Origin of the sequence: Streptomyces sp. NPDC007983 (genome assembly GCF_042958345.1) — a bacterium.
GTDB lineage: Bacteria > Actinomycetota > Actinomycetes > Streptomycetales > Streptomycetaceae > Streptomyces.
Map to the genome: position 1 here is coordinate 1 of NZ_JBIBJI010000033.1, position 55,718 is coordinate 55,718.

Below are 55,718 nucleotides of genomic sequence, written 5' to 3' on the forward strand. Positions count from 1 at the left end.
CCGTCAACAAGGACGCCGAGGCCCCGATCTTCGACCTGGTCGACTACGGCGTGGTCGGCGACCTCTTCGAGGTCGTCCCGCAGCTCACCGAGGAGGTCAAGGCCCGCAAGGGCTGACCGCCCGGCCGGTCCCGTGAAGGCCCCGTACGCACCGTGCGTACGGGGCCTCACGTGCGTCAATGGGGTGTTGACCTCCACTCGGAGCCCGTATAACTTCGCTCTACGGATATTCGTTTCCGCAGGGCGGAAATTCTGCTCGGTGGAGTGAAGGCGAAAGGCGGAGGTGCGGGCATGACTCAGCACGAGACGGTGGGGACCAGCCTGCCGCGCGGCGTACGCGAAGGGATCACCGCGTCCCTCGCCCCCGTCGACGCGGACCTCGCCCGCCGCTACCCGGGCGACTCCGGCACCCGCCAGCCCGTGCACACCGTCTACGTGCCCGCCGACGCCCTCACCGAGGACACCGTGCGCGACTGGGGCGACCAGGCGCTCGCCGCGCTCGACGCCCACGCGCCCGACGCCGGAGCCCTCGCCGCCGTCCTCGGCCTCCCCGACGAGCTGGCCGGGCCCGTGTACCGGCGGGTGCGCGCCAAGCTGGAGCGCGAACCGGTCGAGGACCTGCGTATCGACTTCGAGGACGGCTACGGGCCGCGCCCCGACGCCGAGGAGGACGCCGCGGCCGCCCACGCCGCCGCCCTGGTCGCCGCCGCCCACGCGGCCGGTACCGCACCGCCCTATGCCGGCATCCGCATGAAGTGCATGGAGGCCGCCGTCCGCGACCGCGGCATCCGCACCCTCGACATCTTCCTCACCGGGCTGATGGACTCCGGAGGTCTGCCGGACGGGCTCGTGCTCACCCTCCCCAAGGTGACGTACGCCGAACAGGTCAGCGCCATGGTCCGGCTGTGCGAGGAGTTCGAGAAGGCCCGCGGCCTCCCGGCCGGCCGCCTCGGCTTCGAGATCCAGATCGAGACCACCCAGTCCATCCTGGGCTCCGACGGCCGCGCCACCGTCGCCCGCATGATCGACGCCGCCCAGGGCCGCGCCACCGGACTGCACTACGGCACCTTCGACTACAGCGCCTCCTGCGGCGTCAGCGCAGCCCACCAGGCCATGGACCACCCCGTCGCCGACCACGCCAAGGCCGTCATGCAGGTCGCCGCCGCGGGCACCGGCGTACGGCTCTCCGACGGCTCGACCAATGTGCTGCCGGTCGGCCCCACCGAGCGCGTCCACGACGCCTGGCGGCTCCACCACCGCCTCGTCCGGCGGTCCCTGGCCCGCGCGTACTACCAGGGCTGGGACATGCACCCCGGCCATCTGCCCACCCGCTACGCCGCCGTCTACGCCTTCTACCGGGAGGGCCTGGAGACGGCCGCGGCCCGGCTCGCGGCGTATGTGAACCGCACGGGCGGGGACGTCATGGACGAGCCCGCCACCGCCAAGGCGCTCAGCGGCCATCTGCTGCGCGGTCTGGACTGCGGCGCGGTCGACGCCGCCGAGGTGGGGCAGCTGACCGGGCTGAGCCGCGCCGAACTCGACGCCCTCGCCGGGCGCGCCCCGCGCTGAACCGGCGCGGTCCGGTCCGCGCGCTGACCCGGCGGCCGCATTCGCTCACCCCTCCGTGTCACCCGGGATGCGCGGCCGCCGGGGAGGGCGGGAGATGGTGGCATGGTCAGAAGTGCCGTGTCAGCCCTGCTGATCCTGCTCGGCTGCCTGCTCGTGCCGGTGTCCGTGCTGACCGTATGGGTCGACGGCATCGTCCTGGACACCGACCGCTACGTGGCGACGGTCGCCCCGCTGGCGACCGATCCGGCGATCCAGGAGGCGGCCGTGGACCATGTCGGCGACGCCGTCGACCTCCGGCACAACAGCCGGAAGGTCACCTCCGACATCGCCGACTGGCTGCGCGACCAGGGCCTGCCGCCCCGGGCCGCCGACACCATCGAGGGCCTGGCCCCCCAGTTGGACGCGGCCCTCGACCAGGCCGTGCGCAAGGTCGCGACGCACATCGTGCACACCGAGGAGTTCGCCGCCGTATGGACCGGCGCCAACCGCGCCGCCCACGCGGCCGTCGTGCACGCCCTCACCGGCGAGGGCCACGGCCCGGTCGGCGTACGCGGCGACACCGTCACGCTGAACGTCGGCGCCGCCGTGGAGAAGGTCAAACTCCAGCTGGTGAACGCCGGATTCCCCTCGGCGAGGGACATCCCCGACATCCACCGGCGCACGATCCTCTTCCACTCCCATCAACTCGACCGCGTCAAGCGGGCGGTACGCCTGCTCGACGTGGCCGGCAACTGGCTGCCCACTCTGACCGTCGCCCTCGGCGCCACCGGCGTCCTGCTCGCCCGGGCCCGCCGCCGCGCGCTCGTGGGCGCCGCCCTCGGCACCGCCGTCGCCTCGCTGGCGCTGGCCCTCGCGCTCACCGTGGCCCGCCGGTACTGCCTCGACCATGTGCCGCCCGCCGTGCTGTCCCGCGCCGCCGCCTCGGCCCTCTTCGACACCGTGGTGCGCTTCCTGCGGGTCACCGTGCTCACCGTGATGGTGCTCAGCTCCGTCGTCGCGGCGGGCGCCTATCTGGCCGGCCCCGGACAGCTGCCCCGCGCCGTACGCGCCGCGGCCGAGCGCGCCGCCGACTCCGCCGCGCAGTGGGGCGCGGCTCGGGGGATGCGCACCGGACGGGCCGGAATCTGGACCGCGGACCACCGGCGGGAGCTGACCGTCGCGGCGTTGCTGACCCCGGTCGCCGTGTTCGCGCTGTGGAACCACCCCACCGTGCTGACCGTGCTGTTCCTGGTGCTGGTCCTGCTGGCCGCCCTCGCGGTGATCACACTGCTGGCCGCGACGGGCCGCCACTTCGAGGACGAGGCTTAGGGGCCCTAAGGCGCGAGGATGAGCACGATGAAGAGGAGACAGGCGGCGATGTTGATCACCCAGCTGTGGGTGTTCAGCCACTCCCGCAGCCGGGGCATCGCGCTCCGCGCCCGGTGCCGGAAGACGAGATAGACCAGCAGCGGCAGCGCCGCGATCAGCACGGTGGCGCCGATGAACGGCAGCGCCGCCGTCAGAGCCGCCCGGTGCTGCTCCAGATTCGCCCCCACCGTCAGCAGCACCACGATGTCGGACGGCATCAGCAGGATGACCATCAGCCCGGTCGTCAGCGCCCGCACCGGGCCCGCCTCCATCAGCGAGCCCAGCCACTTCGGCGGCTCGACCGACTCCCGGCGCACCAGGTTCCTCACCGCGATCAGCACCAGCAGCCCCACCAGCACCAGCTGCACGATGGTCGCGGCCGACCCCCGGTCGGACGGGCGGCCCGGGGAGACCGCGTCGCCCAGCAGCGCGAAGATCCCCCGGGTGATGGCGACACCCACCGTCGTCGCGACCGCCACCCCGAGCAGGAACGCCGAGGACACCCGCACCGGCCGCGCGGTGGTCACCAGGATCACGGCGGCCACGATCTGCGGCCCCGCCATCATGGTGACGGCCAGCGGGAGAATCTGGAGGTCCATGGCCCGCCCTTCCGGCCCCGTCCGTCCTGCCTCCATTGGTACGCGGCCGGGCCCGCGGCGCACCCGGTGCTGCGCCGACCGGGTCCCGGGCGCCCTCCGAACGCGGCGCGCCCGCCGCCGTACGCTGGATACGTCGGCCCCGGTGGTGGCCGTCGTGGTCCCGCCGGGCACGTCCGATGGGAGGCAGACGATGGACTACCCACTGCTCAATGTGTTCTGGACCACGATGTGGATCTTTCTGTGGGTCCTGTGGCTGATGCTGCTCTTCCGGGTGATCGGGGACATGTTCCGCGATGACTCGCTGAACGGCTGGGCCAAGGCGGGCTGGTGCGTCTTCGTCATCGTCCTGCCCTTCCTCGGCGTCTTCGTGTACCTGATGGCACGGGGCAGCGGGATGGGCCGGCGCGAGATGAGGCGGGCTGAGCAGGCGGAGGAGGAACTCCGGGAGTTCGTGCGCGGGACCGCGGCAACCGGCCACGCCGATGAGCTCTCACGGCTCGTGGAGCTGAAGAACCACGGTGACATCACGGCCGAGGAGTACGAACGCGCCAAGGCCAAGGTGCTCGCCGCCTGAGGAGACGGTGAGACGGTGAGGCGGTCAGGACGAGGTGAGGACGGCGGAGGTCCGGGACACCGCGGCCGACGGGGTGCCGCCCTCCTGCGAGCGGCCCGCGGTGACCGGTGCCGGCGCGGCCATGGGGCTCGCCGCGCGGATCGTTCGCGTACGGCGTCCGGTCATCGCACCTCCTCCGTCCCGTCGGCTGGGGTCTCCCGGCCCTCCGCACCCCACCGTGACGGGGGCCGGGAGCCGGGGCAACCGGGGCGGGGCCGTTCAGGACGCCGCCCGGGATGCCCGTCAGGCCGGGGAGGGGGACAGTTCGCCGGAGCCGCGGACGATCAGCCGGGTCGGCAGCACGACCCGGCGCGGTTCGCCGCCCCCGCCGTCGAGACGGCGGAAGAGCAGATCCGCGGCGGTGCGGCCGAGCTGGGCCGAGTCCTGGGCGACCACGGTGATGCCGGGGGAGAGCAGATCGGCGAGTTCGAAGTCGTCGAAGCCGACCAGGGCGACGGGCGCGGCGGGGCCGGGACGTTCGGCCAGGACCCGCACCACCGTGACCGTCACCCGGTTGTTGCCCGCGAAGAGCGCGGTGACCGGCTCGGCGGCGTCCAGCATGGCGGCGGCCGCGCCGCGCACCCGCTCCGGGTCGGTGGGGCCCAGGGAGAGCCAGCCGTCGTGGACCGGCAGCCCGGCCGCGGCCATCGCGGCGTGGTAGCCGCGCAGCCGCTCGGCGGCGGTGTGGATGCCCGGCTGGTCGCCGAGGAAACCGATCCGGCGGTGGCCATGGGCGATCAGATGGGCGACCGCGTCCCGCGCGCCGCCGAAGCTGTCGGAGAGCACCGCGTCGGCGTCGATGCGGCCCGCCGGGCGGTCGACGAAAACGGTGGCCACACCGGCCGCCAGCTCGGGGGCCAGATAGCGGTGGTCGTCGCCCGCCGGGATGACCACGAGGCCGTCCACCCGGCGCGCGCACAGGGCGAGCACCAACTCCTGCTCGCGGACCGGGTCCTCGGCGCTGGAGCCGTTGATCAGCAGCGCGCCGTGGGCCCGGGCCACCTCTTCGACGGCGCGGCTGAGCGGGCCGTAGAACGGATCGGCGAGGTCCTCCAGGACGAGGCCGACGCTCGCGGTGCGCCCCTTGCGGAGGATGCGGGCGCTGTCGTTGCGGCGGAAGCCGAGCGCGCTGATCGCCTCCTGGACGCGGTGCTCGGTGTCGGGGGTGACGCCCGGCTCGCCGTTGACCACGCGCGAGACCGTCTTGAGGCCGACTCCGGCCCGGGCGGCGACGTCCTTCATCGTGGGCCGGGAGCCGTAGCGGCGGGGTGGGGTGCCGGCGGCGGTGCCCCGGGCGGTGTCGGTCACGGTGTGCTCGTCCCGTCGCTGGTCGTCGTGGGGGAAGGGGTGTCGAGCATAGCCTCTGGACAACGTTGTCAGCGGCAGGGAAGACTGTGGCCGCATACGGATGACACACGGCCCACCAGGAGAGTCGACAGCCATGGCACGTGACCTCATCGCCGCGCTGGACATCGGCGGCACCAAGATCGCGGGCGCCCTGGTGGACGGCGGCGGCGAGCTGGTCGTACGGGCCCGGCGCGCGACCCCCGCGCAGGCCGACGGCCCGGCGGTGATGGCGGAGGTCTCCGCGGTGCTGGCCGAACTCGCGGCCACCGCGCACTGGTCCCGGGTGGCTGCCGTCGGCATCGGCAGCGCGGGCCCCGTGGACGCCTCCGTGGGCACCGTCAACCCGGTCAACATCCCCGGCTGGCGCGACTTCCCGCTGGTCGCCGGAGTCCGGGAGACCACCGGCGAGCTGCCGGTCACCCTCGTCGGCGACGGACCGGCGATGACCGCGGCCGAGCACTGGCAGGGCGCCGCGCGCGGGCGCGCGAGCGCGCTGTGCATGGTGGTGTCCACCGGCGTCGGCGGCGGGCTGGTGCTGAACGGGCGGCTCCACCCCGGCCCCACGGGCAACGCCGGGCACATCGGCCACATCAGCGTCGACCTCGACGGCGATCTGTGCCCGTGCGGCGGGCGCGGCTGCGTCGAGCGCATCGCCAGCGGCCCCAACATCGCGCGCCGGGCGCTGTCCGGCGGCTGGCGGCCGGGCCCGGACGGCGACACCAGCGCCGCGGCCGTCGCCGCCGCCGCGCACGCCGGTGACCCGGTCGCGCGCGCCTCCTTCGACCGCGCGGCCCAGGCCCTGGCCGCCGGGATCGCCGCGACCGCGGCGCTCGTCGAGATCGAGGTGGCGGTGATCGGCGGCGGGGTGGCGGGCGCCGGTGACGTGCTCTTCGCGCCCCTGCGGCGCGCCCTGCGCGACTACGCGACCCTGTCGTTCGTGACGGGGCTGGAGGTCGTACCGGCGCAGATGGGCACCGACGCGGGCCTGGTCGGCGCGGCCGCCGCGGCGGCCCAGGACCAGCGGCTGGAGGGTTTCGGCCCGCTGGGCACGCCTCGCGACGCAAGTTGAGCCGCCCTGTCACCCCCTGCCCCTAAGCTGTTCGCTCACTGCTTGCGATGCGAGGGGACCGATGGTGGCACCGGGGGACATGGGCGGTGATCTGACGGGCAGACTGCTGGGCGGTCGCTACCGGGTGACGGGGCAGCTCGGCCGCGGCGGCATGGGCGTGGTCTGCAGAGCGGTGGACGAGCTGCTGGGCCGGGAGGTCGCGGTCAAGGTGCTGCGCGCCTACACCGACGCGTCCGGCGCCGAGCTGGCCGATCTGCGCACCCGGATGCAGCGGGAGGCGCGCGCCGCGGCCCGGATCCGCCATTCGGGTGTGATCACCGTGCACGATGTGGCGGACGAGGACGGGCTGCCGGTCATCGTCATGGAGCTGATCGACGGCCCGTCACTGGACGACCTGATCGACGAGCGCGGCGTCGTCGAGCCTCTGGAGGCCGCGCGGATCGGCGCCAACGTGGCCGACGCGCTCGCCGCGGGCCATGACGTCGGGGTGCTGCACCGCGATGTGAAGCCGGGCAATGTGCTGATCGACCGCGGGGGCCGGGTGGTGCTCACCGACTTCGGCATCGCGAGCATGGAGGCGCCCGACGACGGCGCGACCACCAAGCTGACCCGCAGCGGCGAGCTGATCGGCTCGCTGGACTACCTGGCCCCGGAGCGCGCCCAGGGCCAGGATCCGGGCCCGGCCTCGGACGTATGGGCGCTGGGCATGACGCTCTACGCGGCGGTGGAGGGTTCCTCGCCGTTCCGCCGTACCTCCGTGTGGTCGACGCTGACCGCCATCGTCACCGAGCCGCTGCCGGAGCCTCGGCTGGCCGGTCCGCTGGCGCCCGTCCTGCGCGAGCTGATGGACAAGGCCCCGGAAGGGCGTCCCACGGCGGCCGAGGCGCGGCAGCTGCTGGAGGCCGTCGCCGCCGAAGCGGCGCCGGAGCCGGGTCCGCCGCCGCTTCGGCCGTCTCCTCCGCAGGTCCCGAGGGCATCGCGGAGCCCACAGCCCCCGCAGGTCCCGCGGACCCCGACCGCGCCGGATGTCGCCGCCACACGGGGCGGCGCGCCGGGGCCGGGGCGCGGGCGGACGCGCGCGCTGGTGGCGGCGGCGGTGGCCGGTGTGGTGCTGGTCGGGGGCGGGGTGACGTACGCGCTGCTCGGCGGCGAGAGCGACCGTACGACGGCGGGCCGGTCGCCGGAGCCGACGGGATCCGGGTCGCCGAAGGCCGGGGGAGGGGGCCGCGAGGCGACGGGTGAGGCGGGCGCGAGCAGCCCGCGGGCGAGCGGGGTGGCGTCCCCATCGGCCTCGCGCGCACCGGGCGGTGCGGAGGGCAGCTCGAAGAGCGCGCCGGACGGCGGCTCCCCGGACGGCAAGGGCGGCGGTGGCGCGGCCACCGGCAAGGCCTCCCCGGCCTCCAGTGCCGACACCGCCCCGGCGTGCAGTGACATCGGCGGCGGCAAGTACAACTGCGTGGTGTGGCGCGACGCCACCTCGTACACCCACGGCGGTGAACCGGTCGGGGCCCTGAAGCACGGCATCAACTACTTCTACTGCCAGGAGAATCTGAACCGCCCGGAGCGGTACGGCAAGTGGACGAACGTCTGGTGGGCGAGGACGGACGACGACAACGGCAACAAGGACGTCTACGTCAGCGATGTGTACGTCCGGGGCGGCGACAACGACCAGCCCCTCCCCGGGCTGCCGGTCTGCTGAGCCGGCGGCACGGGGGAGCGGGCCGGTCGCCGGGGCGGTACGTCAGCAGCTGAACGCCGCGTCCGCCCAGTCCCCGTGATCGCTGGTGACGTCGTCCCCGCCGTCGGTGGTGACGAGCCGGACCGTCGTCGCGCCGTCGACGGCGGCGGTGACGGTCTTGGCCGGATCGGCGTTGGTCAGCGTCCCGGTCGACAGCACCTTGGTGCCGTCCGCCCACACCTCGAAGGCGACCGTTCCGGCGGTGCCCTCCTCGTCGTCCACGCCGACCTTCGCCGTGAACGCGGTGCAGTGGCCACCGGTGTAGTACGTGACCTCACTGGGCGCGTGCACGCCCAGGCCCTTGGCGTGGGCGGTGCCGTCGAGGGTGATCGGATGCCCGTCGCCCGCCGCGTTCTCGCCGACGCTGGTGTCCTTCTCGACCGGCCCCCAGCCGTTGACCGCGCTCAGCCACGGCAGATCGCTCGCGTAGGTGGAGCCGGTGGGCGGAGCGACCACCACATGGACCGGTATCGGCAGTCCGGTGCTGACCTCGCCGCCGCGCGCCGAGCGGTAGTCGGCGCGAAGGGTCAGCTCGTACGCCCCCGGCTTGGCGTCCTTCGGAGCGGTGACCTGCCAGCGGGTGGCGAGCCTGCTGCCGGTGGGCAGGGTGGCGGCCTGGGTCGGCGAGGTGGTCCTGACACGCCAGCCGTCGGGGCCGGTGAGCCGGACCCGGACCTGGTGCGCCGGGGTGCCGCCGAGGTTGCCGAGCGCCGTCTCGACCGGTGCGGTGGCCCCCGCCTCGGTGAACGGGGCGGCGCCGACGCGAAGTTCGGCGGCGGGCGGGTAGGACGCCCAGCGCTTGTCGGCGGAGACCCGGTAGAGCACCGTGCCATGGGCCGGGACGGTGGCCGCCACGGACCCCGCGGTGTTGTGGTCCTGGTGCCGCCACAGATCGCGCAGCCGGTACCCGTCCGCCTGCGGCAGGCCGAGGCGGGCAGCGGTGGTGGCGATGCGCTGCGGCTGGTCGGTCTCGTTGAAGAGGGCGACGGCGCGGCCGCCGTCCGCCAGCTCCTTGGAGATCACCCAGCGTCCGCCCTCGGAGGAGAGCACGGTGCCCTGCTTGCCCAGCGGGTCCTGGTCGACGGCGATGACGTCGCGGTTGCCGAGGATCTCGAACGTTGTGGCATCGGCCTTGCGCAGATCGGTGCCGATCAGCAGCGGCGCGGCCATGACCGACCACAGCGAGAAGTGGCTGCGGTACTCGGTGTCCGTCATGCCGCCGTTGCCGACCTCGAGCATGTCGGGGTCGTTCCAGTGGCCGGGCCCGGCGTACGGGGCGAGCGGCAGGTTCTTCTTGGCGATCGACAGCATGCTGCCCCAGGTGTCGCTGATGTCACCGGTGGTGCGCCAGAGTTGGCCGACATCCGCCGCCCATTCCCAGGGCTTGTTCTGCCCCCATTCGCAGATGCTGTAGACGATGGGGCGCCCGGTGGTCTCGGAGGCGGCCTTCAGCGCGTCCCGCATGGTGCGGTAGCGCTGCTTGGCGTCTACTCCCTGGTTATTGCAGTTGTCGTACTTGAGGTAGTCGATTCCCCAGTCGGCGAACTGCTGGGCGTCCGATCTTTCATGGCCCAGCGCGCCGGGGAAACCGGCCGTGTTGCAGGTCTTGGTGCCCGCGCTGGTGTAGATGCCGATCTTGAGGCCCTTGGAGTGGATGTAGTCGGCGACGGCCTTGATGCCGTTGGGGAAGCGCGCCGGGTCCGGGACGAGCTTGCCGTTCGCGTCGCGCTGCGGCAGCGCCCAGCAGTCGTCGAGGTTGACGTAGGTGTATCCGGCGTCCTTGAGGCCCTTGCTCACGAAGAGGTCGGCGATGCCCTTGACCATCGCCTCGTTGAACTCCGCGCGGCAGTGGGTGGAGTTCCAGTTGTTGAAGCCCATCGGCGGGGTGAGCGCGAGCCCGTCCCCGGCCGGGGCGGTCTCCGCTGCCGGGGCGGTCTGCTCCGAGGGGGCGGGCCGGGCCGCGGCCGGCTGGGCGGCGGCGGGGAGGGTGAGACCGGCCGTGCCGAGCAGCGCGGCAGCCAGTCCTCCGATGACTCGGTGTCTCGCGGTGCGTAAAGAGCGGTGGCGCATGATGCCGTTCCTCCGTCTCAACGGGGTGACGCAGCGTCGCGGGACGCGTCACATGCGAGCGTTTACGGTAGGCCGTGTTGGAGTCTGTTGGAAGAGATGCGATAACAGTTGTTCGATATCTCGTCCAAACCCTTGACTATGCCGCCACTCGCCCGATGTGATCCAGCCACCCGCGTTCGGTTGTGTTTGATTTGATCCTCTGTGGAGGGCCCATGGCACAGTCATCGTCAGGACATCGGATCTCCCGCCGTACCTTGCTCCGGGGTACCGCGGTCGGAGCCGGGGCGGTCACCCTCCCGGCGCTCCTCACCGGCTGCGGCGGTCCGGGCAACGAGGTGAAGATGGGCTCCAACGCCTCGGACGCCGTGCCCCGCAAGGCGTTCGCCGAGGTGTTCGCGGCGTACGAGAAGAAGTCGGACAAGAAGGTCAAGGTCAACACCGTCAACCATGAGGCCTTCCAGGAGGGCATCAACCGCTATCTCAAGGGCACCCCGGACGACGTCTTCATGTGGTTCGCGGGCTACCGTATGCAGTTCTTCGCCGAGCAGGGGCAGCTCGCCGAGATCGGCGACCTGTGGAAGGGCTTCAGCGGCTTCTCGGACGCGCTGAAGAAGCAGTCCACCGGCAAGGACGGCAAGCAGTACTTCGTGCCGTATTACTACTACCCGTGGGCGGTCTTCTACCGGAAGAGCGTCTTCGAGCAGCACGGCTACGAGATCCCCAAGACCTTCGACGCGTTCCGGGCGCTCGCCAAGCGGATGGACAAGGACGGCCTCGACGCCATCGCCTTCGGCGACAAGGACGGCTGGCCCGCCATGGGAACCTTCGACTATCTCAATATGCGCGCCAACGGCTACGACTTCCATGTCTCGCTGATGGGCGGCAAGGAGTCCTGGACCGATCCCCGGGTCAAGCACGTCTTCGACCTGTGGCGCGGTCTCATGCCGTACCACCAGCAGGGCGCCAACGGGCGCACCTGGCAGGAGGCCGCGCAGAGCCTGGCGCAGAAGAAGTCCGGCATGGCGGTCTTCGGACTGCCCCATCCCGGACAGCAGTTCTCCGCCGCCGACCGCGATGACCTGGACTTCTTCCCGTTCCCCGAAATCGACTCCGCCTACGGCCAGGACGCGGTCGAGGCGCCGATCGACGGCTTCCTGCTGGCGAAGAAGTCCAAGCGGCAGAAGGAGGGCAAGGAACTGCTGAAGTACCTCGCCACCCCGGCCGCCGAGGAGATCTATCTGAAGCGGGACCCCAACAACATCGCGTGCAACGACAAGGCGGCCACCTCCTCCTACAACGCGCTGCAGAAGAAGGCCGTCGCGCTCGTCTCCGGCGCCAAGCAGATATCGCAGTTCATGGACCGCGACACCCGCCCCGACTTCGCGTCGCAGGTGATGATCCGGGCGATCCAGCAATTCATCAACAAGCCGAACGACATCGACACCCTGACCAAGGACATCGAGTCCCAGAAGAAGACCATATTCGCCGACAGCTAGGAGAATCGCGCCGTGCCGCTCACCACCGCGCGGCGTGCCAAACGGCGGGGGCCGCGGAGGTTCTCCTCCCGCGACCTCGCCGTCATCGGCGTGCTGCTGGGCATACCCGTCCTGCTCGACCTGGCCCTGGTCTGGGGCCCGACCCTCGCCTCCATCGGTCTGTCCTTCACCAGCTGGGACGGGATCGGCGACCTCCACTGGGTCGGCTTCGACAACTACCGGAACCTGTTCACCGACTATCCGCCGTTCTGGCCCGCCGTACGCAACAATCTGCTGTGGGTGGCCTTCCTCGGCCTCGTCGCCACGCCCTTCGGGCTGCTGCTGGCCGTCCTTCTCGACAAGGGCGTCCGGTTCAGCCGCTTCTACCAGTCCACCCTCTATATGCCGGTGGTGCTTTCGCTCGCCATCGTCGGCTTCATCGCCCAGCTGATCTTCTCCCGCGACCAGGGCGCGCTGAACGCGATTCTCGGCGACAAGAGCCATCCGGTGGACTGGATCGGCGACCCCGACCTCAATATCTGGATGGTGCTGCTCGCGGCCGCCTGGCGGCACACCGGATATGTGATGATCCTCTATCTGGCGGGGCTCAAATCCGTCGATCCCTCGCTCAAGGAGGCCGCCGCGATCGACGGCGCGAGCGAGACCCAGAGCTTCTTCCGGGTCGTCCTGCCCACGCTGCGGCCGGTCAATGTGATCGTCGGCGTCATCACGGTCATCGAGGCGCTGCGCGCGTTCGACATCGTCTACGCCATCAACCACGGCCGCAACGGACTGGAACTGCTCTCCGTGCTGGTCACCGACAACATCATCGGTGAGGCCAGCCGGATCGGATTCGGCTCCGCCATCGCCGTCGTCCTGCTCACCGTGTCCCTGGGATTCATCGTGACCTACCTGGTCCAGGAGCTGCGAGGGGAGAAGAAAGGATGACCACCGACATCCGCCCGGCCCCCGCACCGGTCGTCCACCCGGTGGCCGGGCCGGGGCGGCGCCGGGTCCGCCCCGGGCGGCTCGGGCTGCACGCCTTCCTGATGACCGTCTCGCTGGCGTTTCTCGCCCCGCTGCTGCTCGCCGTCTACGCCTCGCTGCGGCCGTACGAGGAGACCGCCGAATACGGCTATTTCTCGCTGCCGCGCCATCTGTCGTTCGACTACTACCGGCAGGCGTTCGTCGACTCCGGAATGAGCAAGTATTTCCTCAACTCGATCCTCATCGCGGTCCCCGGAGTGCTGCTGACGCTGTTCCTCGCGTCCTTCGTGGCCTTCTCCGTCACCCGGCTGAAAATGCGGGGCGGGCTCGTTCTGCTGATGGTGTTCACGGCGGGGAACCTGTTGCCGCAGCAGGTCATCGTCACCCCGCTCTATGTCCTGTTCACCAAGATAGAACTGCCCTACTGGATGTCGGACTCGATGACGATGTACGACTCCTACTGGGCCGTGATCGCCGTCCAGGTCGCGTTCCAGGTCGGCTTCTGCGTCTTCGTTCTCGCGAATTTCATGCGCACCCTGCCGATCGAGATCATCGAGGCGGCGGTGGTGGATGGCGCGGGGGTGTGGACGCGGTACTGGCGCATCACGCTGCCGCTGTGCCGGCCGGCCCTGGCCGCGCTCGCCACGCTGCAATTCACCTGGATGTACAACGACTTCCTGTGGGCGCTCGTCTTCATCTCCGACGGCGACAAACTTCCCGTCACCTCCGCGCTCAACAATCTGCGCGGGCAGTTCTTCACCGACTACAACCTGCTGGCGGCGGGCTCGGTGCTGGTCGCGCTGCCCACCGTGCTCGTCTTCCTGCTGCTGCAGCGCCACTTCATCGCCGGGCTCACGCTCGGCGCCAACAAGGGCTGATGGAGAAGGGGCCGCCGTGGCGGAAGGGACCATGGTGGCCTGTGTGGCGTGTGGGGTTCTGTGACACCAGGGCCCCGCGGCGCCCCACGGCAGGGAACCGGGAGGGTCCGATCCGTCACTCAGTCGTATTCGGGCGTTTCCGTGGCAGGGTGATGCGGGCAACTGTCAGGAGGCGATGGATTAGGGGGAAATGTGATCGTCTGGCTGAACGGTGCGTTCGGCGCGGGGAAGACCACCGCGGCCCGTGAGTTGGTGGACTTCATGCCCGGCAGCACGTTCTACGACCCGGAACTGGTCGGAAACGGTCTGCGCATGATGCTGCCGCGCAAGCGTCTGGAGCAGGTCTCCGACTACCAGGACCTGCCGTCGTGGCGGCGGCTGGTCGTGGACACGGGGGCGGCGCTGATCGCGGAGGTCGGCGGCCCGCTCGTGGTCCCGATGACGGTCCTCAGACAGGAGTACCGGGATGAGATCTTCGGCGGCTTCGCCGCCCGGCGGATCCCCGTGCGGCATGTCCTGCTGCACACCGATGAAACGATCCTTCGCCGGCGCATAGCCGAGCGCGAGGAGATACCCGGCGACCCGGACGCCAGCGAGTCCGTGCGCCGCTGGTGCCTGGACCACCTCGCGCCCTACCGCGCGGCCCTCGACTGGCTGACCACCGACGCCCATGTGGTCGACACCACCGGCCTCACCCCGCGCCAGACCGCCGAGCACATCGCCGACGCCGTCCGCGAGGGCGCCGGGAGCTGCGACATCGTGCAGACGCCCGAGCCGACGGCCGAAACCCTGGCGGCCGGGGTCCTGCTCTTCGACGAGGCCGACCGGGTGCTGCTCGTCGACCCCACCTACAAGCCCGGCTGGGAGTTCCCCGGCGGCGTCGTCGAGCGCGGCGAGCCGCCGATGTGCGCCGGGCGCCGCGAGGTGGCCGAGGAGCTGGGCGTACGGCTCGACGAGCCGCTGCGGCTGCTGGTCGCCGACTGGGAACGCCCCCAGCCGCCCGGCCACGGGGGCCTGCGGCTGCTGTTCGACGGCGGCCGGCTCACCACCGGGGAGGCCCAGGAGGTGCTGCTGCCCGGCGCCGAACTGCGCGGCTGGCGCTTCGTCACCGAGACCGAGGCCGCCGACCTGCTGCCCCCGGTCCGGCTCAGCCGCCTCCGCTGGGCGCTCCGCGCCCGCGAGCAGGGCCGCCCGCTGTACCTGGAGGCCGGGGTCCCGGTGGGCTGACCGCCCGCCCCGCCCGTACCGTACGGCGCCCCGGCAGCGCGTCGCCGCCGACGGACGGTCCCCGGTCCGCCGGGGGCCGCCCGGCCGGGCGCGCGGGGTCGGAGCTGGGAGCCGGTCAGCCCTTCTTGCCGGTCGCGTACGTCTCCAGGAACAGCGCCTCGGTGAGGGCGAGCTTTTCCAGCTCCTCCGGCGAGACGCTCTCGTTGACCGCGTGGATCTGCGCCTCCGGCTCGCTCAGGCCGATCAGCAGGATCTCCGCCTCCGGGTACAGCGAGGCGAGCGTGTTGCACAGCGGGATCGAGCCGCCCTGGCCCGCGGTCGCCATCTCCTGGCCGTCGTACGCCACCCGCATGGCCGCGCGCATCGCCTCGTACGCCGGGCTCCCGGTGTCCGCGCGGAACGGCTGGCCCTGGCCGACCTGCTCCACCGCGACCCGCGCGCCCCACGGCGCCGCCGCCTCCAGATGGGCGGACAGCAGCCGGTTCGCCTCGGCCGCGTCCACGCCCGGCGGCACCCGCAGGCTGACCAGCGCCCGCGCGCTCGCCTGGACGGAGGCGGTGGCGCCGATGACCGGCGGGCAGTCGATGCCCAGCACCGTGACCGAGGGGCGGGCCCAGATGCGGTCCGCGACCGTGCCCGAGCCGATCAGCTCCACCCCGTCCAGCACCCCGGCGTCCTTGCGGAAGTCCTCCTCCGGGTACCGCAGGCCCTCCCAGGCCGTGTCCGGGTCGAGGCCGTCGACCGTCGTCGAGCCGTCCTCCGCGCGCAGCGAGTCCAGCATCCGGATCAGCGCGGCGAGCGCGTCCGGGGCGGCGCCGCCGAACTGGCCCGAGTGCAGGTTCCCTTCGAGGGTGTCCACCGAGACGCGCAGCAGCGTCATCCCGCGCAGCGTCGCGGTGACGGTCGGCAGCCCCACCCGGAAGTTGCCCGCGTCGCCGATCACGATCGCGTCGGCGGCCAGCAGCTCCGGATGCGCCTCGGCGTACCGCTCCAGGCCGCCCGTGCCCTGTTCCTCCGAACCCTCCACGATCACCTTGACGTTGGCCGGGACGCCGCCGTGCTCCTTCAGCGCGCGCAGCGCCGTGAGATGCATGATCACGCCGCCCTTGCAGTCCGCGGCGCCGCGTCCGTACCAGCGGCCGTCCCGCTCGGTCAGCTCGAACGGCGGGCTGAGCCAGGCGTCCTCGTCCAGCGGCGGCTGCACGTCGTAGTGCGCGTAGAGCAGCACCGTCGGCGCGTCGGCCGGGCCGGGCAGGAAACCGTAGACGGACTGGGTGCCGTCGGGGGTGTCCAGCAGCGCCACGTCCTGGAAGCCCTCGGCGCGCAGCGCGGTCGCGACCCACTGCGCGGCGGCCTCGCACCCGCTGCGCGGGAACTGCGCCGGGTCCGCCACCGAGGGGAAGGCCACCAGCTCGGCCAGCTCGGCCAGGGCGCGGGGCTGCAGTGCGGCGACGGTGGCGGCGAGGTCCTGTTCCATGGGGGAACGCTCCTGGGATACGCGGCGTTGGGGGATGAGGCGCGGCTTGCGCGGTGGCCCGATCATCCCACAGCAGGTCCGGCCGACAGCGAGCCGTAGGATGCCCGGTAGGCGCATGCAGGACGGGCGATTGGGAGCGGAAGCACACGTGAGCAGCGACAACGCAACCCCGGACAAAGAGACGGTATGGGACGTCGTCGTGGTCGGCGGGGGGCCCGCGGGTGCCTCCGCGGCGCACGCCGCGGCGTGCGCCGGCCGCCGGGTGCTGCTGCTGGAGAAGGCCGAACTGCCGCGCTACAAGACGTGTGGCGGTGGCATCATCGGCCCGTCGCGCGAGGCGCTGCCGCCCGGTTTCGAACTGCCGCTGCGCGAGCGCGTCCATGCCGTGACCTTCTCCATGAACGGCAAGCTGTCCCGGACCCGCCGCTCCAAGCACATGCTGTTCGGGCTCATCAACCGGCCGGAGTTCGACGCCGGTCTGGTCGAGGCGGCCAAGGACGCGGGCGCCGAGGTGCGCACCGGTGTGGCTGTCAGCCGCGTCGAGCAGCACGGCCCGTCCGTACCGGACCGCCGCACCGTGGCCGTCGTCCTCGCGGACGGCGAGACGGTGCTGACGCGGGCCGTGGTCGGCGCGGACGGCAGCGCGAGCCGGATAGGCGCGCACGTCGGGGTGAAGCTGGACCAGGTCGACCTCGGCCTGGAGGCGGAGATCCCGGTTCCGGAGACGGTCGCGGAGGACTGGGCGGGCCGGGTGCTCATCGACTGGGGCCCGATGCCCGGGAGTTACGGCTGGGTCTTCCCCAAGGGCGACACGCTGACCGTCGGCGTCATCTCGGCGCGCGGCGAGGGCCCGGGCACCAAGCGCTACCTCGAGGACTTCATCGCGCGGCTCGGCCTCGCCGGATTCGAGCCGAGCATCTCCTCCGGCCATCTGACCCGCTGCCGCGCCGACGACTCGCCGCTCTCCCGCGGCCGGGTGCTGGTGTGCGGGGACGCGGCCGGGCTGCTCGAGCCGTGGACGCGGGAGGGGATCTCCTTCGCGCTGCGCTCGGGCCGTCTCGCGGGGGAGTGGGCGGTACGGATCGCCGAGGCGCACGACGCGGTGGACGCCCGGCGGCAGGCCCTCAACTACGCCTTCGCGATCAAGGCCGGTCTCGGTGTGGAGATGGGCGTCGGCCGCCGGATGTACGCGGTGTTCGCCCGCCGCCCCGGGATGTTCCACGCCGCGCTCACCGGATTCCGCCCGGCGTGGCGCGCGTTCACGAAGATCACACGCGGTACGACGACGCTGGCCGACCTCATCCGCACCCATCCGGCGGCCCGGCGGGCCCTGGCGGCGATGGACCGGAGCCAGCAGACGCCCAGCGCCCAGAGCACCCAGGTGCCGTAGCGCTCGCGCGGTCGGGGAGTCCTTGCGTCCGGGAGCGCTCAGGCGTCCGTGGCGGTGATGAGGAAGACCGGGTGCATGGGGGCGATCCGGGTGAGCTCGGCGTCGGGGGAGGTGGCGGTCACGCCGTCGAAGAAGGCGCCGACCTCCCACCCCCACCGTCCCAGATAGGCCCGTAGCACCGCCGCCTTCTCCTCGCCTTCGAGGAGTTCGACGGCGGTGAACGGCCGCGTTCCGCGGCCCTTGCGCAGCTGTCCGCCCCCGGCCGCCCGCAGGTTGCGCACCCACTGGGCGTTGCCGCGCGCCGAGACGAGATAGCGCCCGCCGTCCAGGCGCAGCGGGTTGACCGGGACGTGCCGCGGCGCCCCGCTGGTCCGGCCGGGTACGGACAGCTCCGCCGCGCCGAAGAGGCTGAGCCCGTGGCGGGCCAGCCAGGCCACGGCGCGGTGGGCGGGCATCTCGAAGCGGCGGGGTGCGATGTAGTGCTGTGTCATGACGTCCTCCGTTTGGCCGTGAGCCACGATGAGAGCAGTGCTCTCGTTCAAGAGCAGTGTGCACTGCGCCGCACGTCCTGACAAGAGCAGTGCTCTCGTTTTGGGTCGCCGCTCCGGAAGGTGGCAGACTGGGCCGCATGACCGCGATCCGAGGGGCCAGGGAACGGGCCCGCGCCGACGTGACCGCCGCCATCAAGGAAGAGGCGCGCCGCCAGCTGGCCGACCAGGGTGCGGCCAAGCTGTCGCTCCGGGCCGTCGCCCGCGAGCTGGGCATGGTCTCCTCCGCCCTCTACCGCTACTACCCGAGCCGTGACGAGCTGCTGACCGCGCTCATCGTGGACGCGTACGACGCGATCGGCGCCGCCGCCGAGGCCGCGCTCGACGCGACGCGCGGGGACGGCGAGCCCGTGGCGCGCTGGACCGCGGTCTGCCGGGCGGCCCGGGGCTGGGCGCTCGCCCACCCGCATGAGTACGCGCTGATCTACGGCTCCCCGGTGCCGGGCTACTCGGCGCCCCAGGACACCGTCGCCCCCGCCGCCCGCGTCGCTCTCGCCCTCATCGCCGTCGCGCGCGACGCCCATGCCGCGGGCGCCCTGCGCGTACCGGAGGAGGCGGAACTGCCGGAGGGAGTGCGGGCGGATATGGCGACCCTGGCCCACGTCCTCGGCAGTCCCCGTGCCGAGCTGCCCGCCGCGGCGCTCGCGGCGCTCGTCGCGGCGGTGGCGCAGATGTTCGGGATGATCAGCTTTGAGCTGTTCGGCCAGTTCCAGGGGGTGGTGGAGGCGCGCGAGGAGTTCTTCACGCACACCGCCACCGCCCTGGGACGGCAAGCGGGCCTGGGGTAGCGGCCCGTGCCCCGGGGCCTACTCCGGCGGGAGTACGGGCGGCCACCGCGCGCGGGGGACGCCGTACGCGGGTGGCCGGTCTAGCGTTACCCGTATGCACGCATTCACGGGGGAGCGGGGGCCGGAGCGCGGGCCGGGGCGCGGGCCGGGCGGGTGGTGGCGCGGAGGGCCGTGGGGCGAAGGGCCGTTCGGCCCGCCGCGCACCGCCGTGCCCTGGCGCTCCGCGCTCGCGGTCGCCGTCATCCAGCTGGTGGGCACGACGGTCGCCGCCCACCGGCAGCCCGACCGGGCGGACCTCGGCCCCGGTCTCTACGCCCTGCTGCTGGCCGGGCCCGCGCTGCTGCTCCTGCGCCACCGCCACCCCCGGCTCACCGTCCTCGGCGTCTCGGCGGTGACGCTCGGCTACCTCGCCGCGGGCGGCCCCAACGGCCCGGTCTTCCTCAGCGTCGTCGTCGCCTGCGTCGCCGCCATCGCCGCCGGGCAGCGGGTGGCGGCCTGGTGCGCGGTCGGCGCGCTGTGGGCGGGGCGGCTGCTCATCGCGCACTGGCTCTACCGCTGGCTGCCGCCCCCGGGCGACCGGCCGGCCGGATGGGGACAGGAAGTGGCGGTCGCGGCCTGGGCGGCGGTGGTGCTCGCCGCGGCCGAACTCGTCCGCGTACGGCGCGAGCAGTGGGCCCGCGAGCGGGCGGAGCGGGCGGCGGCGGTACGGCGCCGGGCGGACGAGGAGCGGCTGCGGATCGCCCGCGAACTGCATGACGTCCTCGCCCACAGCATCTCGGTCATCAACGTGCAGGCGGGGGTCGGCCTCGCCCTCCTCGACCAGGACCCCGAACAGGCCCGCACCGCGCTGACCACCATCAAGGCGGCCAGCAAGGAGGCGCTGGGCGAGGTCCGCCAGGTCCTGGACACCCTGCGCGCCTCCGGCGCCGCGCCGCGCCAGCCCGCCCCCGGTCTTGACCGGCTGCCGGAGCTGACCGAACAGGCCGCGAGCGCGGGGCTGACGGTGGAGGTGGCGACGCGGGGCACACCGGCCGCCCTGCCGCCGGGCACGGACCTGGCCGCGTTCCGCATCGTCCAGGAGGCGCTGACCAACATCGTCCGCCACTCCGGCGCCCGGACCGCGCGCGTCCGGTTGTCGTACGCCCCGGACGGACTGGAGCTGCGGGTGGACGACGACGGTCCGGCGACCACGAACGACACGGCGGACGGCGCCACGGGCGGCGGCAACGGCCTGGTCGGCATGCGCGAGCGCGCGGCGGCCCTCGGCGGCACGGTGGAGGCGGGCCCGCGCCGGGACGGCGGCTTCCGCGTGCGGGCCCGCATCCCGCTCACCGCCGCGACCGATGCGACCGCCACGCGCGCCGAGTCCGATGCGCCCGCCGAACCCGCCGCTCCCGACGCGACCGAGGAGACACCGTGAGCCGAGTGATCCGCGTCCTGCTCGCCGATGACCAGATCCTGGTCCGCGCGGGCTTCCGGGCGCTGCTCGCCGCCCAGCCGGACATCGACGTGGTCGCCGAGGCCGCCGACGGGGAGCAGGCCCTGAAGGAGGTGCGGGAGCACCGCCCCGACGTCGTGCTCATGGACATCCGCATGCCCCTCCTCGACGGTCTCGCCGCGACCCGCCGGATCACCGCGGACCCCGCCCTCGCGGAGGTGAAGGTGGTCATGCTGACCACCTTCGAGCTGGACGAATACGTCTTCGAGGCCATCCGCGGCGGCGCCTCGGGCTTTCTGGTCAAGGACACCGAGCCGGAGGAACTGCTGCGCGCCGTGCGGGCCGTGGTCGACGGCGACGCGCTGCTGTCGCCCGGGGTCACCCGCCGCCTCATCGCCGAGTTCGCCGCCCGCTCGAAGGAGCCCGCGCCCGCCTCGGTCCTCGCGGAACTGACCGAGCGGGAACGGGAGGTGATGGCCCTGGTCGGAATCGGTCTGTCCAACGAAGAGATCGCGCGGCGGCTGGTCGTCAGCCCGCTCACCGCCAAGACCCATGTGAGCCGCACGATGGTCAAGCTGGGCGCGCGCGACCGCGCCCAGCTCGTCGTCCTCGCCTACGAGTCCGGGCTGGTGCGCCCGGGATGGCTGGGCTGACGCGCCCGGGGCCCCCGCGTCAGAACAGCGCCTCGGGGCTCGCGGCCTCCCGCGCCGGAACCTCCACCGGGGCCGTCGTCTCCGCGTCCGCCGCGGCCGCTCCCAGCGGACGGCCCGCCAGCAGACGGCCGTCCAGCAGCAGGGCGCGGCCGTCCGGCGCGGTCAGATGGATGTCCGGGCCCGCCACGCCATCGACGCGTCCCGCCACCGTGCGATCGGCGGCGAGCCGGATCACCCCCCGCACCGGACGCAGCCGCTCCAGGTGGAACGCCTCGTCGTGGTGGACCGGAGCGAAGGCGGTGAGGGCCAGCGACTCCGGCAGACCGCCGAGCCCACCCGCCCGCGCGTGCAGCGCCGCGAGCTCGGCGGCGCGGCGCTCCCGGGGCGGCGGTTCCTCGCGGGCTGCGCGCTTGGCGGCGTACGGAAAGCGGTCCGGGACGCCGAGCGCCGCGCCCAGCACGGCCTCCGCGCGCCGCGCGGCCATCAGCGGGCCGCGGCCGAGCAGGGCGTACGAGAGCGCGGCCTGCTCCAGCAGCCGCACGCCCTGCCGCTCGGCCGCCGTGATGCCGACCTTGATCAACCCGGGCCCGAACCAGGCGAGATAGAGGTCGTACGGGCGGGGGTCGTCGGCGTGAGTGTCGGCGGCGACCGAGTACGAACGGTCGAGCCGGGCGCAGTCCGGACACTGCGACGAGACGGCGGACGCGGCCACCTCGGCGTCGTCCGGGCACGGGTTGTGCCGGGCGCCCCGGCGCACCCCGGTGCAGCGGCGGCCGGGCCCGGTGGTGAAGGCCAGCGGGCGGCCCGGTGTCAGCGCCGACGTCCGCTCACCATGGGCCGGGTGGCGCCACAGGAGCGCGGGGCCGGAGCCGGAGGACCAGCGCAGCCCCGCGCACCGCCACCGCCGGTCTCCGGTCATCCGCCCTTCCTCCGGGGCGGCAGCCACAGCACCCTGATGACGCGGTGGACGAACCCGGCGGTGGCCGCGATGGCGGCGGCCGTCCGCCATGCCGCCTCCTGGGCCCGCCCCAGCTCGCCGAAGAGCGCGGGGCTCGCGACGGCGACGAACAGGACGGCCGCCAGCAGCGCGCCCGTGACGACGGCGAACACGATCTCCACGGTGAGCGCGTCCCGGTCGGCCTGGCTACGGGGTCCGGTCATCGGGCATCAGTCCTCTGTCGGGTCCGAAAGGCGGTTCGTACCTCGATCCATCCGCTCACACGCCCGAGTGCTCCCGCCACACCTGCGCCAGCGACAGATCGCCCTTGCCGCTCAGCGCGCTGTACGGCAGCCGGTTCCACGCGACGATATACAGCTCGCCGACCGGGCCGGTCAGCTCGCAGTCCGCGTCCCCCTCGGCGCCGCGCGTGGCGTGCGGGGGCTCTTCGGAGAGCCGCACCGTCCAGACATCGTCGGTGTCGGTGGCCCGCAGCCGCAGGGTGCGCGGGGTGTCCAGCCGCACCCGGCTGCGCTCCCTCCCGTGGAAGCGGACCAGCAGCTCATCGATCCCGTCCGCCGCGAAGGCCGGGTCGAACGGCGAGTGGTCCGCCCCCAGCGCCGATTCCGCGTCGACCCGGTGGATCGCCGTCTCATGGGCCTGCCGCCGGGCCCAGAACGCCAGCGGCGAGGGGGCGGGCAGGAAGGTGAAGGCCTCCAGGGCCGGATCGGCGTCGGTCAGCGCTTTGACCAGCGCGCGATGCCCCTCCCGATACCAGGCCACCAGCTCGGCGCCGTCCCGCTCCGGCTCGTCACTCAGCCGAACCCGCTCCGTCAGGCCCTCGGTGACATAGCGGGTCGCCCACCGGTGCACCCGCCCGATGTGCGACAGCAGCTCCCGGACCTGCCACCCGGGGCAGGTGGGCACCCGGGCGTCCGTGCCCGCCTTGGCCGCGGCGTCGGCCAGCAGGTGTCCCTCACGATCCAGGACGTCGATCAGCTCGGCAATCTCCATGGCGGAATTCTGCCAGCCGCCACCGACATGCGGGGTGACCTGGCGGAATTCAACCAACACCGGGGCGCGCGACGTTGCGCGTGGCGTACGCGACGACGGCCGCGACCGCCGCCAGCGCCGCGACCGTGGTGAGCGCGGCGGGCAGCGAGAACCAGTCGGCGAGGAAGCCGATCATGGGCGGGCCCAGCAGCATGCCGCCGTAGCCGAGGGTGGAGGCCGCGGCGACCCCGCTGGGGCCGGTCAGCGCGCCCGCCCGGGCTATGGCCACGGGGAAGAGGTTGGCCAGGCCGAGCCCGGTCACCGCGAAGCCGAGCAGGGTGAGCCAGACCGTCGGCGCGAGCGCGCCCAGCAGCATCCCGGCCGCCGCGGTGGCGCCGCCCGCGGCCAACGTCGTGGTCTGGCCGAGCCGTTCGAGCAGCATCGTGCCGGACAGCCGCCCGATGGCCATCGTCAGGGCGAAGACGGAGTAACCGGCGGCGGCGACCCCGGCGGACGCGTCGAGGTCCTGGTGCAGATGGAGCGCGGCCCAGTCCGCCATCGCCCCCTCGCCGTACGCCGTGCACAGGGCGATCAGGCCGAACACGGCGACCAGCCAGCGCGCGGGGCCCCGCCGCGCTCCGCCGGATGCCTCGGCCGCCGGGCTCGTATCCGTTTCGGGCGGCGACGGCGGCGGAACGGAGAGCAGCGTCCGGCCCGCGGCCGCCGTGAGCACCAGCCCGACGGCGGCCAGCAGCGCCAGATGGCGGGTGGGGGAGAGATGGTCCGCGAGCAGCCCGCCGAGCCCCGCCCCGGCCATGCCGCCCAGGCTGAACGCCGCGTGGAAGCTGGGCATGACCGGCCTGCGCAGCGCGGCGATGAGATCGACGGCCGCGCTGTTCATGGAGACGTTGAGCCCGCCGAAAGCGGTGCCGAAGACGAGCAGCACCAGCCCGAGGGCGAGCGCGGAATGGGTCAGCGGCGGCAGGGTGACGCTGAGCGAGAGCAGCACGGCGAGGGCGACCGTCGTGGCGTGGCTGCCGAAGCGGCGGCAGAGCCGGCCGGTGATCATCATGGTGGCCGTGGCGCCCACCGACACGCACAGCAGGGCCAGTCCCAGGGCGCCGGCGGAGGCACCCGTCTGATCCTTGATCGCCGGAATACGGGCCACCCACCCGGCGAAGACGAAGCCGTCCAGGGCGAACAACGCGGTGAGGGCGGCGCGGAGTTGGGAGAGGGCGCGTTCCGGGGTGGCGGCGGCGCGTTTCCCTGTCATGGCCGTCCATGTTTTGTTTGATGTCGGCACAAAGTGAGAATAGGGGCGTGACCCAGACACGGACAAGGCTCGAGCGGGGCCGGGGCGCTCTCGGCCCGGCACTGGCGCTCGTACACACCGGCCGCGCGCCCACCCGCGCGGTGCTCACGACCGAACTCGGGGTGACCCGCGCGACCGCGGGGGCCGTCGCCGCCGAGCTGGAGGCGCTCGGCCTGATCGAGGTCGACGCGCGCCCGCTCGGCTCCGCGGGGGCGCAGGGCCGCCCGTCGCACCGGCTGGCGGTCGCCCCGCGCGGACCCGTCGCGCTCGCCGCCCAGGTGCACGCCGACGGCTTCCGGGCGGCGCTCGTCGGGCTCGGCGGCACCATCGTCGCCACCGCCCCCGGCTGCATGACGGTGCCCGCCGACCCGGCGCACGTGCTCGACGCGGTCGTCGAGGCCGGAGCCGGGCTGCTGCGCGAGACCGGCCGCCGCTGTGTGGGCGCCGGGCTGGCGGTGCCGTCCGCGGTCGCCGAACCGGAGGGCACCGCGCTGAACCCGCTGCACATCGCCTGGCCCGCGGGCGCGCCGGTGCGCGAGCTGTTCACCCGGAGCCTCGCCGCGGCGGGCGTCCGCGGCGCGGACGGGGAACCCCTCACCGGCCACGCGGGCAACGATGTCAACCTCGCCGCGCTCGCCGAACACCGGCACGGCGCCGGGCGCGGCGCCCAGCATCTGCTGTGCGTCGCCACCGGGCACCGGGGCGTCGGCGGCGCGCTGGTCCTCGACGGACGGCTGCACACCGGAAGCGCGGGGCTCGCCCTGGAGGTCGGCCATCTGACCGTCAACCCCGAGGGGCCGCCCTGCCACTGCGGCAGCCGCGGCTGTCTGGACATCGAGGCCGACCCGCTCGCCTTCCTCAACGCCGCCGGGCGCGATCCCGGCCCCGAGGGCTCCCTGCTCCAGCAGGCGCGCGACCTGATCCGCGAGGACTACGCCGAACCGTCGGTGCGGGCCGCCGTCGAGCAGCTCATCGACCGGCTGGGCCTCGGGCTCGCCGGGCTCGTCAACATCCTCAACCCCGACCGCATCATCCTCGGCGGACTCCACCGCGAGCTGCTGGAGGCCGACCCGGAGCGGCTGCGGGCGGTCGTCGCCGAGCGCAGCCTGTGGGGGCGTAGCGGGGGCGTCCCGATCCTGCCGTGCACGCTGGACCACGACAGCCTGGTGGGCGCGGCGGAGCTGGCGTGGCAGCCGGTGCTGGACGACCCGCTGGCGGCGCTGGGCGCGGCGTAGCGGTACTCGCTACCGGTCCCCCGGGGAGCGCGGCCGGGCCGGGGGCCGACGGGTGGAGCACCTGGTAGCGGTCGCCGTACTCCCCGGGGACGAGACGAACTGCCCTCGGCCGTACGACGACCCGGGCGCCGCCGGGCGGGACGCTCGGAGACGAACCTTGCGGAACCACCGAGGAGCGCGATCACCATGAACACCCTGGCGCACGGCTTCGCCGACGGACCCGGACCCGGTCCGTGGATTGTCTTCTTCCCCCTGATGTGGGCGCTGGTCGTCGGCGGCGGGATCTTCCTGCTGCGGCGGACGGTGTGGCGCGGACGCGCCCCCTGGCAGCAGGGCCGCCCGGCGCTCGGCGAGCTGTCGCCGATCGTGGTGCTCGGGCGCCGCTTCGCGGCCGGTGAGATCGACGAGGACGAGTACTGGCGGCGGCTGTCCGTCCTGGACGAGCAGTTCGGCCGTCACACCAAGGGCGCCGCCGGCTGAGCGCTCGGACGTCCGGGCCGTCCCGTCCGTCGTGGGGCGGGGCGGCCCGGACGCCCGGTGACGATCCGTTCGCTCAGTGGGATACGGCCGATCGGGCGGCCGGTGCCCGCTCCCGTACGGGCGGTGCGGCCGGTGCCGCCGATACGGGTGCCACCGCCGGTGCGGGGGCGGGCGCCGCCACGGGGGCCGGTGCGGATACGGGGGTCACCGGGGACACCGGAGTCACCGGGGACAGCGGGGCCGGCGCGGAGGCCGGGGTGGGGGCCGGTGCCGGGCGCGAGACGGTCGCGCGGTGCGGTGGCGCGGTGCGGGCGGCTCCGTACGCCGCGTACGGCGAGCCGGTCACGGGGGCGGGCTGCGGCACGGCCAGGGTGAACCAGACGACCTTGCCGCCGCCGTCGTCCCGTACGCGCATCCCCCAGGTCTGGCTGACCGCCGCCACCAGCGCGAGCCCCCGGCCGTGCGTGGATACGGGGTCGCATGCGCGGACCTTGGGCAGCCGCGGATCCTGGTCGCGGACCGAGACCGTCAGCCGGTCCGGCATGAGGGCGATCTCCACCGTGCACTGCTTGTCCGGCTCGGCATGCCGGTGCACATTGGTGAGCAGCTCGGTGACGCCGAGCGCGGCCGGGTCGATGAGCGGATCCAGATGCCAGTAGCGCAACTGCGCCGACACGATTCTGCGGACCTGACCGATCCGCGACGGCAGGGCTTGCAGCTCCACCGTGCAATGCCTGCTAGGACGACTGATCACGGCTGCGACTCCCTGAAGAAGTTGGGGCTAGCCTGATGCAGATGCGGGCGACGAACGCGTGCAGCAGTGGTGGCTGCTGTGCGCGACCGGTGGGCCGGTTCTCAGCGTCACCGCTTGTTGACCCTCAGTGATACTGATGCTCGTCCAGGGTCGGTCCCCCCGCGCGCATGCGCAACTCGGCCGCCTCACCCCTTGCGGGCGTGCCCCCGGGCGGATCGGACGGCGTCGAGGAAGCGGCTGGCGGCACCGGATCCGGAGGGTTTGGCCGGGTCCTGCTGGCCGAGGGTGAGGCGGTAGCGGGTGCCGTTGACGGTCGCCATGGCCTGGTCGCCGTCCACGAACCACGGCTTGCTCGCCCGGACCGACTGCACGGGGGCGCTGTCGATTTCGCGCCCGTAGCTGGTCAGCAGTTGCAGCCTGCCGTCCTTGATCGAGACCTGTCCGGCGCGGGTGACCGAGCGCAGGAATCGCTCGATCCGTACACCCCTGGCATTGAACTCGGTATCGGCCATCACGACCGCCTCCCCGGTGGCTTCCGACTGGCAAGCGCTGCTGCCTCATTCTCCCTGCTGCGCAGTGTGCCCGTGACCGGGCCGCCGCACCAGGGCGCACCGGGGTCCATTTAGGATCGAAACGGACCGAGTATGCCACTCGGACCGGGCACGGGGCACAAGCACGAGGAGCGGCGTGGACAGTACGACGCGGACGGTCGTCGACACGGTTGACGTGGACCGCAGCGACCACGACTACCGGAACTGGCTCAAGGAGGCCGTCCGGAAAGTGCAGGCCGACGCGCAGCGTTCCGCCGATACGCACCTGCTGAGCTTCCCGCTTCCGGAGCGGTGGGGGATCGACCTGTACCTCAAGGACGAGTCCACCCATCCCACAGGGAGCCTCAAGCACCGGCTCGCCCGCTCACTCTTCCTCTACGGGCTGTGCAATGGCTGGATCCGCCCCGGCAAACCCGTCATCGAGGCGTCCAGCGGCTCCACCGCCGTGTCCGAGGCGTACTTCGCCAAGCTGATCGGCGTCCCCTTCATCGCGGTGATGCCGCGCACGACGAGCCGGGAAAAGTGCCGCCTGATCGAATTCCATGGCGGCCAGTGCCATTTCGTGGACGACCCGCGGAAGATGTACGAGGAGTCCATGAGGCTCGCGGGCGAGTCCGGGGGCCACTACATGGACCAGTTCACCTACGCCGAAAGGGCGACCGACTGGCGAGGCAACAACAACATCGCCGAGTCGATCTACCAGCAGCTGCGGCTGGAGCGCTACCCCGAACCGGCCTGGGTGGTCGCCACGGCGGGCACCGGCGGCACCTCCGCGACCATCGCGCGCTACGTGCACTACATGCAGTACGACACCCGGGTGTGCGTCGCCGACCCGGAGAACTCGTGCTTCTTCGACGGCTGGGTGGACCACGACGCCCACGCGTGCAGCGAGTCGGGTTCCCGTATCGAGGGGATCGGCCGCCCCCGGATGGAGCCCAGCTTCGTGCCCGGCGCGATCGACCGGATGATGAAGGTCCCGGACGCGGCGAGCGTCGCGGCCGTACGGGCGCTGGAGCGGGCGATCGGCCGCAAGGCGGGCGGTTCCACGGGCACCGGGCTGTGGAGCGCGCTGAAGATCGTCGCGGAGATGGTGGCGCGGGGGCGCACGGGGAGCGTGGTGACGCTGCTGTGCGACCCGGGTGACCGGTATCTGGACAAGTACTACTCGGACGCCTGGCTGGAGGAGCAGGGGCTGGACATCGAGCCGCACGCGAAGGCGATCGACGCCTTCCTGGCGACCGGACACTGGCCGGACTAGCTCATCGGACGAAGGCGCCTCAGACCGTCGTCGTCAGGCGCCGGTCCAGGCACCGGACCGCGTCGTGGAACGCCCGCCGCAGCACCGGGCGGAAGGCCCGCGCCGCGGCCCGGGTCACCGCCGTGCCGTCCAGCGCGAACGTGTAGCGCACCACCGTGCCGGAGTGCCACGGCACCAGCCGCCACTCCTCCAGCAGCGCCCGCAGCCCCGGCACGTTCGTCTCGTCGACCCGGTACGCGTACCGCTCGCACGGGTCCGTCGCCATGATCGTCTCGCGGAACCGGGTGCCGGCCATGAGCCGGATCTCCCGGCCCGTCCCGTCGGCCGTCGGGCGGGCGTCGGACACCTGGCGGAACCAGCGGGGCCAGCCCTCGACGTCGGCCAGCGCCCCGAACACCGCCTCGGGCGGCGCCGACGCCTCGGCGATGAACGCGAGTCGGACCGGGGCGGTTTCGGTGTAGTCCAGCCCCACGGAACGCAACCGGTATGCCATGGGGTCACGATAGCCGCACATCTGTCACGCCGTCAGATGTCCGACGCCGCCGGGCGTCAGAGTTCCGACGCGGCCTCGACCGGCTCGCCCGCCACCACCAGCTCCGGCAGATACTCGGCGATCTCGGCGCGCGCCCCGGCCGGCAGCCCCGGGTCCGTCACCAGCGCGTCCACCTGGTCCAGCGAGGCGAACGAACTCAGGCCCACCGTGCCCCACTTGGTGTGGTCGGCGACCACCACCACCCGCCGCGCGGACCGTACGAAGTGGCGATTGGTCTCCGCCTCCGCCAGGTTCGGCGTGGACAGCCCGGCCTCGACCGATATGCCGTGCACCCCGAGGAAGAGCACATCGAAGTGGAGCGAGCGCACCGCGGCGTCCGCGACCGGCCCCACCAGCGTGTCCGACGGGGTGCGCACCCCGCCCGTGAGCACCACGGTGGCCGCCCCCGGGCGCGGCGCCGCGCCGCCGAGCGCCGCCGACCGCTGCGCGGTGTAGAACACGTCCGCCACCCGGACCGAGTTGGTCACCACGGTCAGATCCGGCACCTCCAGCAGCTGCTGGGCCAGGGCGAACGCCGTCGTACCCCCGGCCAGCCCGATCGCCGTGCCCGGGGCGGCCATCGCGGCGGCGGCCTTCGCGATGTCCTCCTTGGCGCTCAGCTCCAGACCCGACTTGGCCTCGAACCCCGGCTCGTACGTGCTCGCCTCGGCGACCGGCACCGCGCCGCCGTGCACCTTCTCCACCACGCCCATCCGGGCCAGCGCGTCCAGGTCGCGACGGACCGTCATGTCCGACACGTTGAGCTTGCGCGTCAGCTCGTTGACCCGCACTCCACCGCGCCGTCTGACCTCGTCGAGAATCAGGGCGCGCCGCTGCTCGGCGAGGAGGTTCTGGTTGTCGCTCACCCTGCCCGTTCCCTTCCGGTCGGCGCGTGTCGCCCGCGCGGCCATCTTCGCACGGGGGACGGACAGCCGGTCCCCGGAGGACCGGGGGTTACGATTTCGCCACGCCCGGCCTGTCATGGTCCTGGTCCCACCCCGCTGGGCACAATCCTGGAGCGAACACCGGGACGGAACGACCGCACGAACACCGGGATCGGGGGACACGGTGGCATCGACCACGGGTACGAGGGCATCGGCAGCGGGGGTGGAGCAGACGCTGGGGGTGTCGCCGCCGCCCCCGGACAGTGGGCCGCCCCCCGATCTGGAGCTGCTGGTCCACGGCGTCGGCGGCGCCACCCCCCAGGAGATGCTGAGCGATCCGCGCACCACCCCGCTCACCGGCGACGAGACCGCCGCGGTCTACCGGCGCATCGACGACATGGACGCCGAGTCCCGGCCGGAGGACTACCGGGACGCCCCAGTCCGCGAGGCGTACGTCTGGTCCAACCTCACCTCCGGCAACGGCGCCCGCGCCCTGTGGCTGCTCCTGCTGCCCTTCATGGTCGTCAACCTGGCGCACTGGATGCGCCCCGCGGCCGACCGGCGGGAGCGGACCGTGCGCACCTACGGCCTGCTGGTGCGCCTGGTCGCGCTCAGCCTGACCGTGCTGCTGATCGCCGGGGCCTGCGAGGTGGCCCTCGACCTGGTCGCCTGGCAGTGCGCGGGCTCGCCCGACTGCTCCGACGGCACCTGGCTCGGCTTCCTGTCCGCCGGGGACGACGGCTGGTGGAGCCAGCCCGGCCGCCGGCTCGCGCTCACCGCCGTCGTACCGGCGGCCCTGGTCGGCCTGCTGTGGTACCTGTCCAACCGCACCTGGAGCGCGTACGAGTCGCAGGCACCGCTGGAGCTGCCGGTGGACGAGACCTGCCCCGAGTCGGAAAACCGCCCCGCGCTGTGCCTGCCGGGCTTCTGGTACGGCCGCCGGATCGTCGCCCGGCTGCGCGCCGCCCACACCGCCGCCGGATTCCTGACGATCGCCGCGGCCGTCACCGCGGCCACCGCCGGGTACGACCGCGGAGCGGGGGGCAGCGCTTTGCCGGCCGCCCTGGGCTGGACGCTGCTGACCCTGGTGGTGGCCGGCGGGTGCGTGGTGGTGTACGTGGTGTGCCGCCGCGGCCGCAGCGAGACCAGGGCCGACAGCGAACTGGACCGCCTCACGATCACTGCGCTGCCCGGCGCCGCGCTCGGCGTGCTGGTGCTCGCCCTGCTGTACGCGGGCTGGTCCCGCCCCCGCTGGGTCTCCGACGGAAGGCTGCCCGGGGACCAGACCTTCTGCGTGATCGCGATCGCGCAGGGCGCGCTCATCGTGGCCATCGCGGTGTGCGCCCTGGTCCTGTACCGGGAGGGGCCCACCCCGCGCACCCCGCTGCGCGGGCTGGCCGGTCCCGCCGTCGCCATGCTCGCCTGCGGACTCGGCTCGGTGCTCGCGGGCGGCGTCGCACAGCGCATCGCCGACTGGCTGGACGGCGGCGCCACCCCGGGCGAGGGCGGCACCATCGCGCCCCCCATCCTGCTGTCCTGGTGGGCCACGGCCATACCGGTGTTACTGCTGATGATCCTGCTGCTGGCCGTGATCTTCGCCCTGCGGGCCTGGCGGGTCCGTGAACGGCTCATCCCCGACGTCCTGGACAGCTATCCGGGCGAAACGGCCGACGCGGTGCGCACCCGCCGGATCGCCGGCACGATCGCCCGCGCCGGGCTCACCGACTCCGCCCCCTGGCTCGTCGGCCCCGTCGCCCTGTTCACCCTGCTGCTCGGGGGGCTCGCGGTCGCCGGGGCCCTGGCCACCGACGAGGTGCCGGGGCGGGCCGCCGACGACACCCCGAGCATCGTGGACGCGGCCACCCAGACCGCACAGGCGCTCGGCTCCTGGATGATGGGCTTCGCCGTCCTGATGCTGGTCACCTGGGCCCGCCGCGCCTACCGCAGCCCATCCGCCCGGCGCACCATCGGCATCCTGTGGGACGTCGGCACCTTCTGGCCGCGCGCCGCGCACCCCTTCGCCCCGCCCTGCTACGCCGAGCGCGCCGTCCCCGACCTGACCTGGCGGATGGAGACCTGGACCCGCACCTACGGCGGCCGCCTCGTCATCTCCGGGCACTCCCAGGGCAGCGTGCTGGCCGCCGCCGCGGTCTGGCAGGTCGACCTGCGCACCCGCGCCCAGATCGCGCTGCTCACCTACGGCTCACCGCTGGAGCGGCTGTACGGACGCTGGTTCCCCGCCTACTTCGGCCCCGCCCAACTGCGCTCGCTCCACGGCGAGGTGCGGTGCTGGCGCAACCTGTGGCGCTACACCGACCCCATCGGCGGCCCGATCCGGCTGCCCGACGGCACCGGGCCCGAGGTGGACTGCGACGCCTTCAAGGACCCGCTCGCGTACGGCCGCACCGCCGAACACCCGCTGCCCGCACCGATCCTGGGGCACTCCGAGTACCAGGCGGACCCGGCCTTCGACCGGGAGCGGGCCGAGCTGATCGCCCGGATCCCCGAGGGAACACCCTGCGGCTGCGCGGCCGTACCGCAACCGGCCCGGAGCGATTCCGGACCGGCCCACGGCAACGCGGGACCCGCTCAGAGCAGTTCGGGCAGGTCCTCCGGGTAGAGCAGGGTGAGGTCATCGGTGGTCGGGTCGCTCAGCTGGGCGACCCGGCCCGCGTGCCGCTCCACCATCGCCTCGAAGGTCTGCCGGGCGGTGCGGCCGTTGCCGAACGCCGGGCCCTTCGGGAGCGCCGTGAAGTACTTCAGCAGCGCCTCCGACGCGCCCTCGCCGATCCGGTACTCCTGGTCGTCGGCCTGCTGCTCCACGATCCGCAGCAGCTCCTCGGGCGCGTAGTCCCCGAAGGTGATGGTGCGGGAGAAGCGGGACGCCACCCCGGGGTTGACGGACAGGAAGCGCTCCATCTCCGCGGTGTACCCGGCGACGATGACCACCACCGAGTCCCGGTGGTCCTCCATCAGCTTCACCAGGGTGTCGATGGCCTCGCGCCCGAAGTCCCGGCCGGAGTCCTCGGGCGAGAGCGCGTACGCCTCGTCGATGAACAGCACCCCGCCGCGCGCCCGGTCGAACGCCTCCTGGGTGCGGATCGCCGTCGAGCCGATGTGCTCGCCGACCAGATCCACCCGGGAGACCTCCACCAGATGGCCGCGCTCCAGCACCCCCAGGGAGGCCAGGATCTCGCCGTAGAGCCGGGCGACCGTCGTCTTGCCGGTGCCGGGGGAGCCGGTGAAGACCAGATGGCGGCGGACCGAGGCGGCCTTCAGCCCGGCCTCCTGACGCCGCCGGCCGACCTCGATCATGTCGGTGAGGGCGCGCACCTCGCGCTTGACGCTCTCCAGCCCGACCAGCGCGTCCAGTTCGCCCAGCACCGTCGTCGAGGGCCGTACGGACACCGGCTCGGCGGGAGCGCCGGACGCGGCCGTCACGGCCGGGGGCTGGGCGGCGCGCTGCGCCGGGATGCCGCCCAGCAGCCCGCCCGTCGAGGCGGCGGTCTCCACGGCGGCCGCCGGGAGGGCGGGTGCGGTCGCCGGGGTGGTGACGGCGGTGGTGGCGCTCTCGTCGCTGGTGCAGTCCTCGACGGCCGGGCCCGCCTCGGAGAACTCGTAACCGCCGCGCGCACACCGCTCGGTTCGGCACCGGGTCAGAGTGGTGCGGCAGCCGTCGATGATGTGGAAGCCGTAGCCGCTGCTGCCCGTCACCCGGCAGCCGGTGAAGGTGCCGCGGCCCTCCGCGGACACATAGAACCCGGCCTCCGTCGGCGAGGAGACCGTGGTGCGCTCGACCGTCGGATCCGCGCCCTTGGTGACGATCACCCCGGTCGAGGCGCCGTCGATGGTGCAGTTCGCCAGGGTGCCGCCGCTGCCGTGATCGCGGAACCAGGCGCCGGTGGCCGCCTCCCGGATCCGGCAGTCGTCCAGCTGCGCGGTCGCCCCGTCGCTCACCGACACCGCCGTGTTGCGCACCTGCGACAGATCGCTGTCGACGACGTCCACGCGCGAGCCGCGGTCCAGCACGAACAGCGCGTCGGGCACGTCCCGCACCCGGCACGAGTCGAGCACGGCCGTGGCGCCGTCGCTCACCCACACGGCCGGATAGTCGCCCGTGCTCTCATGCAGCTCGCACTGGTTGGCGTCCACCCGGGTGCCCGGGTCCCACACCGACAGGCCGTTGCGCCCGAACCGGCGCACCGTCGAGCGGGTCAGCGTCAGCACCGAACGTGACCGCAGGTCGACCGCGTTCTCCGGGACGTCGTGGATCTCGCAGTCCGCGAGCGTGAGCACGGCGTCGGTGTCCAGGTTGACGCCGTCGCCCGTCGTGCGGTGCACCCGGCAGTCGGTGAGGTGCCCGGTCGCCCGCGAGGAGACCGTCACCCCGGCGCCCCGGATCTCGTACACCTCACAGCCGACGGCCTCCAGCGAGCTGCCCTCGCCGGTGAGGGTGACCCCGGCGCCCGACGAGTGATGGATCCGGCACCGCTCCAGGCGCGGGCGGGCGCCGCCGCGCACCGCGACCCCGGACTGCCCGGCCGCCATCACCTCGCACTCCTCGAACACCCCGCCCGCGCCGTCCAGCACGCTCAGGCCCACGCCCGCCGGGTTGTCCACGGTGCAGCGCCGCACGGTCGGCCGGGCGCCGCCGCGCACCTCGATGCCGACGGCGGAGCGGGTCGCGACCCGTACGTCCGTCAGCTCCGGGGTGCCCTCCTCGACCAGCAGCGCGGGCGACGCCGAGTCCATGCCCTCGACATGCAGATCCTGGACCACCGCGGACGCGCGTATCGTCAGCGCGACGCCGTCGGCGGGAGCGATCCGCACCGAGCCGCGCGAGGAGCCCTCGGGGCCGCGCAGGGTGACGGCCCGCCCCACCACCAGATTCTCGCGGTAGGTGCCGGGCGAGATGGAGAGCACGTCACCGTCCCCGGCGGCCTCCAGGGCCGCGGCGAGGGAGGCGTACTCTCCGGTGCGGCGCCGCCACCGCGACGTTCCGCTGTGCGTCACCTGGACGACCGAGCCCTGTGCCATGGTGCTGCTGTGCCCCCACCTCGTGCGTATGCCGGATGTGCGCGACTGTGCCGCTGTTCACGTGAAGGCCCCACCGTAGCGTGCGCATGGCACGCGGAGTTGACCTGCCCGGAAGGCCCGGCGCACGAGGTGTTGTGGTGACACGGCGCGAGCCGGGACGATGCCCGGCTCCACCGTACTGTCCGCGTCAGCTGTCCGCGTCGGCTCGGCCCCAGTCCTGACCGGCCCGCGCCCAGGCGAGGTCCCACTGGGCGTACCGCCGGCGCACCAGCCGCCATACGACCAGCCGCCGGACGCCGTCGACCAGCCCGGCCGTCGCCGCGCCCGCGCCGATCCCGGCCAGCACCGCGTGGGTGGTCGTGGTGGCCGAGTCCAGCGGACGGCTCTTCAGACGGCCCTGGTCGTCCGTCCAGATACGGAACGTCTCGCCCGCGTCGGCGCCCGGGTGGGCGCCGAGCGTGCCCTGGTGCCTGCTGCCGTCCGGCCCCGTCCAGCTGGCGAGGACCCGGCGGTGGGCGTCACGCGCGGAGGCGGTCTCGGGGTCGGAGTCGATGGGTGGCTGCGGCAGCACCTTGGTCACGGTCGCCGCCACGACATGGCGCTCGGCGCGCTGCTCCTGCGCGGTTCTCTCCAGCGCCCCATGCGCCAGGGAACCCGCCGCCCAGCCCGTGGCCGGTGCCGCGAGCACGATCAGCACCGCGGCGACCAGCGCCGCGTACGCCTCTGCAACATCGGTCCTACGGCGCAGCGGGTTACGCCGCCAACGCCACAAGCCCTTGATCATTCGTATCATCCGCACGTCTTTCGACAACCCCCTTCCCCGTTCGTGGATACCGCATGGCAGGCCGGATATGCGCGAATTCGGTGAAGAGAGAGCCATATCACGGGCTGAACCCATTCGCCGCACCCGCGGGGCCGGGCGCGGCCCGTGGCACGCGCCACACCACCCGGGTGCCGCCCGCCTCGGGCGCCTCGATGCTCAGCGTGCCGCCCAGCAGCTCGGCCCGCGACCGCATGTTGACCAGCCCGCCGCTGGGGGCCGCGTCGCCGATGCCCACCCCATTGTCGGTGACGGTGAGAACGACATCGGCGCCGACCGTGAACCGTACGTCAACCCGCTGGGCGTGCGCGTGCCGGACGGTGTTGCTCAGCGCCTCGGCGAGCACCGCCAGCGCCTGATCGCCGGTCTCGTCCGGCACATCGGTGTCGACCGGCCCGTCCATCAGCAGCGACGGCGTGAAGCTCAGGATGTCCGACGCCGACCGCACGGCCTTCACCAGCCGCCGCCGCAGGGTGGCCGGTTCGCCGTCCTCGTCCCCGACCGCCCGCAGCGCGAAGATCGTCGAACGAATGATCTTGATCGTCTCGTCCAGGTCGTCCACCGCCCGGCCGACCCGCTCACCCGCCTCCGGATGCTCGATCAGCCGACTCGCGCTCTGCAGCGTCAGCCCCGTCGCGAACAGCCGCTGGATCGCCAGATCATGCAGGTCACGGGCGATCCGGTCGCGGTCGTGCAGCAGCGCCAGATGCTCGGACTCGGCACGGTGCCGGGCCAGTTCGAGCGCGAGCGCCGCCTGCGCGGCGAAGCCCGACAGCAGCTCCACCTCGTGGTCGTCGAACGCGGGCCGCCCTGCCAGCCGGCACAGCCGCAGCGCCCCGGTGGACCGCTCATGGGCGACCAGCGGTACGGCCACCAGCGGGCCGAACTCGCTCTCCTGGTCCGGCAGCGGCCAGGCCCGCGCCCGGGAATCGGTCCGTACGTCGCTCGCCACCGCGGGCCGCCCGGTGCGCACCGCGAGACCGGCCAGCGAGCCGTCGGACGGCACCACCAGACTGCTGATGCGCTCCGCGTCATGCCCCTCCGCGACCTCCACCATCAGGCTGTCCGTGCCCGGGGCGGGCAGCAGGATGGCCGCCGAATCGGCCAGCGAGACCTGGAGGGCCAGCCGGGCGATCAGGCTCAGCACCTCGGCCGCCGGAATGCCCGCCAGCAGCGTGCGGGTGATCACCCCCAGCGCCTCCAGCCACTGCTCCCGGCGGCGGCTCTCGTGGTACAGCCGGGCGTTGTCGATGGCCACCCCGGCGGCGACCGACAAGGTGGTCAGCACCGCCTCGTCATCGGGGTCGAACTGCGCGCCACCGCGCTTCTCCGTGAGGTACAGATTGCCGAACACCTGATTCCGGACCCGGATCGGCACCCCCAGGAACGAGCGCATCGGCGGATGGTGCGCCGGGAAGCCATGGCTCGCCGGATGCTCGGACAGATCGGTCAGCCGCAGCGGCTGCGGACGGCGGATCAGCTCGCCCAGCAGACCGTGGCCGCTCGGCAGCGGGCCGATCCGGTGCGCGAGATCCTCCGCTATGCCCACCGGCAGGAACTGCGACAGCCGGTGCCGGTCGACCACGCCCAGCGCCCCGTACTCCGCGTCCGCCAGCAGCACCGCCGCCTCCACGATCCGCCGCAGCACCTGCTCAAGATCCAGCTCACGGCCCACGCTGAGCACGGCCTCCAGCAGGCTGTGCATCCGCCCCTGCGTGGCCCGGGCGGCGTCCAGCCGCGCTTGCAGCTCGTCGAGGAGCTGATCCAGCCGGAGTTGAGGCAGCGCGGGGTGACGCCCCTGATCCGCTGTGCCCGACACGCCGTTCCCCCCTTTGGTCCCCCTCGTTGCCGCCGCGCGACACAGCGTATCGAGGGGGAGGGATGATCAGGGCTGCGGGACCACGGCCACCGGGCAGCGGGCGTGGTGCAGTACGGCGTGGTTGACCAGGCCCAGCTGCATGCCGAAGTGCCCCTGCCGCCGCCGGGCGCCCACCACCAGCAGGTCGGCGCGGTCCGACGCGTCCAGCAGCGCCTTGCGGGGCGGGCCCTCGACCGCGCGGTAGGCCACGGGGACGGGCGGCCGCGCCATCTCCGTCACCCCGCCCAGCGCCTCGTCCAGCAGTTCGGCGGCGTGCCCGGCGTGGTCCTCGTGCGGCCCGTGGTCGTCCGGCCCCGCGCAGCGCCAGGCGTGCACCGCCGCCAGCTCGCAGCCGCGCAGCCGGGCCTCCCGGAGCGCGAAGGCGACGGCGGGGGAGGGCGGGGCCTGGTCGTGCTCGCCCGGGCGCTCGTGCTCGGCGATGCCCACCGCGACGCGGTTCATCCGGCCGTGCACGCCCTCCGGGCGGCCGCGGACGACGATCACCGGGCAGGACGCCCGGGCCGCGATGCCCAGCCCGACCGAGCCCAGCAGCAGGGACGCGAACTCGCCGCGCCCGCGCGACCCGACGACCACCGCCTCCGCGCTCTGCCCGGCGCGCAGCAGGGCGGTCACCGCGTCCTCGGCCGCGAGGTCGGTCATCACCTTCAGCGCCGGGGCGCGCCGCCCGGCCCGCTCGGCGGCGGTGGCCAGCACGGTCTCGCTGTGCAGGCGCTCGGTGGGGCGGTCGGCGGCCGTGGCGGGCACGTAGCCCTCGTACCGCTCCCAGAGGGAGGCGTGCACGATGCGCAGGGGGAGGCGCCGCCGGGCCGCCATTTCGGCGGCCCAGTCCAGCGCGTCGGAGGCGGCGTCCGAACCGTCGACCCCGACGACCACGGGAAGCTCCACCGCGCCCACCGCCTCTCCTGCCCGCACCTGGCTGTATGCCCGCTCATTGTCCCGCCGATGCGGTGGCCATGACGCGCTATCGGTGCACCAGGGGGACCCGCTGGGCCGGCGCACGGGTCAGCGCAGCCGCATGGCCAGTGTGACGACGGCGCCCATGGCCCCGGCGCTGATCGCCAGCCGGTCGGTGACCAGGCGGGTCAGCCACAGCCCGCGGCCGCTGGTCGCGCCGTCCAGCCCCGGCAGGATCTGCGGGATGACGTCCTCGGAGAAGCCGGGGCCGGAATCGCTGATCCGGCACTCCAGCTCGTCGCCCACCCGCCGCAGCAGCAGGGAGCCCTTCCCGCCCGCGTGTTCGATCGCGTTGCTGGCGATCTCGTCGACGGCGAGGACGAAGTCGCCACGGCGGGTCTCGCTGAGCCCGGCCCAGGCGGCGCACTCCTCGACGAGGACGCGCAGCCGGGGCAGTTCCCCGGCGGTGAAGCGGCGGTGCAGGAGATGTTCCAGGTGTGCTCCGGCTCGGTTGGCGGACCGACGACGACAGTCGGCTGGCACCAGGGCCTCCCGGGTGACGAGGGTGAGCGACATCAGGGTCGGTGAAGCAGCCGAGGGTATGGGGTGTGGGGTGCCATCGGGAGTTGTGACCACAAATGGCATGTCATATCGGCAGTGCGACTGGAAATGACTAAGAGAGAGTCGGTACGTGCTCATCCGCGTATCGCTTCGGATCGGCTGACAGGGCGGTGGCCCCTCGCACGCACGGTCACCGCCGAGGGGCGAGGCGGGGGAGGAGACGGCAGAGTGAGGCCATGAAGGGACTTCTGGGCGCACTGAAGACCGAGCACCGCGAGCGGCTGATGGCGCTCGCCCACGATGTGTCCTTCCCCTCGGGCGGCCGCATCTTCGAGGAGGGCCGGAAGGCGGACCACTTCTGGGTCATCCGCACCGGCGCGATCACCCTCGACCTGCGGGTCCCGGGCCGCCGGGCCGCGGTGATCGAGACCCTGGGCCCGGGTGAGCTGATCGGCTGGTCGTGGCTGTTCCCGCCGGAGACCTGGCACCTGGGCGCGGAGGCGCTCAGCCCGGTGCGCGCGTACGAGTTCGACGCGGAGGCGGTGCGCCGACTGTGCGACGACGACCCGGAGCTGGGCTACGCGCTCGCGCTGGCCTGCGCACAGGTGATCGGACGGCGCCTCCAGGCCGCCCGTGGCCGGCTGCTGGACCTGTACGGGCCGTACGCGGGCGGCATGTCCCCCTGACGGGGCCGAGGTCGCGCGCTGACGCCGCCGGGCGGGCCCGGACTGCGTAGGGTCGTCGTCCACACCGCTGATCGCGGAGAGGCGCGTCTGAGGGCCGAATGGCCCCTTACCCCTTCCCGCGGCAGGACGTAAGAGTGGGCAGCCGGATCACGACCGGCGCCCCACGCGCTACGGAGGAGAGGGCAGTGCCCGAGACAGCCGACACCGCCGATGCCGGGGGCGTCGACCCGACCGCCGAGCCCATCGGGGTCTTCCTGCTCGACGACCACGAGGTGGTGCGACGGGGCTTGCGCGACCTGCTCGACGCGGAGCCCGATCTCACGGTCGTCGGCGAGGCGGCGAGCGCTCGCGAGGCCATCGCCCGCGCCCCCGCCGTACGGCCCCATGTGGCGGTGCTCGACGTACGGCTGGGCGGGTCGGGGGAGAGCGCCGACCACGAAGGGATCGCGGTCTGCCGGGAGTTGCGGGCCCGGATGCCGGATCTCGCCTGCCTGATGCTCACGTCCTTCGACGACGACGAAGCGCTCTTCGACGCCATCATGGCGGGGGCCGCGGGCTATGTGCTCAAGCAGATCAACGGCTCCGACCTGGTGTCCGCCGTACGCACCGTGGCGGGCGGCCGGTCCATGCTCGACCCGGGGGCGACCGCCCGCGTCATGGCGCGGCTCCGCGGGCCCCAGCCCAGCACGCCCGACGAGCTGGAGCGGCTGTCCCCGCGCGAACGGGAGATCCTGGAGCTGATCGGTGACGGGCTGACCAACCGGCAGATCGCCGAGCGGCTGTTCCTCGCCGAGAAGACCGTCAAGAACCGGATCTCCTCGATCCTGTCCAAGCTGGGAGTGAGCCGGCGCATCCAGGCAGCGGTGATCGCCGAGCGGATCAGGGAGCGCGAGACGGGGCAGTGAGGCGGGCCGGTGAGCCCCGGGCCGGTGGGGCGGGCGCCGGTGCCGGAGTCGCGGGGGGCACGAGGCCGGCTCCCCATCCGGCCCCGCACCCCACGCCGAGCGGGGCCGGCCGGTCGTGGTCGCTCATCACCGCGGTGGAGTGAGAGCCCGGCCGCCCCGTGGTCAACCGGCTCACACCGCCTCCCGCCAGCATCCCGCGTGCCGCTCGGGCGGGGGAGGGCCGAACGGCCCCCGGCCCGGGGCCGGATGGGCCGCCGTGCGGCCCGCCGCCGTGGCGCCCGTGGGACTACTCCAGGATCTCGACCGGGTCGCCCAGCCGCAGCGTGCCCGTGCCCTCCGGCACCAGGTTCTGCCCGAAGAGCAGGGCGTCCCCCACCCGCCGGTGCCGCGCCAGGGTCCGCAGCGGCTCCTTGCCGCGCTCGCCGGTGCTCTGGTCGGTCGTGGTGATGACGCAGCGGGAGCACGGCTTGCACACCCGGAAGACGACCTCGCCGATCCTTATCCGCCGCCAGTCGTCCTCGGCCCACGGCGCGGTGCCGTCGATGACGACATTCGGCCGGAAGCGGTTCATCGGCAAGGGACCCTCATCGGGGTGATCACCCTGGGCGATGAGCGAGTTGAGCGCGTGCAGCGACGCGGTGGTGGTGAGCAGCAGCGGAAACTCGTCGGCGAGGCTCACGGTCTCCCCGTCGCGGGCGTACTCCGGGATCAGGGGCCGCCGCCGCGCGGGATCGTCGAGGTGGACCAGCCGCGCCTCGGTGCCCAGGAAGTCGCTGATCCAGGCGTCGGCCTCGGCTCCCGCCGCCACCACCTCGACCTCCTTCCGCGCCAGCATCACGGGGAAGGCGGCCGGCGACGGCACCGACGGGTCCCCCGGCCCGGGCGCGGTCACGCGCAGCGGCTTCCGGCCCTCGGCGCTGAGCCGGACACCGCCGTCCGGCAGCAGCTCGGCCGAGGCGAGCGCCAGCCTCGGCTGCTGGCGCTGGGTCACATAACGCCCATTGGGCTCGACGACCATCCATCTGCGGTCACCGGCCAGCCCCCACGGCTCCACGACCGCGGCACCGGGCGCCAGACCCGCGATGGACTTGACGGGGTAGACGTGGAGGGCGCTCAGCTCTGGGTTGACCATGCCGAACATCCTGCCAGCAGGGTCCGACAGACCGGGATGACCGCGGGGTGAACACCAGCCGGGGCCCGGTGTTCCGAGAATCGGAACGCCGGGCCCCGGCCGCGTTGCGAAGGGTGCGCGAGGAGAGCGCTGGGGTCAGTAGCCGCCCCCCGGCTGCTGGGGACGCCCCGGGTACTGCTGCTGGCGGCCGTACGGGTCGTCGTACGGGGACGGCGCGGGAGCCGCCGGGCGGGGCGCCGCGGGACGCGGCATCGCCGGGCGCATCGCCTCGTACCCGTTCGGCGCCGCCGGGCGCGGCTGCTGCGCCCCCGGGTAGCCGCGCGGGCCCGCCTGCGGCGGGATGTACGGGGAGGGCGCCTGCTGCAGCCCGCCCGGCTGCATGCCACCGGGCTGCATTCCGCCCTGCTGGGGCGCCTGCTGCTGGTAGCCGGGCGGCGGGGTCTGCTGGGAGGGGGCGGCCGGGAGCGCGGGAAGCGCCGAGGGCAGTGCCGGAAGGTGACTTCCGCTGTCATACGCGGAAGGCACCCGGATGGGTGCGATCTGAGGCGTTCCCCGCTCGGCGACAAGGCTGTCGTAGATGGGGGTGTCCGGGAAGGACGGCGAGGAGTAATAGCCGCCGCCGTAGGTGCTGCGGGGGGAGGTCATAGACCATAAGTTAAGCCCACCATGTGCTGATTGGGGAGCCCGGTAAGAGGGTTGTTTTCAGTGTTCGGAGCGGTCGTGGACCCCCAATCGGACCGAACCCGGGAAAAACGGTCGTCAGGGTACGTTGAGATCCTGTAAAGAGCGCGTTTTCAGAGGGTCACATGCCCGTCCAGAAGATGAAGCGAACAGAAAGACAGGGGGACCGCATGGCGATGCGCAAAGGCAGCAACATCCAGGTCACGGCAGGGGCGGTGCGCGTCGAACTCGGCTGGCGCTCCGGCCCCGGAGCGCCGGACGTGGACGCCTCCGCGCTGCTGCTGGTGGCCGGAAAGGTTCGCTCCGACGCGGACTTCGTGTTCTACAACCAGGCGGTGCACGCCTCGGGCGCCGTACGGCACGAGGGCAAGCGGACGGCCGGTGACACCGTGACCGACACCCTCGCGGTCGATCTGGGCCGCGTGGAGCCCGCGATCGAGACCGTGGTGCTCGCCGCCTCCGCGGATGGCGGAACGTTTGGCCGGGTGCCCGGCCTGCACATCCGGCTCCTCGACGCGTCCGGCGGCGTGGAGATCGCCCGCTTCGACAGCGAGGACGCCTCCGTGGAAACCGCGTTCGTCCTCGGTGAGCTATACCGCAGGCAGGGCGGCTGGAAGTTCCGCGCCGTCGGCCAGGGGTACGACAGCGGGCTCGCGGGCCTCGCCACCGACTTCGGCATCAGCGTCGACGAACCGCAGCACGCGCCCGCTCCCGCCTCCGTCCCCGCGCCCCCGGCCGCGCCTCCCGCCCCGCCCACCGCGCCCCCGGCTCCGCCGTCGGGGCCTCCGGCCGCCGCCTTCCCGCCGCCGTCCGCGGCCGCCCCCGCGTCCTTCCCGCCGCCCCCGCCCCCGCCCGCACCGGGTCCGGGCCCGGTTCCGGGATCCGCGGGCGCGCCGGTGAGCCTCAGCAAGGTCACGCTGACCAAGGAGGCGCCCGCCGTCTCGCTCACCAAGCAGGGCGGCACCTCCGGCGCCCTGCGGGTCAACCTCAACTGGCAGGTGCACAAGCAGTTCCAGGGGTGGGGCCAGAAGCTCGGCCGGGCCCTGGCCCTGCACGGCGACCTCGACCTCGACTTGGGCGCGCTGTTCGAACTCGCCGACGGCAGCAAGGGCGTGGTGCAGGCGCTCGGCAACTCGTTCGGGTCGTTGCACCAGCCGCCGTTCATCCAGCTCGACGCCGACGACCGGACCGGTTCCCGGGCGGCCGGCGAGAACCTCACCGTCAACCTCGACCAGAAGGACGCGTTCCGTCGCATCCTCGTCTTCGTCACCATCTACGAAGGTGCGCGCAGCTTCGCGAACCTGCACGCCACCGTCACTCTTCAGCCACAATTCGGCGCGCCGGTCGACTTCTCCCTCGACGAGTGCACCGTCCCGTCCACGGTCTGCGCGCTCGCGCTCATCACCAACAACGGCGGCGACCTCGTCGTCCAGCGCGAGGCCCGCTATCTGGTGCCGGACCGCGGCGTCAGCCCGCAGCGCACCCTCGACCACGCCTACGGCTGGGGCATGAACTGGACCCCCGGCCGCAAGTGAGAATCCGGCCACCTTCTTGTCGGCCACATCCTGGTCAGGGCGCGGCGCTGGGGCGGGCGTAGGTGCGCCCCTTCCAGGCCGCGCCCCGCCCCAGCCAGTGCCGCGCCGCCGAGTCGACGGTCATCAGCAGATAGAGAAACGCCGTCAGCGGCAGCAGCGGCGCAAGCCAGAGGGTCTGCCGGTAGTAGCGCAGCATCGGGACGTACGTGGCGGTCATCAGCACCCACGCGGCGGCGCCCGCCGCGAGCGGCGCCGGGCGCCCGGTGACTGCGCCCGCGCACAGCGCGACGGGCGGCGTGAGATACACCACCGCGAGCCCCGCGACCGTCGCCATCAGCAGCAGCGGGTTGTGCCGCAGCTGGGTGTACGCGCTGCGCGAGACCATCCGCCACAGCTCGCCGAGCCCCGGATACGGCCGCACGCTGTCGACCCGGTCGGCGAGCCCCAGCCAGATCGCCCCGCCGGAGCGCTTGACCGCCCGGGCGAGCGCCACGTCGTCGATGACCGCCTGCCGGACGGCCTCCGGCACCCCGGCCCGCTCGGCCGCCTCCCGGCGCAGCAGCACGCAGCCGCCCGCGGCGGCCGCCCAGCGCCCCCGGCGCCGGTTGACCCACCGGAACGGATACAGCTGGGCGAAGAAGTACACGAACGCCGGGACGATCAGCCGCTCCCAGCCGGTGGCCACCCGCAGCCGCGCCATCTGCGACACCAGGTCCAGGCCGTGGGCCCGGGCGGCCCGCACCAACTCCCGCAGCGAGTCCGGTTCATGGGCGATGTCGGCGTCCGTCAGCAGCAGGAACTCGGCCTTGTCTCCGGCTGTGGCGAGCGCGATGCCGTGCCGCACCGCCCACAGCTTCCCGGTCCAGCCGGGCTCCGGCTCGCCCGGCGAGCCGACGGTCAGCGGCAGCCCGCCACAGGTGTCGGCGAGTTCACGGGCCAGCTTTCCGGTGCCGTCGCGGCTGCCGTCGTCGACGAGGAAGACCTCGGCCGATCCCGGATAGTCCTGGGCGAGCAGCGACGGCAGGCTCGCCGGCAGGACGGCGGCCTCGTCCCGGGCGGGCACCACGATGGCCACCGAGGGCCAGTCGCCGGGCTCCTCACCGGCCGGAGTCCCGGGGGCGCCGGCGGGAGTCCCGGGGGCACCGGCCGGAGTCCCGGGGGCGCCAGGAGGTGTCCGGGGCAGCCGGATATCCGTACGCCAGAAGAACCCCTGGCCCAGCAGCAGCCACAGCCATGCCACCAGGGCCCCGACGGCGATCCACGTCAGCGCGCTCACCCGCCGCAGTCTGCCCGAACCCGCGCCCGGGCGCGGGGGACTCGGGGCCGATCCTTTAAAGTGACGGGGTGAAGATCGCGCTAATGGACTCCGGATTCGGCCTGCTGCCCGCCGCGGCCGCGATGCACCGCCTTCGACCCGACGCCGATCTCGTCCTCTCCTCCGACCCCGACGGCATGCCGTGGGGTCCGCGTACGTCCGAGGACGTCATCGAACACGCCCTGGCCTGCGCCCGCGCCGCCGCCGCGCATCAGCCCGACGCGCTGATCGTCGCCTGCAACACCGCCTCCGTGCACGCCCTGCCCGCGCTGCGGGCCGAGCTGGAGCCCGGTCTGCCGGTCATCGGGACCGTACCCGCGATCAAGCCTGCGGCGGCCGGCGGCGGGCCCATCGCGATCTGGGCGACGCCCGCCACCACCGGCAGTCCGTACCAGCGCGAGCTGATCCGAGACTTCGCGGACGGCGTCGAGGTGACGGCCGTGGCCTGCCCCGGTCTCGCCGACGCCGTCCAGCACGTCGACGACGCGGCGATCGACGCCGCGGTGGCCGCCGCGGCGGCCCGCACCCCGGACGACGTCCGGGCCGTCGTCCTCGGCTGCACTCACTACGAGCTGGTCGCCGAACGCATCCGGGCCGCCGTCCAGCCCGCCGGCGCGCCGCCCATCGCCCTCCACGGGTCGGCCGGGGCCGTCGCCGCGCAGGCCCTGCGCCGGATCGGCGCCGAACCCTCCCTGCCGCCCGGCGCGGCCGCGTCCGCCCGCGGCACGCTCACGGTCATCCTCAGCGGCCGCGAGGCCATGCTCCCGGAAGCCGCGCTCGGCTACGCCGAGGGCCATCTGCTGGCCCCCGCCGCCCCCGCGCGGGGCTGACCGGGCTCTCTCCCACTGGCTCACCGGCTCACCGGCTCACCGGCCAAAACGCGGCCGTCGGCTGCCGTGGTAGCGGAACGTGAGTACCCTGCCAGTCATGAGGCCCCACGCCGAGGACCCCGAACACCACGGCAAGCAGACCCCGGGCCAGGGCACGCCCGCGGTCTGGACCGGTCGTGCCCACAACCGGGTGCAGTGGGTGCTGGCGACCGCTGGCGCCGCGTGTGTGGCGCTCGGCATCGACCTGGCCGTCGCCTCCCCCTGGACCACCGGGCTCGCCCCGCTCCTGATGTCGGTCATCGGCTGCCTCGCCGCCGGACTGCTGATGCTCTTCGGCACCCTCGCCTTCGTCCACGTCGCGGTGCGGGTCGACGAGGAGTGCCTGGAGATCCGCTGCGGCCACATGGGGCTGCCCCGCCGCCGCATCCCCCTCAGCGACGTGGTCCACGCCGATGTCGCCCCCCGCGTCACCCCCTGCCAGTGGGGCGGCTGGGGCTACCGGTGGCGCCCCGACAAGGGCACCGCGGTGGTGGTGCGGCGCGGCGAGGGGCTGGTGGTGCGGCTGGGGGACGGGCGGGTCTTCACGGTGACGGTGGACGACGCGGAGGTGGCGGTCCGGGTCATCCGCGACCGGTTGCGGCTGATCGCGACCCGCACGTCCCAGGTCTAGCGGGGCCCTCTCCCCAACCCCGCCCCTTCCCGAACCTTCCCGAACCGGGGACACCCCGGGCCCCGGTGGTGGCTCCGCCCGGCGGGGCGACGCCCGGCCCGGTGGCGCGGGGGCCGGGGCGTGTGGCGGTGTCCGCGCACCGGCCGGGCCGGGGCGCCGGGCTGCGGGCTGCTGCCGACGGGGTGGGACCGGCCAGGCGGCCGCGCCCTTCGCCGAGCGAGGTGGAGCCTTTGCGGGGCCGGGCAGTCTGGCGCGGCACGGTGAGCCGAGGTCCTGGCTCGCCGGTTGCTCCGCCCCGGCGGTGCTCCCGGCGGTGCTGGTGGGCCGGGCCGTGTGGTGCGGCCGCGGATCGGATCGGTGAGCTGGGGCGGGGCGGGCGACGGCGGGGTGAGCCGGGGGTCTGGCCCCGGCGGTGCGGACGCCGGGTTGGCGTGGGCGCCGTATCGGCCGGTGGGTCGGGCCCGGGCAGCGGGCCGTGTCGGGGCCGCGCTCGGGGTCCGGCTCGGTGCTGGTGGGCCGGGCCGCCGGGGCCGTCAGACGGGGGCGCAACGGGACGTGCGTACGGCCCCTCGCCGGTGTGGTGACCGCTGCCCCTGACGCCGCCGCGTGGCGTCAGGGGGGAGCCTGCAGGTGGCGGGCCGTCGCCAGGCCCGCCAGGAGGCCCGCTCCGGCCGTCACCTGCGGAAAGCTGAGCGCGTTGCCCAGGGACGCCTCGACGGCCAGGGCCGTCAGCGCGGCCGCCGCCGTCAGGGCGACGGGTGTGGAGCGGGGTGAGCGCCACAGCGCGTACAGCATCCACGCGAAGACCGCGCCCAGGAGCGCCACGCCCGGCAGGCCCTGGCCGGCGGCCTGCTGGAGCGGGGCGGAGTGCGGCGTGATCTCCGGTTCCGGTGATGCGGCGGCCGCCGGGCTCAGCTCGGCGAACAGGTCGGGCCCGGCGCCGCGCAGCGGGTTCGCCCCCGCGAGGTGGGCCGCGTCCTGCCACAGGCGGATCCGGTGCTCGGTGAGGTGGGACCGCAGCGACGACGGCAGACCGCCGGGCACCGCGCCCGCCGCGACCGCCCAGCATCCGCCGACGGCGATCGCGGCGACCAGGCCGAGCGCGGCCAGTCCCGCCAGCCGTCGCCGCAGCCGGGCGGCGGCCAGGGAGCACAGCAGGACCGCGCCGCTCGCGGCGCCGCCCGCCGGTGGGCCGCTCACCACGGCGGTGAGCGTGATCGTCAGGGCCAGCAGCCACAGGGCCGACCGGAGCGCGGCCCCGCGGGCGGCCCACGCGGCGCAGCAGGCCGCGCCGGTGGCCAGGGTGAGCTGGGCCGCGTCCAGCCCCTGGTGACCGCTCGGGCCGGTGCCGGTGGCCAGGGCCAGGCCGAGCCCCGCGAGCCCGGCGGCGGCCGCGCAGGCGACCGGCAGGAGCGACCCGGCGATGCGGCCGCAGGCGTACCCGGCGGCCACGGCCAATACGGCGAGCAGCACCCCCTCGGGGCGCGCGGTGCGCCCCATGGCGGAGATGAGTGCCCAGAGGGCGCAGGAAGCGAGAATCGCCACGCCCGCGATGTCGGGCGCACTGCCCAGGGCCTGGCTTCGGTGTTCGCTGTCGTGGTCCCGGTCGCGTTCCTGTACGACCGGTCCCAGCGCTGATGACGTCATCCCGTCGACCCCCCGTCGTGACGGGCATCGCGCAGCGACGGTAAGCCGCGTCGCGAGCCATGCACCGCGAACGGTAGCGCTTGGCATGAGGTATGTGTATATGTTGCGCAGAAACGATGTGTCAGTGGTGAAACGCCCCCCGAGCGCACAGAACGGGCGCCCGGCGCGGGCGATAGGCGCGCCTGCGGGCCCGGTGGATACCCTCACCGCATGGCGACCCCCGACTTCATCCGCGGCCTGCGGGCCTCCATCGGCCATGAACTTCTCTACCTGCCGGGCGTGAGCGCCGTCGTCTTCGACGACGAGGGCAGAGTGCTGCTGGGCCGTCGTGCCGACAACGGCCGCTGGGCGATCATCTGCGGCATCCCCGAGCCGGGCGAACAGCCCGCCACGGCGGTCGTGCGCGAGGTGCAGGAGGAGACGGCGGTGCGGTGCGTTCCGGAGCGCATCGTGCTCGTACGGACGTTGGCGCCGGTGACGTACCCCAATGACGACCGGTGCCAGTTCATGGACGTCTGCTTCCGCTGCCGCGCGGTGGGCGGCGAGGCGCGGGTGAACGACGACGAGTCGCTGGACGTGGGCTGGTTCCCGCTCGACGGGCTGCCGGAGCTGGAGGACTTCTCGCTCACCCGGATCAAGCAGGCGCTCGGCGAGGGGCCGACGTGGTTCGAACCCACCCCGGCGGAGTGAAGAGTGTGCCGGGCCCCCATGGGGCCGGGCGCGGGCGCCGCCTAGTGTGCTCCTCATGAGCGCGTCCCCCGTGCCCGGTCACACTCCGGGCTCCGCCCCCCGGCCCGCCGACGCCGGTCTCTCCGGCCGTACCGCAGTCGTCACCGGCGCCGCCGGGGGCATCGGGCGGGCGTGCACCCTGCGGCTGGCGGCCGCCGGGGCGCGGGTCCGGGCGGTCGACCTGGACGCCGAGGGCCTGGCCGATCTGGTCGCCTTCGCCGAGCGGACGGCCCGCCCGCCGGGCACCGTCGAGGCGTACGCCCTGGACCTGACCGACCTGGACGCGGCCGAAGGGGCCGCCGAGGGCGCCGACATCCTGGTCAACAACGCAGGGATCCAGCTCGTCCGCCCGATCGAGGACTTCCCGCCGGAGGTCTTCTCCCGGGTGCTGACGGTGATGCTGGAGGCCCCGTTCCGGCTGGTGCGGGGCGCGTTGCCGGGGATGTACGAGCAGGGCTGGGGGCGGATCGTGAACATCTCCTCCGTGCACGGGCTGCGCGCCTCCGCGTACAAGTCCGCGTATGTGGCCGCCAAACACGGTCTTGAGGGGCTTTCCAAGGTCGCCGCCCTGGAGGGCGCGCCCCACGGGGTCACGTCCAACTGCGTCAACCCCGGCTATGTGCGCACCCCACTGGTCGAGCGTCAGATCGCCGACCAGGCCGCCGCGCACGGCATCTCCCCGGAGCGCGTCGTCTCCGAGGTGCTGCTGGCCGATTCGGCGGTCAAGCGGCTCGTCGAACCGGAGGAGGTGGCGGAGGCCGTGGCGTATCTGTGCGGTCCGCACTCCTCGTTCATCACCGGTGCTTCGCTCACCATGGACGGCGGATGGACGGCCCACTGAACGGCCCGCTGAACGACCGGCGGGACGGCCCGCTGAACGACCGGCCGGACGGCCCGCTGCCCGGCCGTCCTGCGGACCGCCCACCGGGCCGTACGACGCCCGGCGCCGCCGCGGCCGGCGGGAGTAAGGCCGCACCCGACGACCAGCCGGAGACCCCGTACCTGGAACTGCTCGCGCGCGGCGCGCCTCCCGAGGCGTACGAGCGGCCCGGGCTGCTGGCGCGCGCCGAGAAGGCCCCGGCCGAGCGGCTGGCCGCCCTGGAGCGGGCCAAGCTGCTCGCCCTGCGGGTGCGCGGCGAACTGGAGGGGCGCAGGCGCCGCGAGGCCGAGCTGTCCGCGCTCTTCGAGACCGCCCACGACCTCGCCGGGCTGCGCGATCTGGACGCGGTCCTCCAGGCCATCGTGCAGCGCGCCCGTTCGCTCCTGGGGACCGAGGTCGCGTATCTGACCCTCAACGACCCGACCGCCGGGGATACCTATATGCGGGTCACCGACGGTTCGGTCTCGGCGCGCTTCCAGCAACTGCGGCTCGGCATGGGGGAGGGCCTGGGCGGGCTCGTCGCCCAGACCGCGCGCCCCTATGTGACCGACAGCTACTTCGACGACCTCCGCTTCCAGCACACCCGGACCATCGACGCGGGCGTCAGCGACGAGGGCCTGGTCGCGATCCTCGGTGTGCCGCTGCTGCTCGGCAGCGGCGTCATCGGGGTGCTGTTCGCGGCCGACCGGCGGGTCCGCGTCTTCGAGCGCGAGCAGATCGCCCTGCTCGCCTCCTTCGCCGCGCACGCCGCCGTCGCCATCGACACGGCCAATCTGCTCGCCGAGACGCGGACGGCACTTTCCGAACTGGAGGCCGCCAACGAGATCATCCGCGACCGCAGCGGTGTCATCGAGCGCGCCTCCGAGGTCCACGACCGGCTCGCCGAACTCGTGCTGCGCGGTGGCGGGGTGCGGGACGTGGCCGCCGCCGTGGCCGAGGTGCTGAGCGGTTCGGTGGAGTTCCTGGAGGCGCACGAGGCGTCCGCGGACGCCCTCGACCGGTCGCGGGCCGACGGCCACGCCGTACGCCACGGAGACGACTGGATCGCGGCCGTCTCCGCGGGCGGCGAACTCCTCGGCGCGCTCGTCCTGCACGGCCACCCCCGGCTCGACCCCGTGGACCAGCGCACCCTGGAGCGCGCCGCCATGGTCACCTCGCTGCTGCAGCTCGCCCGCCGCTCGGCGGGCGAGGCCGAACAGCGGGTGCGCGGCGAACTGCTGGACGATCTGCTCGACGCGCCCGACCGGGAGCCGCGGCTGCTGCGGGAGCGTGCCGCGCGGCTGCGCGCGGACCTGGACGCGCCTCATGTGGTCCTCGCCGCGGGCATCGACGTGCCCCGCGCCGCGCCGGGCGGCGAGCCCGCGGCCGAACCCGCCGTCGCGCCGGGCCCGGGCGCCGCCGAGGACGCCGCCGACCGGATGCGCCTGTGGTCCGCCGCCTCCCATCTGGCCGCCACCCGGCAGGGTCTGGCCGCGGCGCGCGACGGCGGCACGGTGCTGCTGCTGCCGCTCGCCGTGGGCGACACCGCCGACGCCCTCGCCCGCCGCGCCGCCCGGCAGCTGGGCACCGCCGTGCACGCGCCCGTCACCGTCGGCGCCTCCGCACCCGTCGCCGCGCCCGCCGCCCGCCCCGCCGAGGTCGCCGCCTCGTACGCCGAGGCCCGGCGCTGCCTGGCCGCCCTGCGAGTGCTGGGCCGGGCCGGCGAGGGGGCCGCCGCCGAGGACTTCGGCTTCCTCGGCCTGCTCCTGGCCGGTACGCGGGACGGCGCCCCGGACGGCACCCGGGTGCGGGACTTCGTCACGCGCACCATCGGGGCGGTCGTGGAGTACGACGCGCGGCGCGGCACCGGGCTGGTCCGCACGCTGGACGCGTACTTCGCCAGCGGGATGAGCCCGGCGCGCACCAAGGACGAGCTGCATGTGCACGTGAACACGGTGGCGCAGCGGCTGGAGCGGGTGGGGCGGCTGCTCGGCGCCGACTGGCAGTCGCCCGCGCGGTCGCTGGAGATACAACTGGCGCTGCGGCTGCACCGGCTGACGGGGGCCGTGGAGCGCTGATCCGGCCTCATCGACACGACTAGGCCGAGGTGGAACGGGAGGGCTCCGACGCCGCCCGCGGCTCATCGGCTTCGCCCGGCTCGATGGCCGCCAGGTCGCGTTCGCGGGTCTCCTTCGCCGCGCCGACCGCCACCACCGTGAGCAGCGCCGCCGCGATGACGTACAGGGCGATCGGGGTGGCGCTGTCGTAGTCGGCGAGCAGCGCGGTGGCGATCAGCGGCGCGGGCGCCCCGGCCGCGACCGAGGAGAACTGGGCGCCGATCGAGGCGCCCGAGTACCGCATCCGCGTCGCGAACATCTCCGAGAAGAACGCCGCCTGGGGCGCGTACATCGCGCCGTGGAAGACCAGCCCGACCGTGACCGCGAGGACCAGCGCCCCGAAGTGCTCCGAGTCGATGAGGGCGAAGAAGGGGAACGCCCACGCGCCGACGCCCACGGCGCCCAGCAGATAGACCGGGCGGCGGCCGACGCGGTCCGACAGCGCGCCCCAGGCCGGGATCGTCGCGAAGTGCACGGCGGAGGCGATGAGTACGGCGTTCAGCGCGGTCTGCTTGCCGAGGCCCACATGGTCGGAGGTGGCGTAGACGAGGACGAAGGCCGTGATCACGTAGTAGCTGATGTTCTCGGCCATCCGGGCGCCCATCGCGACCAGGACGTCCCGCCAGTGGTGGCGCAGGACGGCCACCAGCGGCATCCTCTCCGCCACATCGGTGGTCTTGCGCGCCTCGGCCTGGGCCAGCGCGGCCTTGAACACGGGTGATTCATCGACAGAGAGACGAATCCACAAGCCGACCAGCACCAGCACGCCCGAGAGCAGGAACGGCACCCGCCACCCCCAGGACTCGAACGCGCCCTCCGACAGCAGGCCGGTCAGCGCGGACAGCACGCCGGTGGCCAGCAACTGCCCGGCGGGCGCGCCGGTCTGCGGCCAGGACGCCCAGAATCCGCGCCGCCGCGCGTCCCCGTGCTCGGACACCAGCAGCACCGCCCCGCCCCATTCGCCGCCGAGCGCGAAGCCCTGCACCAGCCGCAGCGTGGTGAGCAGAACGGGCGCCGCCGAGCCGACGGTGGCGTGCGTCGGCAGCAGACCGATCGCACAGGTCGCCCCGCCCATCAGCAGCAGGCTCAGGATCAGCAGCTTCTTACGGCCGAGCCGGTCGCCGTAGTGCCCGAACACCAGGGCGCCGATCGGCCGGGCGGCGAAGCCGACCGCGTACGTCAGGAACGACAGCAGGGTGCCGACGAGCGGATCGGAGTCGGGGAAGAAGAGCTTGTTGAAGACGAGCGCGGCGGCCGACCCGTAGAGGAAGAAGTCGTACCACTCGATGGTGGTGCCGATGAGGCTCGCCGCGACGATGCGGCGCAGCGATCCGGGACTGGTCGGAGGAGCCATGGTTACCACTTCCGAGCGGGTGCGGGGACGGATTCGTGTGCCACACCGTAGAAATGCGCATGTCAGCTCGGATATGTACGCGGGCTACACACTTCCGCCGTCCGCTGCGGGCGCCGCACCCATGCGAACGGGCCCGGGGGTTCCGGCGTCCCCGGGCCCGTGCGGACCGCTTCACACCTTGCGGTAGTCGTACGCCTCCGCCGCGGCCCCGGCGACCGTGTCCACGTCCGCGCCGGTGGACGCGGTGACCACGGCCGCCACCGCGCCCTCCACGAGCGGCGCGTCCACCAGCCGGGAGCCCTCCGGCAGTTCGTCCTCCTCGGCCAGCAGCGCCTTGACGGTCAGTACGGCGCTGCCGAGGTCGACCAGTATGGCCACCCCGGCGCCCTGGTCGACCGCGTACGCCGCGTCGCGTATCAGCTCCTCGCTGGTGCCGAATCCGCCGTCCGGGGTGCCGCCCGCGGCGCGCACGGGCGCGGTGCCGCCCCCGGCCAGCGCGGTGGCCAGCCGGGCGACCGACTCGGCGACCTCCCCGCTGTGCGACACGACGACGACCCCGACCAGCTTTTCGCCGCCGTTCCCGGTCATCGGACGGCCTCCGCCAGCGCCGCGACGATCAGCGCGGACGAGGTGGCGCCGGGGTCCTGATGGCCGACGCTGCGCTCGCCCAGATAGCTGGCCCGGCCCTTGCGCGCCAGCATCGGTACGGTCGCCAGCGCGCCCTTGTCGGCGGCCTCGCCCGCCGCGGTGAACGAGGCGGTGTCGCCGCCCAGCGCCTCCACCGCGGGGAGCAGCGCGTCCAGCATGGTCTTGTCGCCCGGCGCGGCCCCGCCGAGCTGGGCCACCGCGTCCACCCCGGCCCGCAGCGCGTCCGCCAGCTGCCGGGGAGTGACCTCCGCCGCGTCCCCCAGCGCCTTGCCCGCGCGCCGCAGCAGCGTCCCGTACAGCGGCCCGGAGGCGCCGCCCACCTTCGAGATCAGCTGGCGCCCGGCCAGGATGAGCGCGGCGCCGGGCGATCCCGGCGGCTCCTTCTCCAGCGCGTCGGTGACGGCCGCGAAACCGCGCTGCATATTGGTGCCGTGGTCGGCGTCGCCGATCGCGGAGTCCAGCTCGGTGAGCCGGGCCGCCTCGCGGTGCACGGACTCGGCCGCGGCGGTGAGCCAGCGTTGGAAGAAAGAGGTGTCGAGCGCATGTTCGACTGCGGATTCACTGCTGGACACAGACGCCTCCTCATGACGGTAACCGACGGCGACAGCGTACGTATCGGGCCAGGTGGCGGGATGGTCCGGGTTCAGCAGCCCCAGCGCAGCCCGGCGGTCCGTACGGGCGCGTCCCACAGCCGCAGCAGGTCCTCGTCGACCTGGCACAGCGTGACCGAGGCGCCCGCCATGTCGAGTGATGTGACGTAGTTGCCGACGAGCGTACGTGCCACGGCCACGCGGCGCTCGCCGAGCACCCGGTGCACCTCGGCCGCGAAGCCGTACAGCTCCAGCTGCGGGGTCGCCCCCATTCCGTTGACCAGGACGAGCACCGGGTTGTCCGGGCGCAGGTCGTCCAGCACCGCGTCCACCGCGTAGTCGGCGATCTCGCGCGAGGTCATCATGGCCCGCCGCTCCCGCCCCGGCTCGCCGTGGATGCCCACGCCCAACTCCAGCTCCCCGGCGGGCAGATCGAAGGTGGGGCCGCCCTTGGCGGGCGTCGTGCAGGGGGACAGCGCCACGCCGAAGCTGCGCGAGGACGCGTTGACCCGGCGGGCGATCGCCTCCACCCGCTCCAGCGGCGCCCCCTCCTCGGCCGCCGCGCCCGCGATCTTCTCCACGAACAGGGTCGCGCCGGTGCCGCGCCGGCCCGCCGTGTGGGTGCTGTCGGTCACCGCCACATCGTCGTCGACGAGCACCTTGGCGACCTGGATGCCCTCG

The 55,718-nt window shown here is 73.7% G+C and carries 52 protein-coding genes and 1 pseudogene (1 of these 53 running past the window's edge); 26 read left to right on the forward strand and 27 right to left on the reverse strand.

Features of this window, described 5'->3' with window-relative positions; all coding sequences use genetic code 11:
- The 3 genes and pseudogenes from ACFZCY_RS42820 to ACFZCY_RS42830 all read left to right on the forward strand — a co-directional run.
- Positions 1-116: pseudogene (locus tag ACFZCY_RS42820) on the forward strand (electron transfer flavoprotein subunit alpha/FixB family protein); the annotation flags it as partial.
- 174 nt (positions 117-290) lie between these two features.
- A complete protein-coding gene (locus ACFZCY_RS42825; protein WP_391186699.1) occupies positions 291-1,568 on the forward strand; it encodes a DUF6986 family protein in 1,278 nt (425 codons plus the stop codon).
- Positions 1,569-1,670: 102 nt separating this feature from the next.
- The gene (locus ACFZCY_RS42830; RefSeq protein ID WP_391186702.1) at positions 1,671-2,876 is read left to right on the forward strand and encodes a hypothetical protein; all 1,206 of its coding nucleotides are present in this window, start codon (positions 1,671-1,673) and stop codon (positions 2,874-2,876) included.
- 5 nt (positions 2,877-2,881) lie between these two features.
- Here the strand turns inward: ACFZCY_RS42830 and ACFZCY_RS42835 are convergent, their stop codons facing one another.
- On the reverse strand, positions 2,882-3,514 hold the full coding sequence (locus ACFZCY_RS42835) for a GAP family protein (RefSeq protein WP_391186705.1): 633 nt from the start codon (positions 3,512-3,514) through the stop codon (positions 2,882-2,884).
- Positions 3,515-3,704: 190 nt separating this feature from the next.
- Between ACFZCY_RS42835 and ACFZCY_RS42840 the strand changes: the two genes are divergently transcribed.
- Positions 3,705-4,088, forward strand: coding sequence for an SHOCT domain-containing protein (locus ACFZCY_RS42840; protein WP_055556635.1), 384 nt, complete (start codon positions 3,705-3,707; stop codon positions 4,086-4,088).
- A 24-nt stretch (positions 4,089-4,112) separates the two neighbouring features.
- On the opposite strand, the gene ACFZCY_RS42845 is transcribed toward ACFZCY_RS42840, so the two are convergent.
- Positions 4,113-4,253 (reverse strand): hypothetical protein, encoded by a 141-nt coding sequence (locus ACFZCY_RS42845; RefSeq protein ID WP_391186709.1) that lies wholly within the window; start codon positions 4,251-4,253, stop codon positions 4,113-4,115.
- 117 nt (positions 4,254-4,370) lie between these two features.
- Positions 4,371-5,435: a substrate-binding domain-containing protein gene (locus ACFZCY_RS42850; RefSeq protein WP_391186712.1), complete on the reverse strand. Its 1,065-nt coding sequence runs from the start codon at positions 5,433-5,435 to the stop codon at positions 4,371-4,373.
- Between the two features lie 133 nt (positions 5,436-5,568).
- On the opposite strand from ACFZCY_RS42850, the gene ACFZCY_RS42855 reads away from it, so the two are divergent.
- Positions 5,569-6,543, forward strand: coding sequence for an ROK family protein (locus ACFZCY_RS42855; RefSeq protein WP_391186715.1), 975 nt, complete (start codon positions 5,569-5,571; stop codon positions 6,541-6,543).
- 61 nt (positions 6,544-6,604) lie between these two features.
- Entirely contained in the window at positions 6,605-8,242 is a 1,638-nt protein-coding gene (locus ACFZCY_RS42860) for a protein kinase (protein ID WP_391186718.1), read from the forward strand.
- 42 nt (positions 8,243-8,284) lie between these two features.
- On the opposite strand, the gene ACFZCY_RS42865 is transcribed toward ACFZCY_RS42860, so the two are convergent.
- Positions 8,285-10,351 (reverse strand): NPCBM/NEW2 domain-containing protein, encoded by a 2,067-nt coding sequence (locus ACFZCY_RS42865; protein WP_391186722.1) that lies wholly within the window; start codon positions 10,349-10,351, stop codon positions 8,285-8,287.
- 212 nt (positions 10,352-10,563) lie between these two features.
- Between ACFZCY_RS42865 and ACFZCY_RS42870 the strand changes: the two genes are divergently transcribed.
- The 4 genes from ACFZCY_RS42870 to ACFZCY_RS42885 all read left to right on the forward strand — a co-directional run bounded on the left by ACFZCY_RS42870 (position 10,564) and on the right by ACFZCY_RS42885 (position 14,918).
- Entirely contained in the window at positions 10,564-11,847 is a 1,284-nt protein-coding gene (locus ACFZCY_RS42870; RefSeq protein ID WP_391186725.1) for an extracellular solute-binding protein, read from the forward strand.
- A 12-nt stretch (positions 11,848-11,859) separates the two neighbouring features.
- The gene (locus ACFZCY_RS42875; protein ID WP_391186728.1) at positions 11,860-12,774 is read left to right on the forward strand and encodes an ABC transporter permease subunit; all 915 of its coding nucleotides are present in this window, start codon (positions 11,860-11,862) and stop codon (positions 12,772-12,774) included.
- Positions 12,771-13,691, forward strand: a complete 921-nt coding sequence (locus tag ACFZCY_RS42880; RefSeq protein ID WP_391186731.1) for an ABC transporter permease subunit — start codon at positions 12,771-12,773, stop codon at positions 13,689-13,691. Before ACFZCY_RS42875 ends, ACFZCY_RS42880 begins: the two co-directional genes overlap by 4 nt.
- A gap of 192 nt (positions 13,692-13,883) precedes the next feature.
- Positions 13,884-14,918, forward strand: coding sequence for an NUDIX domain-containing protein (locus ACFZCY_RS42885; RefSeq protein WP_391186734.1), 1,035 nt, complete (start codon positions 13,884-13,886; stop codon positions 14,916-14,918).
- A gap of 115 nt (positions 14,919-15,033) precedes the next feature.
- On the opposite strand, the gene ACFZCY_RS42890 is transcribed toward ACFZCY_RS42885, so the two are convergent.
- Positions 15,034-16,395 carry a M20/M25/M40 family metallo-hydrolase gene (locus tag ACFZCY_RS42890; protein WP_391186737.1) on the reverse strand — a complete coding sequence of 454 codons (1,362 nt, stop codon included), beginning with the start codon at positions 16,393-16,395 and terminating at the stop codon, positions 15,034-15,036.
- A gap of 148 nt (positions 16,396-16,543) precedes the next feature.
- Between ACFZCY_RS42890 and ACFZCY_RS42895 the strand changes: the two genes are divergently transcribed.
- On the forward strand, positions 16,544-17,785 hold the full coding sequence (locus tag ACFZCY_RS42895) for a geranylgeranyl reductase family protein (RefSeq protein WP_391186740.1): 1,242 nt from the start codon (positions 16,544-16,546) through the stop codon (positions 17,783-17,785).
- Between the two features lie 38 nt (positions 17,786-17,823).
- On the opposite strand, the gene ACFZCY_RS42900 is transcribed toward ACFZCY_RS42895, so the two are convergent.
- Positions 17,824-18,276, reverse strand: coding sequence for a nitroreductase family deazaflavin-dependent oxidoreductase (locus tag ACFZCY_RS42900; RefSeq protein WP_391186743.1), 453 nt, complete (start codon positions 18,274-18,276; stop codon positions 17,824-17,826).
- Positions 18,277-18,413: 137 nt separating this feature from the next.
- Between ACFZCY_RS42900 and ACFZCY_RS42905 the strand changes: the two genes are divergently transcribed.
- The 3 genes from ACFZCY_RS42905 to ACFZCY_RS42915 all read left to right on the forward strand — a co-directional run bounded on the left by ACFZCY_RS42905 (position 18,414) and on the right by ACFZCY_RS42915 (position 21,212).
- Entirely contained in the window at positions 18,414-19,121 is a 708-nt protein-coding gene (locus ACFZCY_RS42905) for a WHG domain-containing protein (protein WP_391186746.1), read from the forward strand.
- A gap of 94 nt (positions 19,122-19,215) precedes the next feature.
- Entirely contained in the window at positions 19,216-20,541 is a 1,326-nt protein-coding gene (locus ACFZCY_RS42910; protein ID WP_391186749.1) for a histidine kinase, read from the forward strand.
- A gap of 5 nt (positions 20,542-20,546) precedes the next feature.
- Positions 20,547-21,212 carry a response regulator gene (locus tag ACFZCY_RS42915; RefSeq protein ID WP_391186843.1) on the forward strand — a complete coding sequence of 222 codons (666 nt, stop codon included), beginning with the start codon at positions 20,547-20,549 and terminating at the stop codon, positions 21,210-21,212.
- A 19-nt stretch (positions 21,213-21,231) separates the two neighbouring features.
- Here the strand turns inward: ACFZCY_RS42915 and ACFZCY_RS42920 are convergent, their stop codons facing one another.
- Genes ACFZCY_RS42920 through ACFZCY_RS42935 form a run of 4 tightly spaced genes read right to left on the reverse strand, consistent with a single transcriptional unit; the run spans position 21,232 to position 24,445 of the window.
- Entirely contained in the window at positions 21,232-22,131 is a 900-nt protein-coding gene (locus ACFZCY_RS42920; protein ID WP_391186752.1) for a DUF2797 domain-containing protein, read from the reverse strand.
- A complete protein-coding gene (locus ACFZCY_RS42925) occupies positions 22,128-22,373 on the reverse strand; it encodes a DUF6332 family protein (protein ID WP_391186755.1) in 246 nt (81 codons plus the stop codon). Before ACFZCY_RS42925 ends, ACFZCY_RS42920 begins: the two co-directional genes overlap by 4 nt.
- Positions 22,374-22,428: 55 nt before the next feature.
- Positions 22,429-23,163, reverse strand: a complete 735-nt coding sequence (locus ACFZCY_RS42930) for a maleylpyruvate isomerase family mycothiol-dependent enzyme (protein ID WP_391186758.1) — start codon at positions 23,161-23,163, stop codon at positions 22,429-22,431.
- Between the two features lie 49 nt (positions 23,164-23,212).
- The gene (locus ACFZCY_RS42935) at positions 23,213-24,445 is read right to left on the reverse strand and encodes an MFS transporter (protein ID WP_391186761.1); all 1,233 of its coding nucleotides are present in this window, start codon (positions 24,443-24,445) and stop codon (positions 23,213-23,215) included.
- On the opposite strand from ACFZCY_RS42935, the gene ACFZCY_RS42940 reads away from it, so the two are divergent.
- Both ACFZCY_RS42940 and ACFZCY_RS42945 read left to right on the forward strand, forming a co-directional pair.
- Complete coding sequence (locus ACFZCY_RS42940; RefSeq protein WP_391186764.1) at positions 24,436-25,689, forward strand: ROK family protein; 1,254 nt, start codon at positions 24,436-24,438, stop codon at positions 25,687-25,689. The genes ACFZCY_RS42935 and ACFZCY_RS42940 overlap by 10 nt on opposite strands.
- 186 nt (positions 25,690-25,875) lie before the next feature.
- On the forward strand, positions 25,876-26,169 hold the full coding sequence (locus ACFZCY_RS42945) for an SHOCT domain-containing protein (RefSeq protein ID WP_391186767.1): 294 nt from the start codon (positions 25,876-25,878) through the stop codon (positions 26,167-26,169).
- 73 nt (positions 26,170-26,242) lie between these two features.
- On the opposite strand, the gene ACFZCY_RS42950 is transcribed toward ACFZCY_RS42945, so the two are convergent.
- The gene (locus tag ACFZCY_RS42950; RefSeq protein WP_391186770.1) at positions 26,243-26,893 is read right to left on the reverse strand and encodes an ATP-binding protein; all 651 of its coding nucleotides are present in this window, start codon (positions 26,891-26,893) and stop codon (positions 26,243-26,245) included.
- Between the two features lie 215 nt (positions 26,894-27,108).
- Positions 27,109-27,435, reverse strand: a complete 327-nt coding sequence (locus tag ACFZCY_RS42955) for a hypothetical protein (RefSeq protein WP_361490042.1) — start codon at positions 27,433-27,435, stop codon at positions 27,109-27,111.
- Positions 27,436-27,610: 175 nt separating this feature from the next.
- On the opposite strand from ACFZCY_RS42955, the gene ACFZCY_RS42960 reads away from it, so the two are divergent.
- Entirely contained in the window at positions 27,611-28,732 is a 1,122-nt protein-coding gene (locus tag ACFZCY_RS42960) for a pyridoxal-phosphate dependent enzyme (RefSeq protein ID WP_391186774.1), read from the forward strand.
- 19 nt (positions 28,733-28,751) lie between these two features.
- On the opposite strand, the gene ACFZCY_RS42965 is transcribed toward ACFZCY_RS42960, so the two are convergent.
- Positions 28,752-29,225 (reverse strand): SRPBCC family protein, encoded by a 474-nt coding sequence (locus ACFZCY_RS42965; RefSeq protein ID WP_391186777.1) that lies wholly within the window; start codon positions 29,223-29,225, stop codon positions 28,752-28,754.
- Positions 29,226-29,281: 56 nt separating this feature from the next.
- Positions 29,282-30,130: a DeoR family transcriptional regulator gene (locus ACFZCY_RS42970; protein ID WP_391186780.1), complete on the reverse strand. Its 849-nt coding sequence runs from the start codon at positions 30,128-30,130 to the stop codon at positions 29,282-29,284.
- Between the two features lie 535 nt (positions 30,131-30,665).
- On the opposite strand from ACFZCY_RS42970, the gene ACFZCY_RS42975 reads away from it, so the two are divergent.
- A complete protein-coding gene (locus ACFZCY_RS42975; protein ID WP_391186846.1) occupies positions 30,666-32,768 on the forward strand; it encodes a hypothetical protein in 2,103 nt (700 codons plus the stop codon).
- On the opposite strand, the gene ACFZCY_RS42980 is transcribed toward ACFZCY_RS42975, so the two are convergent.
- The 5 genes from ACFZCY_RS42980 to ACFZCY_RS43000 form a co-directional block, all read right to left on the reverse strand.
- Complete coding sequence (locus ACFZCY_RS42980; RefSeq protein ID WP_391186783.1) at positions 32,738-35,185, reverse strand: right-handed parallel beta-helix repeat-containing protein; 2,448 nt, start codon at positions 35,183-35,185, stop codon at positions 32,738-32,740. The genes ACFZCY_RS42975 and ACFZCY_RS42980 overlap by 31 nt on opposite strands.
- 187 nt (positions 35,186-35,372) lie before the next feature.
- Entirely contained in the window at positions 35,373-35,975 is a 603-nt protein-coding gene (locus ACFZCY_RS42985; RefSeq protein ID WP_391186849.1) for a hypothetical protein, read from the reverse strand.
- Positions 35,976-36,066: 91 nt separating this feature from the next.
- A complete protein-coding gene (locus tag ACFZCY_RS42990) occupies positions 36,067-37,824 on the reverse strand; it encodes a GAF domain-containing protein (RefSeq protein ID WP_391186787.1) in 1,758 nt (585 codons plus the stop codon).
- A gap of 66 nt (positions 37,825-37,890) precedes the next feature.
- On the reverse strand, positions 37,891-38,778 hold the full coding sequence (locus ACFZCY_RS42995; protein ID WP_391186790.1) for a universal stress protein: 888 nt from the start codon (positions 38,776-38,778) through the stop codon (positions 37,891-37,893).
- A 108-nt stretch (positions 38,779-38,886) separates the two neighbouring features.
- Positions 38,887-39,354 carry an ATP-binding protein gene (locus ACFZCY_RS43000; protein WP_079038718.1) on the reverse strand — a complete coding sequence of 156 codons (468 nt, stop codon included), beginning with the start codon at positions 39,352-39,354 and terminating at the stop codon, positions 38,887-38,889.
- 221 nt (positions 39,355-39,575) lie between these two features.
- Between ACFZCY_RS43000 and ACFZCY_RS43005 the strand changes: the two genes are divergently transcribed.
- A complete protein-coding gene (locus ACFZCY_RS43005) occupies positions 39,576-40,025 on the forward strand; it encodes a cyclic nucleotide-binding domain-containing protein (protein WP_361489631.1) in 450 nt (149 codons plus the stop codon).
- Positions 40,026-40,210: 185 nt separating this feature from the next.
- Positions 40,211-40,930 carry a response regulator gene (locus tag ACFZCY_RS43010; protein ID WP_391186795.1) on the forward strand — a complete coding sequence of 240 codons (720 nt, stop codon included), beginning with the start codon at positions 40,211-40,213 and terminating at the stop codon, positions 40,928-40,930.
- Between the two features lie 286 nt (positions 40,931-41,216).
- Here ACFZCY_RS43010 and ACFZCY_RS43015 read toward each other — a convergent pair whose 3' ends face one another.
- On the reverse strand, positions 41,217-42,062 hold the full coding sequence (locus ACFZCY_RS43015) for an MOSC N-terminal beta barrel domain-containing protein (RefSeq protein WP_391186798.1): 846 nt from the start codon (positions 42,060-42,062) through the stop codon (positions 41,217-41,219).
- Positions 42,063-42,197: 135 nt separating this feature from the next.
- The gene (locus tag ACFZCY_RS43020) at positions 42,198-42,707 is read right to left on the reverse strand and encodes a DUF6643 family protein (protein WP_391186801.1); all 510 of its coding nucleotides are present in this window, start codon (positions 42,705-42,707) and stop codon (positions 42,198-42,200) included.
- A gap of 206 nt (positions 42,708-42,913) precedes the next feature.
- Between ACFZCY_RS43020 and ACFZCY_RS43025 the strand changes: the two genes are divergently transcribed.
- Entirely contained in the window at positions 42,914-44,278 is a 1,365-nt protein-coding gene (locus ACFZCY_RS43025) for a TerD family protein (protein ID WP_391186804.1), read from the forward strand.
- A gap of 34 nt (positions 44,279-44,312) precedes the next feature.
- Here ACFZCY_RS43025 and ACFZCY_RS43030 read toward each other — a convergent pair whose 3' ends face one another.
- Positions 44,313-45,554, reverse strand: a complete 1,242-nt coding sequence (locus tag ACFZCY_RS43030) for a glycosyltransferase (protein ID WP_391186807.1) — start codon at positions 45,552-45,554, stop codon at positions 44,313-44,315.
- 68 nt (positions 45,555-45,622) lie between these two features.
- Between ACFZCY_RS43030 and ACFZCY_RS43035 the strand changes: the two genes are divergently transcribed.
- Entirely contained in the window at positions 45,623-46,423 is an 801-nt protein-coding gene (locus ACFZCY_RS43035; RefSeq protein WP_391186810.1) for an aspartate/glutamate racemase family protein, read from the forward strand.
- A gap of 97 nt (positions 46,424-46,520) precedes the next feature.
- Positions 46,521-47,093 carry a hypothetical protein gene (locus ACFZCY_RS43040; protein ID WP_391186812.1) on the forward strand — a complete coding sequence of 191 codons (573 nt, stop codon included), beginning with the start codon at positions 46,521-46,523 and terminating at the stop codon, positions 47,091-47,093.
- A gap of 612 nt (positions 47,094-47,705) precedes the next feature.
- Here the strand turns inward: ACFZCY_RS43040 and ACFZCY_RS43045 are convergent.
- Positions 47,706-48,740 carry an O-antigen ligase family protein gene (locus tag ACFZCY_RS43045; RefSeq protein ID WP_391186815.1) on the reverse strand — a complete coding sequence of 345 codons (1,035 nt, stop codon included), beginning with the start codon at positions 48,738-48,740 and terminating at the stop codon, positions 47,706-47,708.
- Between the two features lie 210 nt (positions 48,741-48,950).
- Between ACFZCY_RS43045 and ACFZCY_RS43050 the strand changes: the two genes are divergently transcribed.
- Genes ACFZCY_RS43050 through ACFZCY_RS43060 form a run of 3 tightly spaced genes read left to right on the forward strand, consistent with a single transcriptional unit; the run spans position 48,951 to position 52,406 of the window.
- Positions 48,951-49,430, forward strand: a complete 480-nt coding sequence (locus ACFZCY_RS43050; protein ID WP_391186818.1) for an NUDIX domain-containing protein — start codon at positions 48,951-48,953, stop codon at positions 49,428-49,430.
- A gap of 55 nt (positions 49,431-49,485) precedes the next feature.
- The gene (locus tag ACFZCY_RS43055; protein WP_391186821.1) at positions 49,486-50,310 is read left to right on the forward strand and encodes a 3-hydroxybutyrate dehydrogenase; all 825 of its coding nucleotides are present in this window, start codon (positions 49,486-49,488) and stop codon (positions 50,308-50,310) included.
- The gene (locus tag ACFZCY_RS43060; RefSeq protein ID WP_391186824.1) at positions 50,295-52,406 is read left to right on the forward strand and encodes a GAF domain-containing protein; all 2,112 of its coding nucleotides are present in this window, start codon (positions 50,295-50,297) and stop codon (positions 52,404-52,406) included. The genes ACFZCY_RS43055 and ACFZCY_RS43060 overlap by 16 nt, the downstream gene beginning before the upstream one ends.
- Positions 52,407-52,425: 19 nt before the next feature.
- Here ACFZCY_RS43060 and ACFZCY_RS43065 read toward each other — a convergent pair whose 3' ends face one another.
- The 4 genes from ACFZCY_RS43065 to dhaK all read right to left on the reverse strand — a co-directional run.
- Positions 52,426-53,799 carry an MFS transporter gene (locus tag ACFZCY_RS43065; protein ID WP_391186827.1) on the reverse strand — a complete coding sequence of 458 codons (1,374 nt, stop codon included), beginning with the start codon at positions 53,797-53,799 and terminating at the stop codon, positions 52,426-52,428.
- Between the two features lie 171 nt (positions 53,800-53,970).
- Positions 53,971-54,387, reverse strand: a complete 417-nt coding sequence (locus ACFZCY_RS43070; RefSeq protein ID WP_361489597.1) for a PTS fructose transporter subunit IIA — start codon at positions 54,385-54,387, stop codon at positions 53,971-53,973.
- Entirely contained in the window at positions 54,384-55,019 is a 636-nt protein-coding gene (gene dhaL, locus ACFZCY_RS43075) for a dihydroxyacetone kinase subunit DhaL (RefSeq protein WP_391186831.1), read from the reverse strand. Before dhaL ends, ACFZCY_RS43070 begins: the two co-directional genes overlap by 4 nt.
- Positions 55,020-55,090: 71 nt before the next feature.
- Positions 55,091-55,718, reverse strand: partial view of a dihydroxyacetone kinase subunit DhaK gene (gene dhaK / locus ACFZCY_RS43080; RefSeq protein ID WP_391186834.1) — the 3' portion only. Its footprint extends 365 nt past the window's final position; 628 of the gene's 993 nt are visible here — the last part of the coding sequence; the start codon falls outside the window, past its right edge; its stop codon occupies positions 55,091-55,093.

Bases quoted from the DNA above. Each gene is read 5' to 3' on its own strand.
- ACFZCY_RS42825 (WP_391186699.1), top strand. From the start codon at position 291: ATGACTCAGCACGAGACGGTGGGGACCAGCCTGCCGCGCGGCGTACGC.
- ACFZCY_RS42830 (WP_391186702.1), top strand. From the start codon at position 1,671: ATGGTCAGAAGTGCCGTGTCAGCCCTGCTGATCCTGCTCGGCTGCCTG.
- ACFZCY_RS42835 (WP_391186705.1), bottom strand. From the start codon at position 3,514: ATGGACCTCCAGATTCTCCCGCTGGCCGTCACCATGATGGCGGGGCCG.
- ACFZCY_RS42840 (WP_055556635.1), top strand. From the start codon at position 3,705: ATGGACTACCCACTGCTCAATGTGTTCTGGACCACGATGTGGATCTTT.
- ACFZCY_RS42845 (WP_391186709.1), bottom strand. From the start codon at position 4,253: ATGACCGGACGCCGTACGCGAACGATCCGCGCGGCGAGCCCCATGGCC.
- ACFZCY_RS42855 (WP_391186715.1), top strand. From the start codon at position 5,569: ATGGCACGTGACCTCATCGCCGCGCTGGACATCGGCGGCACCAAGATC.
- ACFZCY_RS42860 (WP_391186718.1), top strand. From the start codon at position 6,605: ATGGTGGCACCGGGGGACATGGGCGGTGATCTGACGGGCAGACTGCTG.
- ACFZCY_RS42865 (WP_391186722.1), bottom strand. From the start codon at position 10,351: ATGCGCCACCGCTCTTTACGCACCGCGAGACACCGAGTCATCGGAGGA.
- ACFZCY_RS42870 (WP_391186725.1), top strand. From the start codon at position 10,564: ATGGCACAGTCATCGTCAGGACATCGGATCTCCCGCCGTACCTTGCTC.
- ACFZCY_RS42880 (WP_391186731.1), top strand. From the start codon at position 12,771: ATGACCACCGACATCCGCCCGGCCCCCGCACCGGTCGTCCACCCGGTG.
- ACFZCY_RS42890 (WP_391186737.1), bottom strand. From the start codon at position 16,395: ATGGAACAGGACCTCGCCGCCACCGTCGCCGCACTGCAGCCCCGCGCC.
- ACFZCY_RS42900 (WP_391186743.1), bottom strand. From the start codon at position 18,276: ATGACACAGCACTACATCGCACCCCGCCGCTTCGAGATGCCCGCCCAC.
- ACFZCY_RS42905 (WP_391186746.1), top strand. From the start codon at position 18,414: ATGACCGCGATCCGAGGGGCCAGGGAACGGGCCCGCGCCGACGTGACC.
- ACFZCY_RS42910 (WP_391186749.1), top strand. From the start codon at position 19,216: ATGCACGCATTCACGGGGGAGCGGGGGCCGGAGCGCGGGCCGGGGCGC.
- ACFZCY_RS42920 (WP_391186752.1), bottom strand. From the start codon at position 22,131: ATGACCGGAGACCGGCGGTGGCGGTGCGCGGGGCTGCGCTGGTCCTCC.
- ACFZCY_RS42925 (WP_391186755.1), bottom strand. From the start codon at position 22,373: ATGACCGGACCCCGTAGCCAGGCCGACCGGGACGCGCTCACCGTGGAG.
- ACFZCY_RS42930 (WP_391186758.1), bottom strand. From the start codon at position 23,163: ATGGAGATTGCCGAGCTGATCGACGTCCTGGATCGTGAGGGACACCTG.
- ACFZCY_RS42940 (WP_391186764.1), top strand. From the start codon at position 24,436: ATGTCGGCACAAAGTGAGAATAGGGGCGTGACCCAGACACGGACAAGG.
- ACFZCY_RS42945 (WP_391186767.1), top strand. From the start codon at position 25,876: ATGAACACCCTGGCGCACGGCTTCGCCGACGGACCCGGACCCGGTCCG.
- ACFZCY_RS42955 (WP_361490042.1), bottom strand. From the start codon at position 27,435: ATGGCCGATACCGAGTTCAATGCCAGGGGTGTACGGATCGAGCGATTC.
- ACFZCY_RS42965 (WP_391186777.1), bottom strand. From the start codon at position 29,225: ATGGCATACCGGTTGCGTTCCGTGGGGCTGGACTACACCGAAACCGCC.
- ACFZCY_RS42975 (WP_391186846.1), top strand. From the start codon at position 30,666: ATGGTCGTCAACCTGGCGCACTGGATGCGCCCCGCGGCCGACCGGCGG.
- ACFZCY_RS42980 (WP_391186783.1), bottom strand. From the start codon at position 35,185: ATGGCACAGGGCTCGGTCGTCCAGGTGACGCACAGCGGAACGTCGCGG.
- ACFZCY_RS43000 (WP_079038718.1), bottom strand. From the start codon at position 39,354: ATGTCGCTCACCCTCGTCACCCGGGAGGCCCTGGTGCCAGCCGACTGT.
- ACFZCY_RS43005 (WP_361489631.1), top strand. From the start codon at position 39,576: ATGAAGGGACTTCTGGGCGCACTGAAGACCGAGCACCGCGAGCGGCTG.
- ACFZCY_RS43015 (WP_391186798.1), bottom strand. From the start codon at position 42,062: ATGGTCAACCCAGAGCTGAGCGCCCTCCACGTCTACCCCGTCAAGTCC.
- ACFZCY_RS43020 (WP_391186801.1), bottom strand. From the start codon at position 42,707: ATGACCTCCCCCCGCAGCACCTACGGCGGCGGCTATTACTCCTCGCCG.
- ACFZCY_RS43025 (WP_391186804.1), top strand. From the start codon at position 42,914: ATGGCGATGCGCAAAGGCAGCAACATCCAGGTCACGGCAGGGGCGGTG.
- ACFZCY_RS43040 (WP_391186812.1), top strand. From the start codon at position 46,521: ATGAGGCCCCACGCCGAGGACCCCGAACACCACGGCAAGCAGACCCCG.
- ACFZCY_RS43045 (WP_391186815.1), bottom strand. From the start codon at position 48,740: ATGACGTCATCAGCGCTGGGACCGGTCGTACAGGAACGCGACCGGGAC.
- ACFZCY_RS43050 (WP_391186818.1), top strand. From the start codon at position 48,951: ATGGCGACCCCCGACTTCATCCGCGGCCTGCGGGCCTCCATCGGCCAT.
- ACFZCY_RS43055 (WP_391186821.1), top strand. From the start codon at position 49,486: ATGAGCGCGTCCCCCGTGCCCGGTCACACTCCGGGCTCCGCCCCCCGG.
- ACFZCY_RS43060 (WP_391186824.1), top strand. From the start codon at position 50,295: ATGGACGGCCCACTGAACGGCCCGCTGAACGACCGGCGGGACGGCCCG.
- ACFZCY_RS43065 (WP_391186827.1), bottom strand. From the start codon at position 53,799: ATGGCTCCTCCGACCAGTCCCGGATCGCTGCGCCGCATCGTCGCGGCG.
- ACFZCY_RS43070 (WP_361489597.1), bottom strand. From the start codon at position 54,387: ATGACCGGGAACGGCGGCGAAAAGCTGGTCGGGGTCGTCGTCGTGTCG.